General features: G+C 64.0%; 47 protein-coding genes (1 of these 47 cut by a window edge). 15 read left to right on the forward strand and 32 right to left on the reverse strand.

Annotation, left to right across the window (positions count from 1 at the left end; all coding sequences use genetic code 11):
• Positions 1-771 precede the first annotated feature (771 nt).
• Positions 772-1,548: an enoyl-CoA hydratase gene (locus tag HD883_RS26815; RefSeq protein ID WP_179591006.1), complete on the reverse strand. Its 777-nt coding sequence runs from the start codon at positions 1,546-1,548 to the stop codon at positions 772-774.
• 199 nt (positions 1,549-1,747) lie between these two features.
• On the opposite strand from HD883_RS26815, the gene HD883_RS26820 reads away from it, so the two are divergent.
• Positions 1,748-3,196, forward strand: a complete 1,449-nt coding sequence (locus tag HD883_RS26820) for a DegQ family serine endoprotease (RefSeq protein ID WP_179591004.1) — start codon at positions 1,748-1,750, stop codon at positions 3,194-3,196.
• 280 nt (positions 3,197-3,476) lie between these two features.
• On the opposite strand, the gene HD883_RS26825 is transcribed toward HD883_RS26820, so the two are convergent.
• The 7 genes from HD883_RS26825 to HD883_RS26855 all read right to left on the reverse strand — a co-directional run bounded on the left by HD883_RS26825 (position 3,477) and on the right by HD883_RS26855 (position 10,849).
• Positions 3,477-4,382 carry a ferritin-like domain-containing protein gene (locus HD883_RS26825; protein WP_179591002.1) on the reverse strand — a complete coding sequence of 302 codons (906 nt, stop codon included), beginning with the start codon at positions 4,380-4,382 and terminating at the stop codon, positions 3,477-3,479.
• Between the two features lie 105 nt (positions 4,383-4,487).
• The gene (locus HD883_RS26830; protein WP_179591000.1) at positions 4,488-5,927 is read right to left on the reverse strand and encodes a sodium:solute symporter family protein; all 1,440 of its coding nucleotides are present in this window, start codon (positions 5,925-5,927) and stop codon (positions 4,488-4,490) included.
• Between the two features lie 89 nt (positions 5,928-6,016).
• Positions 6,017-7,570 (reverse strand): ubiquinone biosynthesis regulatory protein kinase UbiB, encoded by a 1,554-nt coding sequence (gene ubiB, locus HD883_RS26835; protein WP_179590998.1) that lies wholly within the window; start codon positions 7,568-7,570, stop codon positions 6,017-6,019.
• Between the two features lie 6 nt (positions 7,571-7,576).
• A complete protein-coding gene (locus HD883_RS26840) occupies positions 7,577-8,215 on the reverse strand; it encodes a ubiquinone biosynthesis accessory factor UbiJ (RefSeq protein ID WP_179590996.1) in 639 nt (212 codons plus the stop codon).
• Positions 8,216-8,319: 104 nt separating this feature from the next.
• On the reverse strand, positions 8,320-9,327 hold the full coding sequence (locus tag HD883_RS26845; protein WP_179590994.1) for a Tim44 domain-containing protein: 1,008 nt from the start codon (positions 9,325-9,327) through the stop codon (positions 8,320-8,322).
• 218 nt (positions 9,328-9,545) lie between these two features.
• Complete coding sequence (gene ubiE, locus HD883_RS26850) at positions 9,546-10,343, reverse strand: bifunctional demethylmenaquinone methyltransferase/2-methoxy-6-polyprenyl-1,4-benzoquinol methylase UbiE (protein ID WP_179590992.1); 798 nt, start codon at positions 10,341-10,343, stop codon at positions 9,546-9,548.
• Positions 10,340-10,849 (reverse strand): gamma-butyrobetaine hydroxylase-like domain-containing protein, encoded by a 510-nt coding sequence (locus HD883_RS26855; protein ID WP_179590990.1) that lies wholly within the window; start codon positions 10,847-10,849, stop codon positions 10,340-10,342. Before HD883_RS26855 ends, ubiE begins: the two co-directional genes overlap by 4 nt.
• A gap of 293 nt (positions 10,850-11,142) precedes the next feature.
• Here HD883_RS26855 and ahpC point away from each other — a divergent pair, with 293 nt between their 5' ends.
• The 5 genes from ahpC (at position 11,143) to serA (ending at position 16,934) form a co-directional block, all read left to right on the forward strand.
• Complete coding sequence (ahpC, locus tag HD883_RS26860; protein ID WP_179590988.1) at positions 11,143-11,706, forward strand: alkyl hydroperoxide reductase subunit C; 564 nt, start codon at positions 11,143-11,145, stop codon at positions 11,704-11,706.
• 78 nt (positions 11,707-11,784) lie between these two features.
• The gene (gene ahpF / locus HD883_RS26865) at positions 11,785-13,356 is read left to right on the forward strand and encodes an alkyl hydroperoxide reductase subunit F (RefSeq protein ID WP_179590986.1); all 1,572 of its coding nucleotides are present in this window, start codon (positions 11,785-11,787) and stop codon (positions 13,354-13,356) included.
• 154 nt (positions 13,357-13,510) lie between these two features.
• Complete coding sequence (gene phoB / locus HD883_RS26870; protein ID WP_179590984.1) at positions 13,511-14,224, forward strand: phosphate regulon transcriptional regulator PhoB; 714 nt, start codon at positions 13,511-13,513, stop codon at positions 14,222-14,224.
• A 43-nt stretch (positions 14,225-14,267) separates the two neighbouring features.
• Positions 14,268-15,572: a phosphate regulon sensor histidine kinase PhoR gene (gene phoR / locus HD883_RS26875; RefSeq protein ID WP_179590982.1), complete on the forward strand. Its 1,305-nt coding sequence runs from the start codon at positions 14,268-14,270 to the stop codon at positions 15,570-15,572.
• 165 nt (positions 15,573-15,737) lie between these two features.
• Entirely contained in the window at positions 15,738-16,934 is a 1,197-nt protein-coding gene (gene serA, locus HD883_RS26880) for a phosphoglycerate dehydrogenase (RefSeq protein WP_179590980.1), read from the forward strand.
• 30 nt (positions 16,935-16,964) lie between these two features.
• Here the strand turns inward: serA and HD883_RS26885 are convergent, their stop codons facing one another.
• Positions 16,965-17,885, reverse strand: coding sequence for an AraC family transcriptional regulator (locus HD883_RS26885; RefSeq protein WP_179590978.1), 921 nt, complete (start codon positions 17,883-17,885; stop codon positions 16,965-16,967).
• Positions 17,886-18,028: 143 nt separating this feature from the next.
• Between HD883_RS26885 and HD883_RS26890 the strand changes: the two genes are divergently transcribed.
• Complete coding sequence (locus HD883_RS26890) at positions 18,029-18,784, forward strand: SDR family NAD(P)-dependent oxidoreductase (protein WP_179590976.1); 756 nt, start codon at positions 18,029-18,031, stop codon at positions 18,782-18,784.
• Between the two features lie 5 nt (positions 18,785-18,789).
• On the opposite strand, the gene HD883_RS26895 is transcribed toward HD883_RS26890, so the two are convergent.
• The 7 genes from HD883_RS26895 to HD883_RS26925 all read right to left on the reverse strand — a co-directional run bounded on the left by HD883_RS26895 (position 18,790) and on the right by HD883_RS26925 (position 27,887).
• Complete coding sequence (locus HD883_RS26895; protein WP_179590974.1) at positions 18,790-20,202, reverse strand: CitMHS family transporter; 1,413 nt, start codon at positions 20,200-20,202, stop codon at positions 18,790-18,792.
• Between the two features lie 108 nt (positions 20,203-20,310).
• Complete coding sequence (locus tag HD883_RS26900) at positions 20,311-20,781, reverse strand: HIT family protein (RefSeq protein ID WP_179590972.1); 471 nt, start codon at positions 20,779-20,781, stop codon at positions 20,311-20,313.
• 158 nt (positions 20,782-20,939) lie between these two features.
• Complete coding sequence (locus tag HD883_RS26905; protein ID WP_179590970.1) at positions 20,940-21,707, reverse strand: flagellar brake protein; 768 nt, start codon at positions 21,705-21,707, stop codon at positions 20,940-20,942.
• A gap of 104 nt (positions 21,708-21,811) precedes the next feature.
• Positions 21,812-25,741, reverse strand: a complete 3,930-nt coding sequence (locus tag HD883_RS26910) for a DUF3683 domain-containing protein (protein WP_179590968.1) — start codon at positions 25,739-25,741, stop codon at positions 21,812-21,814.
• A gap of 115 nt (positions 25,742-25,856) precedes the next feature.
• Positions 25,857-26,213 carry an arsenate reductase gene (locus HD883_RS26915; protein WP_179590966.1) on the reverse strand — a complete coding sequence of 119 codons (357 nt, stop codon included), beginning with the start codon at positions 26,211-26,213 and terminating at the stop codon, positions 25,857-25,859.
• 64 nt (positions 26,214-26,277) lie between these two features.
• Entirely contained in the window at positions 26,278-26,847 is a 570-nt protein-coding gene (locus tag HD883_RS26920; RefSeq protein WP_179590964.1) for a YqaA family protein, read from the reverse strand.
• Positions 26,848-26,870: 23 nt separating this feature from the next.
• Entirely contained in the window at positions 26,871-27,887 is a 1,017-nt protein-coding gene (locus HD883_RS26925) for a Bug family tripartite tricarboxylate transporter substrate binding protein (protein ID WP_179590962.1), read from the reverse strand.
• Between the two features lie 212 nt (positions 27,888-28,099).
• Between HD883_RS26925 and ilvA the strand changes: the two genes are divergently transcribed.
• From ilvA to HD883_RS26940, 3 genes are all read left to right on the forward strand, one after another.
• The gene (ilvA, locus tag HD883_RS26930) at positions 28,100-29,644 is read left to right on the forward strand and encodes a threonine ammonia-lyase, biosynthetic (protein ID WP_257022728.1); all 1,545 of its coding nucleotides are present in this window, start codon (positions 28,100-28,102) and stop codon (positions 29,642-29,644) included.
• Between the two features lie 196 nt (positions 29,645-29,840).
• Positions 29,841-31,283, forward strand: a complete 1,443-nt coding sequence (locus HD883_RS26935; RefSeq protein ID WP_179590958.1) for an MFS transporter — start codon at positions 29,841-29,843, stop codon at positions 31,281-31,283.
• A 16-nt stretch (positions 31,284-31,299) separates the two neighbouring features.
• Complete coding sequence (locus tag HD883_RS26940) at positions 31,300-32,133, forward strand: shikimate dehydrogenase family protein (RefSeq protein WP_179590956.1); 834 nt, start codon at positions 31,300-31,302, stop codon at positions 32,131-32,133.
• Between the two features lie 88 nt (positions 32,134-32,221).
• On the opposite strand, the gene prpF is transcribed toward HD883_RS26940, so the two are convergent.
• Positions 32,222-33,379, reverse strand: coding sequence for a 2-methylaconitate cis-trans isomerase PrpF (gene prpF, locus HD883_RS26945; RefSeq protein ID WP_179590954.1), 1,158 nt, complete (start codon positions 33,377-33,379; stop codon positions 32,222-32,224).
• 68 nt (positions 33,380-33,447) lie between these two features.
• A complete protein-coding gene (gene acnA, locus HD883_RS26950) occupies positions 33,448-36,078 on the reverse strand; it encodes an aconitate hydratase AcnA (protein WP_179590952.1) in 2,631 nt (876 codons plus the stop codon).
• Positions 36,079-36,322: 244 nt separating this feature from the next.
• Between acnA and HD883_RS26955 the strand changes: the two genes are divergently transcribed.
• The 3 genes from HD883_RS26955 to HD883_RS26965 all read left to right on the forward strand — a co-directional run bounded on the left by HD883_RS26955 (position 36,323) and on the right by HD883_RS26965 (position 39,588).
• A complete protein-coding gene (locus HD883_RS26955) occupies positions 36,323-37,291 on the forward strand; it encodes a tripartite tricarboxylate transporter substrate binding protein (protein ID WP_179590950.1) in 969 nt (322 codons plus the stop codon).
• Positions 37,292-37,484: 193 nt separating this feature from the next.
• Complete coding sequence (locus HD883_RS26960) at positions 37,485-38,309, forward strand: GntR family transcriptional regulator (protein ID WP_306455956.1); 825 nt, start codon at positions 37,485-37,487, stop codon at positions 38,307-38,309.
• Between the two features lie 286 nt (positions 38,310-38,595).
• The gene (locus HD883_RS26965) at positions 38,596-39,588 is read left to right on the forward strand and encodes a tripartite tricarboxylate transporter substrate binding protein (RefSeq protein ID WP_179590946.1); all 993 of its coding nucleotides are present in this window, start codon (positions 38,596-38,598) and stop codon (positions 39,586-39,588) included.
• 49 nt (positions 39,589-39,637) lie between these two features.
• On the opposite strand, the gene HD883_RS26970 is transcribed toward HD883_RS26965, so the two are convergent.
• The 10 genes from HD883_RS26970 to HD883_RS27015 form a co-directional block, all read right to left on the reverse strand.
• The gene (locus tag HD883_RS26970; RefSeq protein WP_257022729.1) at positions 39,638-41,290 is read right to left on the reverse strand and encodes an amidohydrolase family protein; all 1,653 of its coding nucleotides are present in this window, start codon (positions 41,288-41,290) and stop codon (positions 39,638-39,640) included.
• A gap of 141 nt (positions 41,291-41,431) precedes the next feature.
• Complete coding sequence (locus HD883_RS26975) at positions 41,432-42,478, reverse strand: ABC transporter substrate-binding protein (RefSeq protein ID WP_218863690.1); 1,047 nt, start codon at positions 42,476-42,478, stop codon at positions 41,432-41,434.
• A gap of 44 nt (positions 42,479-42,522) precedes the next feature.
• Positions 42,523-42,936 (reverse strand): DUF3830 family protein, encoded by a 414-nt coding sequence (locus HD883_RS26980; protein WP_179590944.1) that lies wholly within the window; start codon positions 42,934-42,936, stop codon positions 42,523-42,525.
• A complete protein-coding gene (locus HD883_RS26985) occupies positions 42,933-43,559 on the reverse strand; it encodes an LOG family protein (protein WP_179590942.1) in 627 nt (208 codons plus the stop codon). Before HD883_RS26985 ends, HD883_RS26980 begins: the two co-directional genes overlap by 4 nt.
• 25 nt (positions 43,560-43,584) lie before the next feature.
• On the reverse strand, positions 43,585-44,418 hold the full coding sequence (locus HD883_RS26990; protein ID WP_257022730.1) for an ABC transporter permease: 834 nt from the start codon (positions 44,416-44,418) through the stop codon (positions 43,585-43,587).
• Complete coding sequence (locus HD883_RS26995) at positions 44,415-45,335, reverse strand: ABC transporter ATP-binding protein (protein ID WP_179590941.1); 921 nt, start codon at positions 45,333-45,335, stop codon at positions 44,415-44,417. Before HD883_RS26995 ends, HD883_RS26990 begins: the two co-directional genes overlap by 4 nt.
• Positions 45,332-46,804, reverse strand: coding sequence for an allantoinase AllB (allB, locus tag HD883_RS27000; protein WP_179590939.1), 1,473 nt, complete (start codon positions 46,802-46,804; stop codon positions 45,332-45,334). The genes HD883_RS26995 and allB overlap by 4 nt, the downstream gene beginning before the upstream one ends.
• Before the next feature lie 59 nt (positions 46,805-46,863).
• Complete coding sequence (locus tag HD883_RS27005) at positions 46,864-47,655, reverse strand: SDR family NAD(P)-dependent oxidoreductase (protein ID WP_179590936.1); 792 nt, start codon at positions 47,653-47,655, stop codon at positions 46,864-46,866.
• A gap of 74 nt (positions 47,656-47,729) precedes the next feature.
• On the reverse strand, positions 47,730-48,773 hold the full coding sequence (locus HD883_RS27010) for an ABC transporter substrate-binding protein (protein WP_179590934.1): 1,044 nt from the start codon (positions 48,771-48,773) through the stop codon (positions 47,730-47,732).
• A gap of 94 nt (positions 48,774-48,867) precedes the next feature.
• Positions 48,868-49,653 carry a cysteine hydrolase family protein gene (locus HD883_RS27015; RefSeq protein ID WP_179590932.1) on the reverse strand — a complete coding sequence of 262 codons (786 nt, stop codon included), beginning with the start codon at positions 49,651-49,653 and terminating at the stop codon, positions 48,868-48,870.
• 476 nt (positions 49,654-50,129) lie between these two features.
• On the opposite strand from HD883_RS27015, the gene HD883_RS27020 reads away from it, so the two are divergent.
• Complete coding sequence (locus HD883_RS27020; RefSeq protein WP_179590930.1) at positions 50,130-51,113, forward strand: LysR family transcriptional regulator; 984 nt, start codon at positions 50,130-50,132, stop codon at positions 51,111-51,113.
• A 111-nt stretch (positions 51,114-51,224) separates the two neighbouring features.
• On the opposite strand, the gene HD883_RS27025 is transcribed toward HD883_RS27020, so the two are convergent.
• The 3 genes from HD883_RS27025 to HD883_RS27035 form a co-directional block, all read right to left on the reverse strand.
• Complete coding sequence (locus tag HD883_RS27025; RefSeq protein ID WP_179590928.1) at positions 51,225-52,394, reverse strand: deoxyguanosinetriphosphate triphosphohydrolase; 1,170 nt, start codon at positions 52,392-52,394, stop codon at positions 51,225-51,227.
• Between the two features lie 324 nt (positions 52,395-52,718).
• Entirely contained in the window at positions 52,719-53,828 is a 1,110-nt protein-coding gene (gene aroB / locus HD883_RS27030; protein WP_179590926.1) for a 3-dehydroquinate synthase, read from the reverse strand.
• Positions 53,825-54,358: a shikimate kinase gene (locus HD883_RS27035; protein WP_179591015.1), complete on the reverse strand. Its 534-nt coding sequence runs from the start codon at positions 54,356-54,358 to the stop codon at positions 53,825-53,827. Before HD883_RS27035 ends, aroB begins: the two co-directional genes overlap by 4 nt.
• Positions 54,359-54,760: 402 nt before the next feature.
• On the opposite strand from HD883_RS27035, the gene HD883_RS27040 reads away from it, so the two are divergent.
• The gene (locus tag HD883_RS27040) at positions 54,761-57,121 is read left to right on the forward strand and encodes a penicillin-binding protein 1A (protein ID WP_179590924.1); all 2,361 of its coding nucleotides are present in this window, start codon (positions 54,761-54,763) and stop codon (positions 57,119-57,121) included.
• A gap of 101 nt (positions 57,122-57,222) precedes the next feature.
• Here the strand turns inward: HD883_RS27040 and cyaY are convergent, their stop codons facing one another.
• On the reverse strand, positions 57,223-57,547 hold the 3' portion of the coding sequence (gene cyaY, locus HD883_RS27045; RefSeq protein ID WP_179590922.1) for an iron donor protein CyaY. The gene runs 11 nt beyond the window's last position; the window shows 325 of its 336 coding nt (coding positions 12-336); its start codon lies beyond the right edge, outside the window — the gene reads right to left on this strand; the stop codon is at positions 57,223-57,225.

Genomic DNA, 57,547 nt, shown 5'->3' on the forward strand with positions numbered 1-57,547 from the left:
CTCAAAGAACTTGAAGGTTGGATATGATCCTTCCTACAAATTTACTTCTATGAGCACTTGATTTCATTGGGCTAGTCGCTTGCGCAATCCGAGGACTGCGCCGCTCAACACGCGCACTGACTTCAAGTGCCCACACTTATCGGCTGTTTAATTTTTAAAGAACGGGTACTGCGGTATTCGGTGTTGCTAACTTCGGTACTGCAAATTTCGTACTGCTGAACCACTTGCTTCGCTGCGCCGCTGACCCAACTTTCGTTTCGTCGTTTGCTGCAGCAAGCCTGCTATTCTAAACCATCTTTTCGCGTCGTGCAAGTCGCCTTGCTTTGCTGCGGGCGCCGCGTGTTTCGCTGCGCTGGTTCTTTACTTCGTACTGCGTTGCCGTTGAATTTCTTCATCAGCACAGAAGCGAGATTATGAAGGAGTTTTTTACGCTTGTCAAACCAGTGAAACATTCAAAGTTCTGAAAATCAAACTGCGAACACTCAACTGCCAGACACCGTCACTACCGCACTGCTGCTCTTCAGAACCCGCTGCACCGCTGCTGCCTAGGCAAATCGCGTTGCGTTTTGCGTTTGTTCCGTCGAGCCAATGAATATAGCACGGGTAATTTTCCATTTGCAAGCCGGAGCCAGCTTTTTCCCTAACTATTTACGGGTGACGCCAAAAAAGGCCGGTCAGGTCAGGGCAACGCGTCAGATTCGCGCCGCCTTCACCTCTTCCACGGCCTTAAGCGCTTCCCTGCCGTAGTTCCCCCGCCTCCGTTTCCCTGCCTTACTTATTGCGAAACTCCGGCTTCCGCTTTTCCATGAACGCCGTCATGCCCTCTTTCTGGTCGTGCGTGCCGAACAGGGAGTGGAACATCCGGCGCTCGAACAGCAGGCCGTCATTCAGAGGCGCTTCGTACGCGCGGTTGACCGCTTCCTTGGCCATCATCACTGCGGGCAAGGACATCGACGCAATGACCGTTGCGGCGTCCATCGCCTCTTCCATCAGTTTGTCGGCGGGAACCACACGGGACACGAGGCCCGCGCGCTCCGCTTCGGCGGCGTCCATCATTCTTGCGGTCAGCACCAGGTCCATGGCCTTGGCCTTGCCCACCGCGCGTGGCAGCCGCTGGGTCCCGCCGGCGCCCGGCAGGATGCCGATCTTGATTTCGGGCTGGCCGAACTTGGCCGTGTCTGCCGCGATCAGAATGTCGCACATCATGGCCAGCTCGCAACCGCCCCCCAGTGCGTACCCTGCCACCGCGCCGATCACCGGCTTGCGGACCTTGCGGATGGTTTCCCAGTTGCGGGTGATGTAGTCGGCGCCAAAGACATCCATATAGGTCCAGTCTTTCATGGCGCCAATGTCTGCGCCGGCGGCGAACGCTTTTTCCGACCCGGTGATCACGATCGCACCAATGTCCTCGTTCGCGTCGAAGGCGAGCAACGCGGCGCCCAGCTCGTCCATCAACGCGTCGTTCAGGGCATTGAGCGCCTTGGGGCGGTTCAGGGTGATCAGGCCAACACGGCCTTGGGTGTCGGTCAGTACCAGCGATTCGCTCATGAAGACGTCCTTGCTGAAAAGTAGTGGCGGGTCGGCGCGTCGCAGGCCCGATCCCTGGGTTCGACTGCTACTAGACCACACCTTGTGCGCGGCTGCACCCGGAGCTTGCCCGGATCTTAAGTTTCCCCTAAGTCTGCGGCCGGATCATGCATCCCATACCAAACCGTTTCGTGTTTGACGATTCAGATCAGGAGTCACCATGACCACCCCGTTCAAGACCACCCCCCTTGTCGTTGCCGTGATTGCCGCCGGTGTGTTCGGTGCGGCCGGGGCGACTGCCTTTACCCGTACCGTGTCCGACAGCGCCGTGACCTCGACCAGCCAGGTCGCCACCCCGGCCGCTGCACCGGTGGGTGTCGTGACGCCGCCCGACTTTTCGCAGATCACCGATCGGTACGGCCCGGCCGTGGTCAACATCAGCGTAAGCGGCATGACCAAGGTCGCGGACCAGTCCGATGACGGGGACGATCCGCTCGCCCAGTTCTTCCGGCAGGACCCGCGCCAGCAGCGCCAGGTGCCGGTCAAGGGCCAGGGTTCGGGATTTATCGTCAATGCGGACGGCATCATCCTGACCAATGCCCACGTGGTGCGTGATGCGAAGGAAGTGGTCGTCAAGCTGACCGACCGCCGTGAATTCGTGGCCAAGGTGCTGGGCAGCGATACGACGACCGACGTGGCCGTGCTGAAGATCGACGCCAAGAATCTTCCCGTGGTGGCGCTGGGCAATGTTGCCGACTTGCGTGTGGGTGCCTGGGTGCTGGCCATCGGTTCGCCTTACGGCCTGGAAAACACCGTGACCGCTGGCGTGGTGAGCGCCAAGGGCCGGTCGCTGCCCAATGACGGATCGGTGCCGTTCATTCAGACCGATGTGGCCGTGAACCCGGGCAATTCGGGTGGTCCGCTGTTCAACGCCCGGGGCGAGGTGGTCGGCATCAATTCGCAGATCTACAGCCAGACCGGCGGCTACCAGGGCGTGTCGTTTGCGATCCCGATCGACGTGGCGACCAAGATCAAGGACCAGATCGTGGCCACCGGCAAGGCGCAGCATGCCCGGTTGGGGGTGACCATTCAGGACGTGAACCAGGCGCTGGCCGATTCGTTCAAGCTGGATTCGCCATCGGGCGCCCTGGTGTCGAGTGTCGAGAAAGGCAGTCCGGCAGACAAGGCGGGGCTGAAGGTGGGCGACGTGATTCGCAGCATCAATGGCAAGCCGGTGATCGTCTCCGGCGACCTGCCCGCGGTGGTGAGCCTGGCGATGCCAGGTGAAAAAGTGACGCTGGGCATTCATCGGGATGGCGGCACGCAGCAGCTGACGGCCCAACTGGGCGATGCCAGCAAGGTGCCGACCAAGACCGCATCGGCCAAGGATGACGCCACCAAAGGCGGCAAGCTGGGATTGGCCCTGCGCGAACTCGATCCGCGCGAGCAGCAGGAACTGGGCGCGCCCGGCGGTTTGCTGATCGCCCAGGTCGGCGGCGCCGCCGAACAGGCGGGCGTGGAACCGGGTGATGTTCTGCTGTCGTTGAACGGAACGCCGGTGTCGACGGTGGAACAGGTGCGCGCGCTGGTGACCAAGGCTGGCAAGAACGTGGCCCTGCTGGTGCAGCGCGGTCCGAACAAGATCTTCTTGCCGGTGAGGATCGGGTAAGCCGGTTTCGATCGGCGGTTTCGATCGGCGGTCTCGATCGCCGGCTTCGATCGGCGGCGTCGTTCCGCAGCGTCGATCGGCGGCTTCCGTAAGGTCGATCAGCGGCCTCCGTAAACACGACGCGCTGACTGGCTCACCATGTAAAAAGCGCAGCGTCATTGAAAAATGCTGCGCTTTTTTGCGCGCGACGGATCGACAGACCTTGAGCAGTGGCGCGTTGCCTGCCAGCCAGGCAGTCAGTCAGTCCGGCACTCAGTCAGGTAGCCAGTCAGTCACACCGTCAGGCCGTCCGCGGTGGTGTCGTCACCTGCTTGACCGCGGCGACCGCGCCCGCCACGTTGTCGGCGACTTCCTTGCTCACTTCCTTGCGGTAGCGATTCAGGTCCTGCACCGTGGCAAAGCTGCGATCCAGCAACAGCGACATGTTGTGGAGGATACGGTCGGCCACCTTGGTCTCCCATTCCTTGTCGAAGTTGATCTGCTGGTCCAGCCAGGTTTCAAGCCAGCCCGGTTCCGGCACGCGCGACTGGATCGTGTCGTTCGGGAACAGATCCTTGTTCACATGCAGATTGGTCGGGTGCAGCGCCTGGGGCGTGCGGCGCGCCGACGCCATCAGCACGCCGATCTTCGAAAACGCGGCCCGGGCCTGGTCGCCCAGTTCCTTGCTGCGGCTGGTCAACGCGCGCTTCATATAGCGCAGGTAGGCGCCGGCGTGGCGGGCTTCGTCTTGCGAGATCAGGCGGTAGATGGCTTTGATGACCGGTTCGGTATGCCATTCAGCGGCGCGCCGATACCAGTGATTCAGGCGGATTTCGCCGCAGAAGTGCAGCATCAGCGTTTCAAGTTCCGGCGCGGGGTCGAATTCGAAACGCACGTTGTGCAGTTCGGCTTCGGTCGGCACCAGATCGGGACGGAAACGGCGCAGGTATTCCTGCAGCACCAGCGAATGCTTCTGTTCTTCATAGAACCAGATCGACATGAACGCGCTGAAGTCGCTGTCATGGCGGTTGTCGCGCAGGAACATTTCGGTCGCCGGAAGCGCCGACCATTCCGTGATCGCATTCATCTTGATCGTATTGGCCTGTTCGTCGGTCAATTTGACGGCCTCGAACTGGTCCCAAGGCACGTCCTTGTCCATGTCCCAACGGACGGACTCCAGCGATTTGAACAATTCGGGGTACAGCATAGCGAGCCTTTCTTTCTTATGGATCAATAGGTTGCACGTGCCTGTACGCCGCAGCACAGGGGCACGATATCGTTCGCCCAGTGACCTCTTGATGACGGGATTCCGTCAGACCGTCAAATCCGGATGAAGTGCCGGCCGCACCTTGCTTCGAATGACTTGTGGCAGCAAGGACCCTGCAAAGATGCCGACGAAACCGCCGATCAGCCCCGCCAGCTGAGGGGGAAAGACCTCGGCATAGGCGTTTCTGCAGATGAGCCAGCATACGACACCCAGCAAGGAAGATGCCAACGCTCCTTGCGTGGTGGCGCGTTTCCAGTACAACCCCATGAATAAAGGCACAAAGGCGCCGACCAGGGTCACCGTGTAGGCGCCGGCAACCATTTCATAAATGCTGTCGGTGGTATTCAATGCAAAAGTCAGCACGCAGGCGGCAAATACCACCACCGACACGCGCATCGCCCGCAGGAATTTACGGTCGTCCATGGTGGGCATCAGGTGCCGCAGGATGTTTTCGGCAAAGGTGGTGGATGGCGCGAGCAAGGTGGCCGAGGCCGTCGACATGATGGCGGACAGCAAGGCGCCGAAGAAAAAGATCTGCGCCAGCGCCGGCATGCGTTGCAGGATAAAGGTCGGCAGGATCTTCTGGGGGTCGTCCTGCAGCAGGGACGTCACCATGTCGGGCATCACACCGAATGCCGACAGCGCGATATACATCGGAATGAAGGCAAACAGCAGATACAGCAGGCCGCCAATGATCGGACCGCGCTGCGCCGTCTTGACGTCGCGCGATGACATCACGCGCTGGTAGACATCCTGCTGCGGGATGGACCCCAGCATCATGGTGACCAAGGCGGCAAAAAAGAACAGGATGTCGTGCGCGTTGGCGGGCGGCGCAAAACTGAACAGGTCGCGGCTGACGGCCTGATCCATCACCGGACCGATGCCCCCGGCCAGGTCGGTCGCAAAGTAGGCGATGGTGAACAGGCCCAGCACGATCACGATCATCTGGAAGAAATCGGTCAGTGCGACCGACCACATGCCGCCGAACAGCGTGTAGGTGGTGACGATGGCGGCCCCAACCAGCATGCCCTGCGTCTGCGAAAACATGGAGGGATCGAGCATGTGGAACACCAGCCCCAGCGCCTTGATCTGGGCGGCCACCCAGCCGAGGTAGGACACGATGATGGCGACGCTCATCAGCACTTCGATCAGGGTGCCGTAGCGTTCGCGAAAGTAATCGCCCAGAGTCAGCAGGTTGTGCTGGTACAGGCGCTTGGCAAAGAAAAGCCCGACCAGCACCAGGCAGAAGGCGGCGCCGAACGGATCTTCGACCACGCCACCCAGGCCGTTCTTGATGAACACGGCCGACACGCCCAGCACGGTTTCGGAACCGAACCAGGTCGCGAAGGTGGTGGCTATGACGATATAGAGGGGAAGCGAACGCCCGGCGACCGCGTAGTCGGCGGACGTTGACACCTTGCGCGCGGCAAAGAGCCCGATCGCGATGGAGGTCAGCAGATAGAGAAGAACAAAGCCCAGAACCATGATCGCGCGCCGTCAGTTCGAAACAAACGGCGCGAGTATCGCACGCAGACCCACGGGGGTCCCAGGTTTATCGCAAGCCTGAAGTCGCTTTAACGGGACAGTGCCCACAAAGCCACAGCTACCGCGGTGGCGACCACGCCGGTCAGTGCCGCCAGCAGTCGATTGCCGTGCTGCTGGGTCTGGCGCAGACGCACCATTTCCAGGCGCAGGGCTTCGCTGTGCAGGGGTTCGGCCAGGCGGGCATGCAGCAGGCGGGGGAACTCGGGCAGCATCTGCGCCCACTGTTCCGCTTCGCGCTTCAAGCCGTTGCGCAGCGCCTTGAACCCGACCCGTTCCTGCATCCAGTTTTCCAGATACGGCTTGGCCGTTTTCCAGAGATCCAGCTTGGGGTCCAGTTCACGGCCAAGGCCTTCAATGTTCAACAGGGTCTTTTGCAGCAGCACCAGCTGCGGCTGGATTTCGACGTTGAAGCGGCGCGAGGTCTGGAACAGGCGCAGCAGCACCTGGCCCAGGGAAATCTCGGACAGCGGGCGGTCGAAATACGGTTCGCAGCAGGCGCGGATGGCGCCTTCGAGTTCTTCTTCGCGCGTTTCGGGCGGAGCCCAGCCCGATTCGATGTGCAGCTGCGCCACCCGCCGGTAGTCGCGGCGGAAAAAGGCCAGGAAGTTCTGCGCCAGGTAGTTCTTGTCGAATTCGGACAGCGAGCCAACGATGCCGAAGTCGAGCGCGATATAGCGGCCGAGCGATTCGGGCCGGTCGGACACGTAGATGTTGCCGGGGTGCATGTCGGCATGGAAGAAGCCGTCGGCAAACATTTGCGTAAAGAAGATTTCGACGCCGTCGCGCGCCAGCTTGGGCAGGTCCACGCCGGCTTCGCGCAGGCGGCCCACGTGGTTCACCGGAATGCCGTACATGCGTTCCATGGTGAAGATGGACGCCGAACAATAGTCCCACATCACTTCCGGCACGATCAGCAGGTCGCCGCGGGGGCCTTCAGGCGAAAAGTTGCGGCGCAGCTGGCTGCAATTGGCGGCTTCGCGCAGCAGGTCCAGTTCGTCGTGCAGGTAGGTGTCGAATTCGGCAACGACTTCGGTCAGCTTCAGGCGTTTGCCGTCGGGCGACACGCGCTCGATCATCCGTGCCAGCGCCCGCATCAGCCGCATGTCGTTGTCGATGATCGGGCGCATGTTCGGGCGCAGCACCTTGACGGCCACGTGGCGGCCGTCGTGCAGCACCGCGAAGTGGACCTGGGCGATCGACGCCGAGGCCACCGGTTCGCGCTCGAAGCTGGCAAACAGCTGGTCGGGATGGCGGCCGAGGCCCTTTTCGATGGACGCGATGGCGACGGCCGACGGGAACGGCGGCACGCGATCCTGCAGGCGGGCCAGTTCGTCGGCGATGTCGGCAGGGATCAGGTCGCGCCGGGTCGACATGACCTGGCCGAACTTGACGAAGATGGGACCCAGCGATTCGAGCGCCAGACGCAGGCGTTCGCCGCGCGGGGCGTCGAGCTTGCGGCCGAAACGCATGATGCGCAGGCCACGGGCCGTCCAGGGATGGCGGATGTTGGACAGGACCAGGTCATCAAGACCGTACCGGAACATGATGGCCATGATCCGGACCAAACGCAGCAAGGTGAACATCCGGCCTTACCCCTTGCTCTGGCTGCGGACGCGGCGCGCCTCGACGGCGTCGAGCCGGGCGGCCAGCGCATCGACACGCTTGGCGGCACGTTCGCTGTCGTCGCGGATCTTGCGCACGCCGGCGCTCCACGCTTCGAGTTCGTACGACGACGCCACGGCGCCGCTTTCTTCGGACAGGTATTCCGCGACGTTTTCGGCAAACCGGCGGGCACCGGTGCGGGCGCCCTGGGCCACACCATGGGCGAAACCGAACAGACGCGCGGCCGGGATGTCGCCGATGACCTTGGCCACGTCGTCTTCGGCGTCCCACCGCAGATCGCGCGCCAGGTCGCCAATCACGTGGGCGAGCGCGGCGTCGCCATCGATGCGCACGGCGCTCATGCGCTGCGCGGTGTCGGCCGACATGAGCGCCGACAGCTTGTCAGTCGCCACAGTCAGGGTGACATCGGGGACGGCATCGGCCGAAGCAAGCATGACGCCGCCCTGCTCCGTGACCTGCAGTGTCAGGGTGCCTACGCCAAAAATCAGGCGGGCGACTTTTCCGGCATGAGGCGCAAGGCGCGCCTGGGCCCAGGGCTCACGAGACAACAGCGCGTCGAGCGCGCGGGCAGCAGCGTTGTAGGGACTCAAGGCGGGCAAAGGCATAGGGGACACAGAATGACAAACGCCCGTCCGAGGACGGGCGTTCCACGGGGTTCAACCCGTGCAGTTTACCGGCTGTTGAGGACAGCCGGCCTTCGTGCGGACGTTTATTGCGTTACCGGAATCTGCTGGACGCCAGCCAGCAGCCAACCGCCTTGCTGGGGCTTGAACAGGTTCCAGATTTCCTCGAAGCGGAAGGCTTCCGCACCGGGGGCCTCGCGCAGCATGCCGGAGTAGCGCACGCTGGCCAGGTGGCCGTCGGACACGGTTTCGATGCCCAGCAGTTCTGCGTTGAGCAGCACCACTTCGGTCACGTTCTGGCCTTCGCGCTGTGCCAGTTGCTGGCCCAGTTCGGCGAGCAGGTCGTCGGTGACGAGTTCACGCATTTCGTTCGTATCGCCGCGATCCCACACCGCCTGCAGCTTCACGAAGTGCGCCTTGGCGTTCTGCAGGAAGTTGGAGGTGTCGAAGTCCGAAGGAATGGTCCACTCGCCCAGCGCCGTTTCAACCGGCGGTGCCGCGACGACGGCAGGTGCCACGCCCGCAGCGGATGCCGAAGCAGGCACTGCAGCGTCGGACTGACGCGCCATGGGAGCCGTGTCGTCAGTACGCGACTGGAACGGCGAGTTGCGATCGTTGCCACCGGCAGCCGCACCCTGGAAGGCGTGTTGCTGACGCTGGGCGCCTGCGCCGCGGAAACGGCGGACCAGGAAGATGACCGCGAAGATGACCAGCGCGATCAGCAGCATGCTGCCGATCATTTCGGCCATGGCCGCGCCCATGCCCAGGTGCGAGAACAGCGCTGCCAGGCCGAGGCCGGCGGCGATGCCCGCGATCGGGCCCAGGAAACGGCCCATGCCGCTGCGTGCGCCTGCCGTGGCGGCCGCGCCTGCTGCGGCACCCGCTGCCGGCGCTGCCGCCTGCGACGTGGTGTTGTTCTGTTGTGGCGTGCGTGCAGGCGGGGGCGCCTGGCGCGTCACGTTGCTGGATTGACGGCCGATGCTGCTGCCGCCGCCAGCCCGCTTGGCTTCGGCGTCGGCCACCACCAGCATCGAGCTGGCGCTAACCATGATCACCAGAGCCGGCAGGATCTTGGACAGGAAACGTCGAGACATTGTGTGTTCTCTCCTCTAATCAATGTCATGTCGGGCAGGAATCGATTTTTGCAAGACCGGGTCTTCCCCGCAGAAGGCCATGCCGCAGAAATCTTCCTGACAATAAGCTGAAATGTAGCGGACTATCGTAAAAGGTCCAAGTGAAACCGGGACCTTTTATGGCCGATCGGTTGCAAGGTGCTTCACGATCGGCCCGCCGCCGGTCAGGCGGACTCGGATTACAGCGACACGCCTTCGTGCAGCGCCACCAGCCCCGCGCTCAGGTTGAAATATTGGACCCGCGACAGGCCGGCTTGTTCCAGCATGCCGGCCAGGGTTTTCTGGTCGGGATGCATGCGGATCGATTCGGCCAGATAGCGGTAGCTGGCCTCGTCCTTGGCGACCGTCTTGCCCAGCCAGGGCAGGATATTGAAGGAGTACCAGTCGTAGGCGGGCTGCAAGGGCTTGGCCACGCGCGAAAATTCCAGCACCAGCAATTTGCCGCCCGGGCGCAGCACGCGCTTCATTTCCGCCAGCGCCCGGTCCTTGTGCGTCATGTTGCGCAGGCCGAACGCGACCGTGACGCGGTCGAAGTAGCCCGACGGGAACGGCAGCTTTTCGGCGTCGCAGACGGCGGTGGGCAGGAGCACGCCCTTGTCGAGCAGCCGGTCGCGGCCGACCCGCAGCATGGAATCGTTGATGTCGGTGAGCCAGACTTCGCCGGTGGGGCCGACGCGCTTGGCGAACGACAGGGCCAGGTCGCCCGTGCCGCCGGCAATGTCCAGCACCTTCATGCCGGGGCGCACATTGGCGCGGCCGATGGTGAAGGCCTTCCAGACGCGGTGCAAGCCGCCCGACATCAGGTCGTTCATGACGTCGTAGCGGGCCGCCACCGAATGGAACACCTCGGCCACCTTGCGCACCTTGTCGTCTTCAGCCACTTTCTGAAAGCCGAAATGGGTCGTGCCCGACGCATCAACGGACGCATCAACGGACTTGTCGGCTGACGGATCGGCGGGATAACGGGGATCACTCATTGGCGGGTTCCTCGGCGGACTTCGGTAATGGCGGGTTCGGACGGCGCGGCCGGGCTGTTTCCGTGGTCGTGGCCACATGCGTGGCCGTGCGCGTGGTCATGCCCGGCGGGCGCCGCGGCGCCGCCGGCATCGGCCGGATCGCGCGACGCACCGGCCGCTTCCAGCTGCGCCAGATAGGCCTGCCAGAGCGTGTCGTGGTTGTCGCCCAGGTCGTACAGGATGTCCCACGAGTAGATGCCCGTGGAATGGCCGTCGGAAAAGGTGGGCTGCACGCCGTAGTTGCCAACCGGCACGAGTTGGACGATCGTGACGTCTTTCTTGCCGACCTGCAGCACTTCCTGGCCAACACCGTGGCCACGCACTTCGGCGGACGGGCTGTGCACCCGCATGTGTTCGAACGGCAGGCGGAACACCTTGCCGTCGTCGAATTCGACTTCAAGTACGCGGGACGCGCCATGAAGTACGAATCGGGTGGGAATGGGGGTATCTTTATTGAGGCCGGCCATGGACATTCTCGGTGACAGACCGTCATGGTAGCCCAAGCCGCAGCGCGTCAAGCCGGCCAGGCCGGGGCGCCAGCCGCGCTGTAACGCATCGACTTGAAAATGAAGGCTTGCGATGCACGCGGATGCCCCAACACGAAAGAGTTGCGCAGCGATTCGCGACCTGTGATTTGCGTGCGCTGGCGGGCCGGACTGCCTATCGGCCCGATACATAATTTCAATCATACGGCTAGATAATATAGCTATAATTTATCAAAGTCGCAGATGTGCTGCGGCGCCCACTGGAGAAACCAAGCATGATCCACATCAACAGTCAGATCCCCGCATTCAAGGCCCAGGCTTTCCACAACGGCAAATTCGTTGAAGTCACCGACCAGACCCTGAAGGGCAAATGGTCTGTGTTCATCTTCATGCCGGCCGCCTTCACGTTCAACTGCCCGACCGAAGTCGAAGACGCTGCCGACAACTACGAAGCCTTCCAGAAGCTGGGTGCCGAGGTCTATATCGTGACCACCGACACGCACTTCTCGCACAAGGTGTGGCACGAAACCTCGCCCGCCGTCGGCAAGGCCAAGTTCCCGCTGGTTGGCGACCCCACCCACTTCCTGACCAACGCTTTCGGCGTGCACATCCCCGAAGAAGGTCTGGCCCTGCGTGGCACGTTCGTCATCAATCCTGAAGGCGTCGTGAAGACCATCGAAATCCATGACAACGCCATTGCCCGTGACGTTCAGGAAACCCTGCGCAAGCTGAAGGCTGCCCAGTACGTTGCGAACAACCCTGGCGAAGTGTGCCCGGCCAAGTGGAAGGAAGGCGAGAAGACCATTGCCCCTTCGCTCGACCTGGTTGGCAAGATCTAAGTACTACCCGTCACGCAATCCTTAGTTGCTGGCGCGAGGAGCTCCACGCGCAGCTCCTCCTTTTTATCTGGGAACACCATGCTCGACTCAACCATCAAGGCTCAGCTCAAGGCGTATCTTGAACGCCTCCCCGGTCCTATCGAACTCGTTGCAGCGCTGGACGACAGCGCTTCGAGTACCGAGATGCGTGGCCTGCTCGAAGACATCCTCGACTGCTCACCACAAGTGTCGCTGCGCGAAGATGTCTCGGGTGCCCGCGTGCCGTCCTTCGCCATCACGCGTCCAGGACAAGCGCCCCGTGTGCGCTTTGCCGGGCTGCCGCTCGGCCACGAGTTCACGTCGCTCGTGCTGGCGCTGCTGCAGGTCGGGGGCTATCCGCCCAAGGTGGAAGAGTCGGTGCTGGCCAACGTCCGTGATCTGGCAGGTCCGTTGAACTTCGAGGTCTATATGTCCTTGTCGTGCCACAACTGCCCGGACGTGGTGCAGGCGCTGAACGTGATGGCTGCGGTCAACCCCGATGTGAACGTGACGACCATTGATGGCGCCCTGTTCCAGTCGGAAGTGGCCGAACGCGAAATCATGGCGGTTCCCTCCGTCTATCTGAATGGTCAGGTGTTTGCCTCGGGCCGCATGACGGTCGAGGAAATCGTGGCCAAGCTCGATACCAATCGGGAAGCCAAGGACGCCGCGCGTCTGGCGGCACAAAAGCCGTTCGACGTGCTGGTGGTGGGCGGTGGCCCGGCCGGCGCCGGCGCAGCGGTGTATGCCGCCCGCAAGGGGATCCGTACGGGCATCGTGGCTGATCGTTTCGGCGGCCAGACCAACGATACCCTGGGCATCGAGAACTACATTTCGGTCAAGGAAACGACCGGTCCGAAGTTTGCGGCCGACATGCTCGAACACGTCAAGCAGTATGGCGTCGACGTCATGAACCTGCAGCGCGTGGCAAAGATCATCCCGGCCAGCGAGCCGGGCGAGATGATCGGCGTGCAGCTGGAAAACGGCGCGCTGCTGCAGTCGCGGTCGGTAGTGCTTGCTACGGGTGCGCGCTGGCGCAATCTGAACGTGCCCGGCGAAGAGGAATACAAGAACAAGGGCGTGGCGTACTGCCCGCACTGTGATGGTCCTCTGTTCAAGGGCAAGCGCGTGGCCGTGGTCGGCGGGGGCAACTCCGGCGTCGAAGCGGCAATCGACCTGGCCGGCATCGTGGCCCACGTCACGCTGATCGAGTTCGGTGAACAGCTCCGCGCCGACGCGGTGCTGGTGTCCAAGGCCAAGAGCCTGCCGAACGTGACGATCCTGACGCGTGCCAAGACGACCGAAGTCGAGGGCAAGGACGGCGTGGTCAACGCCCTGCACTATGAAGACATGGCGACGGGCACGACGCACCGCATCGAGCTCGAAGGCGTGTTTGTGCAGATCGGCCTGGTGCCGAACACGGATTTCCTGAAGGATTCCGTGACGCTGAATCGCTTTGGCGAGATCGAAGTCGACGCCAAGGGCCACACCAACCTGCCAGGCGTTTTCGCGGCAGGCGATGCAACCACGACGCCGTACAAGCAGATCGTCGTGGCGGCGGGAGAAGGATCGAAAGCGGCACTGAGCGCGTTCGATTACCTGATCCGGTCGAGCGTGGCCGAAGCGGCGTAATGCAGGACTGACCTGACCGGTCGACAAGGAAGCCTCCGTTCGCGGAGGCTTTTTTGTATGCGTGCCCTGACTGACCTGCCAACATGACGGTCACATACCTGCAACATTGCCGCCATACTATCGACATGGTCCAGCAACCTGAATCACACAACCCATGTCCAGCACCATCCTAGTCGTCGAAGACGAACCCGCCATCCAGGAACTGATCGCCGTGAACCTGTCGTTCGCCGGGCACAAGGTGCTGCGCGCGACGGACGCCGAGCAGGCCCAGACCCTGATCCGCGCCGAATTGCCCGACCTGATCCTGCTCGACTGGATGCTGCCCGGCGCTTCGGGCATCACCCTGGCCCGCAAGCTGCGCGCCGAAGAGCGCACCAAGGCCGTCCCGGTCATCATGCTGACCGCCAAGGGCGCCGAGCAGGACAAGGTCGACGGCCTGGAAGCCGGCGCCGACGATTACATTACCAAGCCGTTTTCGCCCAAGGAATTGATGGCGCGGATCAAGGCGGTGCTGCGCCGCCGCGCGCCGCAGCTGACCGACGACATGATCACGGTGGCCGGGCTCAAACTCGACCCCGTCACCCATCGGCTGGCCGGCAACGACACGCCCCTGGCAATCGGCCCGACCGAATTCCGCCTGCTGCACTTTTTCATGACCCACCCGGAACGCGTGTTTTCGCGCTCGCAACTGCTCGACCAGGTGTGGGGCGACCACGTTTTTGTGGAAGAACGTACGGTGGACGTGCACATTCGCCGCCTGCGCAAGGCGCTGGAACCCAGCCGCCATGACGGTCACGTGGAGACGGTGCGGGGCAGCGGCTACCGCTTTACCGCGCAACCGGTTCCCGGCGTCCAGCTGAACGACTGAGCGGAAAGGGTCCACGCCCTGCCGGGTGCTGCGACAATCCCTTATGGTCTGGATCCGAAATCTTCTTCTTGTCCTTGCGTGGGGCGGTATCGCCGCGCTGGGTCACCCCGTTGCGGGGCATCACGGCAGTTGGGCGCTGTTCAGCTTCGGGCTGGGTACCCTTCTGTGCTGGCACATCTGGCAGCTGTCGCGGGTCACGCGGTGGACGCGTGACCTGAAACGGCCGCCGCCGCCGTCGGCCGGGTCGTGGGACGACGCGTTGGCGCGTATTTACCGGCATCTGCGCAGCCAGGAACGGCAGCTGGCGCTTTTGGAAGGCAATGTGCAGGGTTTCCTGTCGGCCGCCCAGGCGCTGCCCGACGGGCTGGTTACCCTGGATGAAGACTTCCATATCGATTGGTGCAACCGCATTGCCCGGCACCACCTGGGCCTGCGGCTGCCCGAAGACCGCGGCCACAGCCTCCTGAACCTGGTGCGGTCGCCGGAATTCGTGCGGTACGCCCGGCAACTGGAGTGGCCGTCGCCGGTGCTGGTCCGCAGCCCCGGATCGGGTGACCGGGTGCTGATGGTGCAGCTGATCAGCTACAACAAGCGCCAGCGCATGCTGCTGACCCGCGACGTGACGCAGATCGAAAAGCTGGAAACCACGCGCCGCGACTTCGTGGCCAACGTGTCGCACGAACTGCGCACCCCGCTGACCGTGCTGGCGGGCTTTCTGGAAACCCTGATCGAGATGCCGGCCGACGCCCTGCCCCAGGCGCAGCGCGACCAGTATCTGCGGACCATGCACGAACAGGCGCAGCGCATGCAGGCGATCGTGGCGGACCTGCTGACCCTGTCGACCCTGGAATCGTCGCCCACCACCGACCCGCAACCGGTTGGCATGCCGGGGCTGATACGCACCGCGCTGTCGCAGGCGGAGGCCTTGTCCAACGGCCGCCATACCCTGAGCAGCGAGATCGACCCGCATCTGGATGTGCTGGGATCGGGCAGCGAACTGTCGTCGGCGATTTCCAACCTGCTCATCAATGCGGTGCGCTATACCCCTGACGGCGGCAAGGTGACTGTGCGCTGGCACACGGAAGCCGATGGAAGTGCACGCTATTCGGTCACGGATACCGGGATCGGCATCGCGGCGCACCACCTGCCGCGGTTGACCGAACGGTTCTATCGCGTGGACCGCGGCCGATCGCGCGAATCAGGCGGCACCGGCCTGGGACTGGCGATTGCCAAACACATTGCCATGCGCCACGGCGCCGAGCTGGAGATCACCAGCGAGGTCGGGCGCGGCAGTTGCTTCTCTCTGCACTTTCCGCGGACACGCCTGACCGACGGCGACCGCCCGTAAGCGGGTCACACCTTTCACGCCTCTGGCGGGCCGGCGGGAATTCCCCGCCTGGCCGAGGTGGCTTTCTTAACAAAGCCCGCCGAATGTGTGACAGTCGAAGGTTGGACGGCCACCCGCTTCGAATCGAGGCGCCTGCCCGCCCCTATCAGCCCGGAGTTGCCCTGTATGGCGAAAATCGTACTTTTGGAAAATATCCACCCCAGCGCACGCGAGGTTTTTACCGCCGCCGGGTTTACCGACATCGTGACCTACAACAGCGCCTTGCCGCCCGACGCGCTGCAGGAAGCCATCCGTGACGCCGACGTGGTCGGCATCCGGTCGCGCACGCAAATGGACAAGGCCGCGTTCGAAGCCGCGCGCAAGGTGCGTGTGGTCGGCTGCTTCTGCATCGGCACCAATCAGGTCGACCTGACGACCGCCATGGAATCGGGCATTCCGGTGTTCAACGCGCCGTTTTCGAATACCCGATCGGTGGCCGAACTGGTGCTGGCCGAAGCGATCCTGCTGCTGCGCCGCATTCCCGAAAAGAACCTGCGCGTGCACCAGGGCCATTGGGACAAGACCGCCAACGGGTCGTTCGAAGCGCGCGGCAAGACGCTGGGCATCATCGGCTACGGCAATATCGGCTCGCAGATCGGCACGCTGGGCGAACAGCTGGGCATGCGCGTGATTTTCCATGACGTGGAAGCCAAGCTTCCGCTGGGCAATGCCCGCGCTTACGACCTGCCGACGCTGCTGGCCGAATCGGACGTGGTGACCCTGCACGTGCCGGGTGGCCGGTCGACCGAAAACATCATGGATGAAGGCACGCTGTCGATGATGAAGCGGGGTGCGATCCTGATCAACGCGTCGCGCGGCACCGTGGTGGACATCGACGCGCTGCGCGCGGCGCTGGATACCGGCCACATTTCGGGCGCGGCGCTGGATGTGTTCCCGGTCGAGCCCAAGGGTGTGGACGAACCGCTGGTCAGCCCGCTGATCGGCCTGCCCAATGTGATCCTGACGCCGCACATTGGCGGCAGCACGATGGAATCGCAAGAAAACATCGGCCGCGAAGTGGCGGAAAAACTGGTGCGTTTCGTGTTGAGCGGCACGACCAAGGGCGCCGTCAATTTCCCGGAACTGCCTTATCAGGAGCCGGCCGGTACGGCGCGTATCCTGCACGTGCACCGGAACGTTCCGGGCGCGCTGGCGCAGTTGAACAGCCTGTTCGCCGACGCAAAGCTGAATATTGTCAGCCAGCAATTGCAGACCAAGGGACCGGTCGGTTTCGTGCTGACGGACATTGGCGATGCCCCCAGCCCGGACATGATCGAGAAGCTGAAAAGCCATCCGATCACCGTGCGCTGCGACGTGCTGTAAGGGGCGCGGTCTGCAGAGTGGCTGTGCGGCTCAGGCCGCCGGCTGCCGGGCTGACCGCACGTCGCGCACCGGCGGCTGGCCAAAGGTACGGCTGTATTCACGGGTAAATTGCGACACGCTTTCGTAGCCGACCTTGAAGGCCGCGCTGCTGGCGCTGGCGCCGTCAGCCAGCATCAGGCGCCGCGCTTCGATCAGGCGCAGATGCTTCTGGAATTGCAGGGGCGACAGCGACGTGACGGCGCGAAAGTGCTGGTGGAAGGACGACGGGCTCATCCCCGCCACGGACGCCAGCCGTTCGATGGCAATCGGCTGTGCGTAGTCGGCGCGCAGCACGGCCACGGCCCGGGCGATCCGCTGCACATGGCCTTCGGGCCAGCCCAGGCGGCGAATGGCGGGACCATGCCGGCCAGCCAGCAACCAATAGTGCATTTCCCGGACGAGCTGCGCCTGCAGCACGGCGATGGCGGCTGGGCGGTCGAGCAGGCGCATCATGCGCAGCGCGACGTCGGCCACTTCGGGTTCGGTGGGTTCGACGTGCAATGAAGGTTGCCCGAAGGCAGGCCGGCCGGGCATGCCTGCGGTTGCGCCGGGTTCTGGCATCTGTGCCGTCAGATCCGCGATGACCGCCGGATCAAGCACCAGCGCCAATGACAAATATGGCGCGGGGATGCTGGCCTGCGTGATCTGGCTGACCGTGGGCACATCCACCGCGATCAGCAGCGAATCGCCGGCGGTGAATGACACGGTGTGCGTGCCGGCGGTGACCTGCTTGCTTCCCTGCAGCACCAGGCAAACCAGAGGGCGCGAGATGTCGTACATCAGCCCGCTTGGCGTGGGGGCGCGAATCAGCACCAGGCCGTCGATCGGCGTCTGGGCCAACCCGTCGGCATCGGTATGCGACTGGGTATAGCGGGTAATGTTATCGAGCAAGGTATCGCGCAGGGTGTCCATGGCTGCCAGTCTAGTGCGGCATGCGCCGGGGCGACAGGGGTCTGGAGGATCAGGCAAAAGTGCGCGAGGTTCCGGCAACCCGGCAGGGCCTGGCGGCGGGACACTGGATTCCTCGCAACTTCCCCCTTCCTGGAATCTCAGACATGACCCCCATCACCCTCATTACCGGCGGCAGCCGCGGCCTGGGCCGCAACATGGCGCTGCACATTGCCCGCCAGGGCGGCGACGTCATCCTTACCTACCAGAGCCGCGACGCCGACGCACTTGCCGTGGTGGCCGAGATCGAATCCCTCGGCCGCAAGGCCGTGGCGCTGCAACTGGACAGCGGCGAGGTGGCGTCCTTCGCAGGCTTTGTCGACCGTGTGCGCTCGGCATTGGCCGATACCTGGCAGCGGGATACCTTCAACCACCTGGTGAACAACGCCGGCCACGGCGACATGGGACTGATCGCGGAGACGACCGAAGCCCAGTTCGACCGGCTGTTCGACGTGCATGTGAAGGGGGTGTTCTTCCTGACGCAGGCCCTGCTGCCGCTGCTGGCGGACGGTGGCCGCATCGTGAACCTGTCCACCGGACTGACCCGGTTCGCGTTTCCCGGCTTTGGCGCCTATGCGGCCGCGAAAGGCGCGGTCGAGGTGCTGAGCCTGTATATGGCCAAGGAACTGGGCAGTCGCGGCATCGGCGTCAACACCGTGGCGCCGGGTGCGATCGAGACCGATTTTGGCGGCGGCGCGGTGCGCGATAACGCCGACCTGAACGCCCAGTTTGCCGGGATGACAGCACTAGGCCGGGTCGGCGTGCCGGACGATATCGGGGCGATGGTCGCCAGCCTGTTGACGGAAAACAATCGCTGGATCAACGCGCAACGGATCGAGGTGTCTGGCGGGCAGAACCTCTGATACCGTCAGCCGCCGATCAGCGGGAAGATCCCGAACACCAGGCCTGCCACCAGCATCAGCGCGCAGATCAGGATGCCCCACTTGATGGTGAACTTCTGGTGGTCGCCGAATTCGACGCCGGCCAGGGCCACCAGCAGGTAGGTCGACGGCACCAGCGGGCTCAGCAGGTGGACCGGCTGGCCCACCAGTGACGCGCGGGCGATCTCGACCGGCGAAATGCCATAGTTGCCGGCCACCTGCGCAATGATCGGCACCACGCCATAGTAGAAAGCGTCGTTCGACAAAAAGAACGTGAATGGCAGGCTGAGCACGGCGGTGATCGGCGCCAGGTAAGGGCCAAGCGCCGGCGGCAGCAGCGCCAGCGCGCTCTTGGCCATGGCTTCGATCATGCCGGTGCCGGCCAGGATGCCGGTAAAGATGCCGGCGGCGAAGATCACGGCCACCACGGCCAGCACGCTGTCGGCATGCGAGGCGATACGGTCGCGCTGGGCCTTCATGCCCGGATAGTTGATCAGCAGGGCGATGGCGAAACCGATCATGAACAGCACGGGCAGCGGCAGCACGCCGTAGATCAGCGCGATCATCAGGCCCACCGTCAGCACGGCGTTGACCCAGATCAGCTTGGGGCGCTTGGCGGCTTCGGTTTCCGATTGCAGGGCGTCTTCTTCGGTGTTGCGGCTGGCGTCGTCATCCACAGGCGGACGGGCCACCGTGGCGCCCGACCCGCCGGGGAAAGCACCCGCTGCACCGGCGCCGGCCATGGCCATCGCGCCCGTGCCGGCCTTGTCGCCAACGTAGTCGATACGGCCGATCCGCGCACGTTCGCGCAGGCCCATCCAGACAGAAATCAGGATCACGCCAATGGCGCCGACGATCATGGCCGGGATCATCGGCACGAATACGTCGCCCACATCCAGATGCAGCACGGCCGCGGCACGCGACGTCGGGCCACCCCAGGGCAGAATGTTCATCACGCCGCTGGACAGCATGATCACGCAGGCCATCACCAGCGGCCGCAGCCCCAGCTTGCGATACAGCGGCAGCATGGCCGACACCGTGATCATGTACGTGGTGGACCCGTCGCCGTCGAGCGAGACGCCCAGCGCCAGAATGGCGGTACCGATCACGACCTTGAGCGGATCGCCGCGTACAAGCTTCAACATGCCGTTGATGAGCGGATCGAACAGGCCGGCATCCAGCATCAGGCCGAAGTACAGAATGGCGAACATCAGCAGCACGCCGGTGGGCGCGATCTTGCGGATGCCATCAAGCATGTAGCCGCCCACTTCGGCGTAGAAACCGCCGAGCAGCGCGAATGCGATGGGGACGATGATGAGCGCGACCAAAGGCGACAGGCGCTTGGTCATGATGAGCGTCATGAACGTCACCACCATCGCAAAACCGAGGAATGTCAACATAAGGGAACCGTTGGACCTGCTGTCAAAAGTGCCGCGATTGTAGGGTGTTGCAGAGCAACACCCCTCCCCTAGAGGCACTACTTAGGGGAATACCCTAGGGACATTTTCCTAGTTGTGGGGCAACGCATCCAGCCTTTGCACCAATTCGGTGATATATCGCGGAAGAAGGCTCACGGTAAGCTCACGATGGGCGACGTAGGCCGTCGTTTCGGTACCGGGGGCGATACGCGGCGGCGCCCAGAAGGGATCGGGAAAGTGCCGGTCGTCGCGCCAGCGCGGGATCACATGCCAATGCACGTGCGGCACCATATTGCCGAATGCCGCCAGGTTGATCTTGTCGGGTGCAAGGATGTCCCGCTGCGTCTGCTCGACGGTCCAGACCCGCTCCATGACATGGGCGCGATCCGCTGGCGAAAGATCCGTCATCTCGGCGACGTGGTCGCGCCAGATGACGCGCGTGAACCCGGGGTAGTCAGGTTCGTCGACCCGGATGACATAACACCGGTCATCGGACCAGATGACGGGGTGGGTAGCGGGATGGCACAGCGGACAACCGGGCGTCGAAGGGGAAGCGGACATGAAGGTGGGGCCGTCCAGAAAGATCGAACAAGCAGGCTATCACGCAGGCGGGCCTACGGTTCAGCGCGCCTGGCCGGCGATACTCCCTGGAAACCCCATGACCGAAAAGACATCGACGAGCAGACGGCTCGCGGATGGATCCGCCCGGCAACGCCTGGTCAGATGTCGGTCCAGGCCATCGAGCGGCGGCGCTTTTGCGTCTGGTCGATGAAGCGCTGCAGCGACCGCATGGCCGTGCCGTCCAGGCCATCCATTTCACAGCCCAGCCGCCCGCCCGGCTGCTCGTTCTTGAGCGGGCTGACGTGCATGACGCGCAGGTTGGTCGTGAAATAGGTGTCGGCGTCCAGTTCGATGTCGACAGACACCACTTCGGAACCGGCGCCCAGCTTGGCGGCGCCTTCGGGCATCAGCAACGCGACCCCTGTCACGCTGACATCGATCACCCGCAGTTCGATCGGGTCGGCAGCCGGGCCGACACGAAAGCGCGCCACGGGTGGCGGCGTGTGCAGCGGGCGGACACGGAAGTTGGAACGGCGCTGGAAACGATACAGCTGCTGCGGGAAGGTGCAGGTCAGCACCTGCGTGCTGCCTTCGCCCTTGACGCGCATCAACCCATGCACTTCAAACTGGATCTTGACCTGTTCCAGGAAGCCGACGGCGAACACTTCGTTGGACGACAGGATGCGTTCGAGCTGGGGGTCGACCAGGTCGGCCCCCAGGCGCACCACGCGTTTGGCGCGATCCACGTCCCAGACCGTGGTGGTGTAGCTGGCGCCCCCCGGCGTGGTCAGCGCCACCAGCACGTTCTGGTCGGCCATCTGGTTCAGCAGGGTCTGGATTTCCAGCGGCTGCGAGATCCGGTAGTCCTCGAGGCCCTCGCTCGTCAATCGTTCGGGCACCAGCGGCAACGCAGTCGTGTCTGTCATGGAAGTGTGGGAGCAAGGGTGCAAGGGCGGGTTATGCCTCGTTAACGAACGCATCCCCGCTTACTTGAGCTTTAATTGCTCGAGGCCCGATGCCTCCCATGCACTTACACCAGCACGCGCTCGATGCCCCCGTCGTTGGCGACCTTCACGTAGTTTTCCATCCAGTCCTTGCCCAGCAGGTGGCGGGCAATTTCGACCACGATGTAGTCGGCATCCAGGTTGGCGTCTTCGTTGTAACGCTTGAGCCCCTGCATGCAGGACGGGCAGGACGTCAGCACCTTCACGTCGCCATCAAAGCCATCGGCACGCAGCTTGTCGGCGCCCTTGCGCAGTTCTTCTTCCTTGCGAAAGCGCACCTGCGTGGAAATGTCCGGCCGGGTCACGGCCAGCGTGCCCGACTCGCCACAGCAGCGATCGCTTTTTTCGACGTCCGGGCCCACCAGCGCCTTGACCGTCTTCATAGGCTCCTGCAGCTTCATGGGCGTGTGGCAGGGGTCGTGATACATGTAGCGCGTGCCTGTCACCCCTTCCAGCTTGACGTTCTTTTCCAGCAGATATTCATGGATGTCGATCAGGCGGCATCCCGGAAAGATCTTCTCGAATTCATAGCCGGCCAGCTGGTCATAGCAGGTGCCGCAGCTGACCACCACCGTCTTGATATCCAGGTAGTTCAGCGTGTTGGCCATGCGATGGAAGAGCACGCGGTTGTCGGTAATGATCTTTTCGGCCTTGTCTTCCATGCCGTTGCCGCGCTGCGGATACCCGCAGCACAGGTAGCCCGGGGGCAGCACGGTCTGCACGCCCACGTGCCACAACATGGCCTGGGTGGCCAGTCCCACCTGCGAGAACAGGCGTTCGGACCCGCAACCCGGGAAATAGAACACGGCTTCGGTGTCGGCGCTGGTCGCCTGCGGATTGCGGATGATCGGGACGTACTTGGCGTCTTCGATATCCAGCAGCTTGCGGGCGCTTTGTTTGGGCAGGCCGCCCGGCATCTTCTTGTTGATGAAGTGCACGACCTGCTCGCGCATCGGCGCCTTGCCGACCGTGGCCGGCGGCAGCCTGGTCTGCTTGCGCGCGAACTTGCCGAGCAGGTCATTGGCCAGGCGCTGGGCCTTGTAGCCGATGCCGACCATGGCCGTGCGCGTCGCGTTGATGGTGCGCGGATCCTTGGCGTTCAGGAAGAACATGGCCGCCGTCGTGCCCGGATTGAACGACTTCTTGCCCATGCGGCGCAGCAGGCTGCGCATCTTCATGGATACGTCGCCAAAGTCGATATCGACCGGACAGGGCTTTTCGCATTTGTGGCAGACCGTGCAGTGGTCGGCCACGTCTTCGAATTCTTCCCAGTGCTTGATGCTGATGCCGCGGCGCGTTTGCTCTTCGTACAGGAAGGCTTCGACCAGCAAGGACGTGGCCAGGATCTTGTTCCGGGGCGAATACAGCAGGTTGGCGCGCGGCACGTGGGTCGCGCACACCGGCTTGCACTTGCCGCAGCGCAGGCAGTCCTTGATGGCGTGGGAAATCTCGCCAATGTGGCTCTGCTGCATGATGAGCGATTCGTGGCCCATCAGGTTGAAGCTGGGCGTGTAGGCGTGACGCAGGTCGCCGCCCGGCATCAGCTTGCCGGCATTGAAGTGGTTGTCGGGGTCGACGCGGCGCTTGTAGTCCTGGAACGGCGCCAGTTCGGCGTCCGACAGGAATTCGTACTTGGTGATGCCGATGCCGTGCTCACCCGAAATCACGCCGTCCAGCGACCGCGCCACATCCATGATGCGCACGACGGCCTCGTTGGCTTCCTGCAGCATCTCGTAGTTGTCGGAGTTGACCGGCAGGTTGGTGTGCACGTTGCCGTCGCCAGCGTGCATGTGCAGCGCGACGAACACGCGGCCCTTGAGCACCTTGTCGTGGATTTCCTGCGCCTTGGCCAGGATCGGCAGATAGGCCGCGCCCAGGAAGATGCGCTGCAGCGGGGCGCGCAATTCGGCGCGCCAGGAAATGCGCACCGTGCGGTCCTGCACCACGTCGAACACCCGCGCGTCGGGCTGGCGCTGCAGGCGTTCCTGCAGGGCCGGCAGCATGCTGCCCAGGCCGATGCGGGCGAATTCGCCCAGCGTATCGGCCAGCGGCAGGTCCATGTTGCGCAAGACCCAGTTCCAGCGTTCGCGCACGGCGCTCAGCAGTTCCAGCGCCTGCACCGGCCGGTCGCCCAGCAGGTCTTCTGGCGACAGCTTGTCGCCTTCGCCATCTTCGCTCTTGCCCAGGGGCAGATCGCCGTCAAAGAACGGCATCAGCTGATCGATCAGCTTGAGCTTGTTGCGGGTCGACAGTTCGATGTTGATGCGTTCGATTTCGTCGGTGTACTCGCCCATGCGCGGCAGCGGGATCACCACGTCTTCGTTCAGCTTGAAGGCGTTGGTGTGGCGCGCGATGGCGGCGGTGCGCGAGCGGTCGGCCCAGAACTTCTTGCGGGCTTCGGGGCTGATGGCAACAAACCCTTCGCCATGGCGCGTGTTGGCCAGGCGCACGACTTCGGACGCGGCCACGGCTACGGCGTTGTCGTCGTCACCGACGATGTCGCCGATCAGCACCATCTTGGGCAGCGTGCCGCGCTTGCTTTTGGTCGCGTACCCCACGGCGCGCAGATAGCGCTCGTCCAGGTGTTCCAGGCCGGCCAGGATCGCGCCGCGCGCCATGCCTTCGCCGTCCAGGTAGTTCTTGATTTCGACGATCGACGGAATGGCGTCGCGCGCCTGTCCGAAGAATTCCATGCAGACCGTCCGCACGTGCTTGGGCATGCGGTGCAGCACCCAGCGCGCCGACGTGATCAGGCCGTCGGTGCCTTCCTTCTGGATGCCCGGCAGGCCCGACAGGAACTTGTCGGTCACGTCCTTGCCCAGGCCTTCCTTGCGGAACACGCGGCCGTGGATTTCAAGCGTTTCGCTGCGCAGCGGGCGCTCGCCCGGAGCGTGGGCGCCATCGGACCATTTGCATTCGAAGCGGGCCACCGCCACGTCGTGGATCTTGCCCAGGTTGTGGTCCAGGCGCGTGACTTCGAGCCAGTTGCCTTGCGGGTCCACCATGCGCCACCAGGCCAGGTTGTCGAGCGCGGTGCCCCACAACACGGCCTTTTTTCCGCCGGCGTTCATGGCGACGTTGCCGCCCACACAGGACGCTTCGGCCGACGTGGGGTCGACCGCGAACACGAAGCCTGCCTTGTCGGCCGCGTCGGACACGCGTTTGGTGACCACGCCCGCGCCCGAGAAGATCGTGGCGACTTCTTTGTCGACGCCCGGCAGCGGGCCGAGTTCGACGTCACCCAGGGTTTCGAGCTTTTCGGTGTTGATGACGGCCGACTTCCACGTCAGCGGCACCGCGCCGCCCGTGTAGCCCGTGCCACCCCCACGCGGGATGATGGTCAGACCCAGCTCGATACAGGCGCGCACCATGGCGGCGATTTCGAGTTCGGTATCGGGCGTCAGGACAACGAACGGGAATTCCACGCGCCAGTCGGTGGCGTCGGTCACGTGGGACACGCGCGACAGGCCGTCGAACTTGATGTTGTCGCGCTGCGTGATGCGGCCCAGCGTTTTGAGCGCCCGGCGGCGCAGGTCGGCCGTGTCGGAAAACTCCAGTTCGAACGCCTGCACCGCGGCACGCGCCATGTCGAGCAGGCGGCCCACCTTGCCGTCCCGTTCGCTGTCGGCGGGTTCGCGGCGGCGCTGCACTTCGCGCAGGCGGTGTTCCAGCGCTTCGACCAGCGCGCGGCGGCGCTTGGGATTGTCGAGCAGGTCGTCCTGCAGATACGGATTGCGCCGCACGACCCAGATGTCGCCCAGCACTTCGTACAGCATGCGCGCCGATCGGCCCGTGCGCCGTTCTCCCCGCAGGTCGTTCAGCATGTCCCAGGCTTGCGGCCCGAGCAGGCGCTGAACGATCTCGCGATCGGAAAACGACGTGTAGTTGTAGGGGATTTCGCGCAGCCGGGCAGTGGCGGGCGGGGCGACGAGGTCGAGAGGCAGCGGGGCGTTCATGATGGGTAAAACTTCTTCCCTTGGGCCGTCATTCTAGCCGACGGCCCGATGTGCAAGGTGGGGCAAGCCCACAGGACGGGCAAAAGCGAGTCATCCGCAAGGCGGCGGAAAAACGTCAGCCGAACCGTGCGTTATAGCTTTTTTCGGAGAATCCCACACTGACGACGCCGTCGGGCGTCTGCAACACCGGCCGCTTGACAAGGGTCGGCTGCGCCGCGATCAGCGCCAGCCAGTCGTCATCGGTCTGGGGATTTTTGACGGGATCCGGCAGGTTGCGCCAGGTGGTGGACGATCGGTTGACCAGCGTTTTCCATCCGCCGACCTGGGCCGACCAGTCTTGCAGGGTGGCGGCCGGCAGCGGCGCCTGGCGGTAATCGACAAAGTCGTGCGCAATGCCCTGGGCGGTCAGCCACTTGCGCGCGTTCCGGCAGGAATCGCAGTTGGGCAGGCCATAGAGCGTGGTCGAGGTCATGAACGGATCGCATACAGAAAGGGGTGGCCGAAGCAGACGGTTTCCGGCGGGGCCCCCCGCGCGGTCAGTTCGGCGAAAACATCCACAGCAACGCTGCGGTCATGGTGATGTAGCGGGCCAGCTTGCCAATCGCCATGTACAGCACGCTTGGCCAGAAATCGAGCTTGAGCCAGCCGGCCACGGCGCACAGCGGATCGCCCACCAGTGGCACCCAGGACAGCAGCAGCGTCTTGGGACCCCAGCGATCCAGCCAGCGCCTGGCGTGCGCGTGCCAGCGGCCGTGCTGCCCAGGATCCCCGTGGGGGTGATCGATCGGCCGCGGCGGCCCGTGGTGCCCTTCGGCCAGGCGGTGCGCTTCGTGGCGGTGCCGCAGGCGGTCCACGCCGTTCTTGGCGGCGCGGCCCATCCAGTAGCTGATCATGCCGCCCACCGTATTGCCCAGGGTGGCCGTGCCGACCGCGTACCAGAACATCTCAGGCGATATTTTCACATATCCGAACACGGCGGGCTCGGAACCCAGCGGCAACAGCGTCGCCGAGATCAGGCTGACGACAAAAATTGCCGACAGCCCGACCTCGGGCAAGGCCAGGGTGGTGAGCAGCCAGTTGACGGAGGATTGGATCCAGGCTTCCATATGCAGTGTCGGAAAGTGCCCGCTCACTCCATCCGGATGTCGGCGTCTTTCACCAGCGTCGACCACTTGGTCGATTCGCTGGCGATGAAGGCGCCGAAGGTCTCGGGCGTGCCGCCCCCGACCTGGCTGCCCGAATCGACAATGGCCGTTTTGAGCGGACCGGCGTCAAGCAGCTTGTTGATCTCGGTGTTCAGGCGCTTCAGGATCGCTGGCGGCGTGCCGGCCGGGGCCACGATGCCCTGCCAGTTATACGACTCGAACCCGGTCAGGCCGGACTCGGCCAGGGTCGGCACGTCGGGCAGCACGGCCAGGCGTTTGGTGGACGTGACCGCCAGCGGCCGGATCTTGTTGGCCTTGATCGACGGCAGCGCCGCGTAGCCCATCTCGAACATCATGGGGATGTGGCCGGCCAAGAGGTCGGTCGCGGCCAGGTTGCCGCCCTTGTAAGGCACGTGAACGATGTCGATCTTGGCCTGCATCTTGAACATTTCGCCCGACAGATGGTGCGCGCCACCCACGCCCGACGACCCGAAGGCCAGCTTGCCCGGCTGCTTCCTGGCCATGGCGATCAGTTCCTGCACCGACTTGGCGGGAACCGAATTGGCCACGCTCAGGATCAGCGGACCGGTTTCGATCAGCACCACGGGGGCCAGGTCTTTCAGCGGCTGGTAGGGCAGATTCTTCATCAGGGTGGGATTGACCGACAGCGGGGCCAGGTTGCCCATGCCGATCACGTAGCCGTCGGGCGCGGCCTTGGCGATCGCATCGGTACCGATCACGCCACCGGCGCCGGCCTTGTTTTCCACCACGACCGTCTGGCCCAGGGCCTTGCCCAGCTGCTCGCCGATCAGGCGCGCGCGGGTGTCGGCAAAGCCGCCGGCCGCGTACGGGACGATCAGGCGGATAGGCTTGCTGGGGTAGTCGCTTTGCGCGTAGGACGGAACGGCCGCCGCGAAGGCGGCAACGCCGGCCAGTGCGGCAACCAGAAAGGTGATTCGAGGCAGACGGCCGGCTGGGCGCGTCGGGAGGGCGTAAGACATGTGTGCTCCGTGTCGTGCTGTCGTTTTTGTGTGATGCGGTGTGCGGTGTGCGGTGTTCGGTAGTGCGGTGCGCAGTGCTCGGGGCCGGGCCGCTCGCGAAGCGGACCGTCGCGCAGAGCATATCCCAGGTTGCGGGCAGCCCTGCGCGGCGCGTGGGCTAGCCCCAAGCTTGCTCACGATTTTTTCCTGCGTGTACAGATGTGTCACACTATTTGGCTTCGCCAACCGCCTACGCACCCACCGCCATGTCCACCGACTACCTCAAGCGCATCCTGACCGCCAAGGTCTACGACGTTGCCGTCGAAACCGCCCTCGACCCTGCGCCGCAGCTGTCGGCGCGTATTGGCAACACGGTGCTGCTCAAGCGGGAGGACACACAATCGGTGTTCAGCTTCAAGCTGCGCGGCGCCTACAACAAGATGGCGAACCTGCCGCCCAAGGCGCTGGCGCGGGGCGTGATCGCCGCGTCGGCCGGCAACCACGCCCAGGGCGTGGCCCTGTCGGCACAGCGCCTGGGCTGTCGTGCCGTGATCGTCATGCCGGTCACCACGCCCCAGGTCAAGATTGACGCCGTACGCGCCCGTGACGGCGAAGTGGTGCTGTTCGGCGAAAGCTTTACCGACGCCTACCACCACGCCAAGGAACTGGAAGCCAAGCAGAAGCTGACCTTCGTGCATCCGTTCGACGACCCCGACGTCATCGCCGGCCAGGGCACCATCGGCATGGAAATCCTGCGCCAGCATCCGGGCCCGCTCGACGCGATCTTTGTGGCGATCGGCGGCGGCGGCCTGATTTCCGGCGTGGCGGCGTACGTGAAAGCGCTCAGGCCCGAGATCAAGATCATTGGCGTGCAGACCGAAGAATCCGACGCCATGATGCAAAGCGTGCGCAAGGGCCGCCGCGTCACCCTGCCCGACGTCGGCCTGTTTGCCGACGGCACCGCCGTCAAGCTGGTGGGCGAAGAAACCTTTCGCCTGGCGCGCAAGTACGTGGACGATTTTGTCGTGGTCGACAGCGACGCCATCTGCGCCGCCATCAAGGACGTCTTTCAGGAAACGCGCAGCGTGCTGGAACCGTCGGGCGCCATGGCAGTGGCCGGCGCCAAGCAGTATCTGGCTGCCAACAAATGGAAGAACAAGACGGTGGCCGCGATCGCCTGCGGCGCCAACATGAACTTCGACCGCCTGCGCTTCGTGGCCGAACGCGCGGAAGTGGGCGAGGCGCGTGAAGCGGTGTTTGCCGTGACCATGCCCGAAGAACGCGGCAGCTTCCGCCGCTTCTGCGAACTGGTCGGCGGCCGCAACGTGACCGAATTCAACTACCGCATGGGCACGTCGGCCAAGGCGCACGTGTTTGTCGGCCTGCAGATTTCGGCCCATGGCGAATCGGCCAAGATCGCGGCCAACTTCCGCCGCAACGGCTTTACCGCGCTGGACCTGTCGCACGACGAACTGGCCAAGACTCACCTGCGCCACATGGTCGGCGGCGCGGCGCCGATGGCCGAAAACGAACTGCTGTACCGCTTCGAATTTCCGGAACGGCCCGGCGCGTTGATGCGCTTTTTGAGCTCGATGTCGCCGACCTGGAACATCAGCCTGTTCAATTACCGGAACCAGGGCGCGGACTATGGCCGCATCCTGGTCGGCCTGCAGGTGCCACCGTCCGATCAGAAAGTGTTTGCCGGTTTCCTGAAAGACCTGGGCTACCGCTACTGGGACGAGTCCAAGAATCCGGCCTACGCGCTGTTCCTGCGCTGACCGTTTTGCCCGTCTGACAACAAGCCTCCTGCATGGAGGCTTTTTTTTCGTTCTGTCCTTGGGTTCACGGATCGTGAATTGCCGAACCACGCCCCGCGCGTTGTTCGGGTGGGGGCCTCTCTGTAGATTGCGTCCACCCCGCCAGACGGCGCTGCACGGCCGTAAATGACCCGATACGGGCTCCCAGGAGACACCCATGAACACCCACGCATCCGATCCCCCCAAGGCGTCGCGCCAGACCCGCAAGGCGACTGCCAGCGGCTGGATCGGCTCGGCCCTCGAGTACTACGATTTCTTCATCTACGCGACCGCTGCGGCGCTGATCTTTCCGCAGATCTTCTTTCCCAAATCCGATCCCAAGGTCGCCATCATTGCGTCGCTCGCCACCTATGGCGTCGGCTACATCGCGCGCCCCATCGGGGCGGTCGTGCTGGGCCATTGGGGTGACACGCACGGCCGCAAACGCGTCCTGATCCTGTGCATGTTCCTGATGGGCTTTTCGACCGTGGCCGTGGGCCTCCTGCCCACCTACGACCAGATCGGCCTGTGGGCGCCCGCCATGCTCGTGGCGCTGCGCCTGGTGCAAGGCTTCGCAGTGGCCGGCGAGATTTCCAGCGCCAGCTCGATGATCCTGGAGCACTCGCCGTTTGGCCGGCGCGGCTTCTATTCCAGCTTCACGCTGCAGGGCGTGCAGGCCGGCCAGGTGCTGGCCGCCGCGGTCTTCCTGCCGTTGGCGCACTACATGTCGCCCGACGCCTTCCTGTCGTGGGGCTGGCGCGTGCCCTTCATCATGAGCTTCCTGGTGATCGTGGCGGGCTACATCATCCGCCGCCAGGTGCACGAAACCCCCGTATTCCAGGAAGTCGACGCCAAGGGCCAGGTGCCCAAGGCCCCCGTGATCCAGGCCGTGACCGACAGCTGGCGCGACATGATCCGCGTGATGCTGTGCTCGCTGATGAACGTGATCCCGGTCGTGGCCACGGTGTTCGGCGCCGCCTACGCGGTGCAGCCTGGCTACGGCATCGGTTTTGCCAAGGACGTGTACCTGTGGATCCCGGTCATGGGCAACATCCTGGCCGTGCTGGTGATCCCGTTCGTGGGCAATCTGTCGGACCGCATCGGCCGCCGCCCGCCCATCATCGTGGGCGCCCTGGCCTCGGGCCTGCTGTCCTTCGGCTACCTGTACGCCATCAGCATCCACAACGTGCCGCTCGCCATCGTGCTGTCGCTGCTGATGTGGGGCGTGGTCTACCAGGGCTACAACGCCGTGTTCCCGAGCTTCTATCCCGAAATGTTCCCGGCGCGCACCCGCGTGTCCGGCATGGCGATTTCGCAGAACGTCGGCACGGCGTTTACCGCCCTGCTGCCCGCGCTGTTCGTGACCGTCGCGCCCCCCGGGTCCACCGACATTCCGTTCACCATCGGCATGATCACGCTCAGCATCTGCGGCATTGCGGCCCTGTCGGCATGGACGGCTCGCGAAACCTACCGGGTGCGGATGGATGACTTGGGCAATGCGCAGGCGCAGCCCGTGGACAAGGCGGAATACCTGCGGCTGCGAGCACAGACGATGGCCAAGGGCGAGGTGGGCGCTGACCCGGCCGCGACCGCGCCAGCCACCTCGTCATCGCGCCATTGATCGACAGGACGCCGCCATGATCACAGGCACCACCCGGCTCATCGCGCACATCGGCTTTCCCACCGACAGCTTTCGTGCGCCGATGATCTACAACCCCTGGTTCGACAGCCGCGGCATCGACGCCGTCGTCGTGCCCATGGGCGTCCGCGCGCAGGACTACCCGGCCACCCTGTGCCAGCTGTTCACGCTGACCAACCTGGCCGGCGCGCTGATCACCATGCCGCACAAGATCACCACGATGGACCTGGTTGACGAGGTCACGACCACGGCCCGCGTGGCCGGCGCCTGCAACGCGGTGCTGCGCCGGCCCGACGGTTCCCTGCTTGGCGACATGTTCGACGGCGCGGGCTTTGTGCGCGGCGTGCAGCGCAAAGGCGTCGCACTGACCGGCGCCCGCGTGCTGGTGTCGGGCAACGGCGGCGTCGGCTGCGCCATCGCCGCATCGCTGGCCGCGGCCGGCGTGGCGGAACTGGCGCTGTACGACGTGTCGGCTGCGTCGTCCCACGCCCTGGCCGTGCGGCTGGCCGAGCACTATCCCGATCTGGCGATCGAGACCGGATCGAACGATCCCGCCGGCTTCGACCTGATCGTCAACGCCAGCCCGCTGGGCATGCAGGCCAGCGATCCCCTGCCCTTCGACGTGTCGCGGATCGATCCGGAAACGTTCGTGGGCGAGGTGGTGATGAAGGAGACGATGACCCCGCTGCTGAAGGCCGCGCAAGCCAAAGGTTGCGGCATCCAGGTCGGCACGGACATGCTGTTCGAGCAGATCCCGGCGTATCTGGAGTTCTTCGGGTTCGGGACGGCGACGGCGGACGAGTTGCGGAAGGTGGCGCGGTTGCCGGAATGAAGGAACGGTGCACCTGCTGAGCCCGCACGTCCGGTACCGCGGTTTTCGGATGGCTGGCTCAGTTGGATGGCTGGCTCAGTGGCCTTGATTAACCGACGGCGGGCACCCTGACCACGCCTTCCATCAGCCGCCGGGCGGTACGACTCATGATGGCCTTGGTGACCACCCATTCCCCCTCGACCTCTTTCGCTTCCGCGCCGACAGCCAGCGTTCCGGAAGGATGACCGAAGCGGATCGAGGTCTGGCTGCCGCCCAGCACACGACTGACGAGGGTGCCCGGGATGGCAGCCCCGACGGCAATGGCCACTGCGCCCGTGCCTGTCATGGCGTGATGGAGCGCACCCATCGAAAAGATGCGCGCGACAATGTCGATCTGGTCCTGACCTACCGCCTTGCCGTTCGACGCCGTGTAGGACGCAGGCTTGGCAAAGAAAGCCAGTTTGGGCGTATGCAGCCGGGTCCGGCTGACTTCTTCCGCCGATGCGCCGAGGCCCATGGCGACGGCGGCGTGTGCCCGGATCGCCTCGGCTTTTTTGAGCAGGTCGGCATTGCCCGACACGTCTTTTTGCAGCTCCGTCCCGGTCAGGCCCAGCGTGGCGGCGTCGATGAAGATGGCCGGATTTCCTGCATTGATCATCGTCATCTCGACGGGCCCGACGCCTGGGACATCGATCACATCCAGCTTGTTTCCCGTTGGAAACATTGCCCCGCCTTCATCATCCGCATCGCCGCCCGGTTCCATGAACTCGATCTTGATTTCGGCCGCCGGGAACGTCACACCATCGAGTTCGAAGTCGCCTTCCTCCATGACCTCGCCGTCCTTCATGGGCACGCGCGCAACGATCATCTTGGAAATGTTCGCCTGCCAGATCCTGACGACCGCGATACCGTCCGGTGGGACGGAGACCAGGCCCTCGCTGATGGCAAACGGACCGACCGCAGCAGTCAGGTTGCCGCAATTGCCCGACCAATCCACGACTGGCTTTTCGATGTCGACCGCGCCAAAGTAGTAATCCACGTCGGCATCGTCGCGCGCCGATGTTGCAATGATGACGACCTTGCTGGTGCTTGAGCTTGCGCCGCCCATTCCGTCAATCTGCTTGCCGTAGGGATCCGGGCTGCCGATCACCCGAAGCAATAGCCGGTCGCGTTGCCCCGGGTCGGCAGGCAGATCGCCTGCGTGAAAGAAAACGCCTTTGCTGGTGCCACCGCGCATATACACGGCGGGAACGCGAAGCTGGGTCATGGAAGATTCCGTGGCTGGGGGTTGAAAAAGGCAACGGCAGAGCCGATGGGAGTCATGATCGCGTGCTATCACGCGGGTTCAAGGAATTCACGGCTGATGCGCTGAAGCAGACCGCCCGCCTCGAACACCTGTACTTCTTCATCGGTATCGATCCGGCACGTCACTGGCACCGTCAGCCCGGTGCTGTCGGCGCGTTCGATACGCAGGCGCAACGTAGCGCCCGGTGCGGGGACGCCGTCGACATCGAGCAGGCTGTAACGTTCGCTGCCATCCAGACCAAGAGTGAGGCGCGTCGTGCCGGCTTCGAACTCGAGTGGCAACACCCCCATCCCCACCAGATTGCTGCGATGGATACGTTCGAAGTTTTCGCACACCACCGCCCGTACGCCAATGAGTCGAACGCCTTTTGCCGCCCAGTCGCGCGACGATCCAGCGCCGTAATTCTTGCCGGCAACCACGATCAGCTCCTGGCCTCGGTCCATGTAGATTTCGGCCGCCTCGAACAGGCGCATCACGGTGCCCTCGGGTTCCAGCCGGGTGACGGATCCGAGCACATCCGGCGTCATCTCATTACGAAGTTGATTGTTCGCGAACGTGGCGCGAATGGCGGCCACATGATTGCCACGCCGCGTGCCGTAGGAATTGAAGTCCACCGGCGCAACGCCGTGCTGCATCAGGTATTCGCCAGCCGCACTGTCCTTGAGGATCGCGCCCGATGGCGACAGATCGTCGGTGGTGATGTTGTCGCCCAGTACCGCCAGCGCGCGCATTCCTGCAAAGCCCGCAGGCGATGTGAGCCCCGCGGTCCAATAAGGCGGCCGCTGAATGTAGGTGCTATCGGCGCGCCAGGGAAATTGCAGCGGCACGTTGGCCTGGGCCGGGTCACGCAGGTGATCCTGGTTGCCGAACATGGCCGCGTACACCTCGATGAAATGGTCCTTGTGGACGTGCGCTTCCAGGACCTCGTCGATGGCCTGGTCGCTTGGCCAGACATCGGCCAGAAACACGGGCGCGCCGGAGTGATCCGTACCGATCGCATCATTCTCGATGTCATTGCGTATCGTGCCCGCGATGGCGTAGGCCACCACCAAAGCAGGCGACGCCAGGAAGGCTTCCTTCACCCGAGGGTGGATCCGGCCATTGAAGTTGCGATTGCCCGACAGGACGGCAGTGGCCTTGATGTCATTCGCCATGATTTCCGACTCGATGTCGGCATCGAGCGGGCCGGACATGCCGTTGCAGGACGTGCAACCAAACCCGATGATGCCGAAGCCCATTTTTTCCAGCGGGTCGATCAGACCGGCGGAGGCGAGGTAACGCTCCACGGCTTTCGATCCGGGCGCCAGAGAAGTCTTCACCCAGGGCTTGCGCGTCAGCCCCCGTTCGAGCGCATTGCGCGCCAGCAAGCCTGCGGCAATGACGTTGCGCGGGTTCGACGTGTTGGTGCAACTGGTGATGGCGGCGATGACGATGGATCCGTCGTTCAGCGCCTCACGCGCCGTACCCGACGCGGAATCAGATACCGAACCCGGCGCCGCCGCGCGACGGATCGTCGGCCCGGCCACCCCCCTCTGCTTCAACGCCGACAGCGGAACCCGCTGGTGCGGATTGGCGGGCCCGGCAAGCGAACGGGTGACCGTGTCCAGGTCGAACGTCAGCGTGCGGTCGTAGTCGGCTTCGGTCAACGCGTCCGCCCACAGGCCCTGGGCCTTGGCATAGGCCCCGACCAGCCGTACCGTTTTTTCAGTACGGCCGGTCTGGCGCAAAAAACTCAACGTGTTGTCATCGATCGCGAACATCGCGGCGGTGGCACCGAACTCGGGCGCCATGTTCGAGATGGTCGCGCGGTCATTCAATGACAGCGCCGCCGCACCGGGCCCACCGAATTCAAGAATGGCGCCCACCACCTTTTGCGTGCGCAGGAATTCAGTAATGGCCAGCACCACATCGGTGGCCATCACGCCCGCGGGCCGGCGGCCTGACAGCCTGACGGCAATGATCTGCGGCAGCCGCATCCAGATCGGTCGGCCCAGCATGACGGACTCGGCTTCGATGCCACCCACGCCCCAACCCAGCACACCCAGCGCATTGATCATCGTCGTGTGACTGTCGGTGCCGACCAGAGTATCGGGATAGGCCACGCCGTCCGACTGCTGAACGCCGGGCGAAAAATATTCCAGATTCACCTGATGCAGGATGCCGTTCCCGGGCATCAGGACATCCAGGTTCGTGAACGCCTTTTTGCACCAGGCCAGGAACTCGAATCGCTCCGCATTTTTCTTCTGCTCGATGGCCATGTTCTGCGCCATGGCGTCGTGCGTTGCACCCGAGACTTCCACATTCAAGGAATGGTCGACCACCAGGTGGGTGGGTACTTTGGGATTGACGACCGATGGATCGCCACCGGCTTCCGCGACGGCGTCTCGCATGCCGGCCAAGTCCACCAGCGCCGGTGTCCCAAGCAAGTCTTGCAGGATGACTCTTGCAGGAAAGAAGGGGAAGTCTGCGTCGCGATTGCGCTGGGTGACCAGGGCGAGCGCCGCCTCGCGATGTTCTGCAGGACAGTTGCGAAGAATGTTCTCGGCAAGCACACGACAGGTGAAGGACATCTTTGCGTGGCGGACCGTACCCACCGCGTTCTCAACGGACCAATAGGTCAGACCGTCATGGCCTGGCAGCGGAAGGGATTCTTTACGCATCTTGATGGCTCCACGAATGTTTTCAGCAGCATTGCTTTTCGATTTGATGAATTATATGATTAGAAAAATCATTAAGCAATCAAGAAAATAGAGACCCCGATGACTCGCTGCGAACGGCAGATACGCACGCCGCCGGTAGATTTAAAAAAAACGCCATAGGGTCGAAGCTGATCAAGCAGCTCGGCATGCGTGCTAACTGATACGAATAAAACTAAATGACTAGATAAAACATATAGGAGATCTCATGACCAAGCTCTGTACGACGCTGTCTGCCGTCGTTCTCGTGACGTTGTCGCTGATGGCACCCACCGGCTTCGCGCAGTACCCCGACAAGCCGGTCAAGATCGTCGCGCCCTTCCCGGCGGGCGGGTTTACCGATGTCGTGACGCGACAGGTGGGCGCCCGTCTGGCACAGACGCTCGGGCAGGCAGTCGTCGTGGAAAACAAGCCCGGCGCCGGGACCAACATCGGCACGGAAGCTGTCACGCGCGCCGCCCCGGATGGCTACACCCTGTTGATGGGCACCTCCACCCTGGCCATCAACCCGACGCTGTATTCCAAGCTGGGCTACGACGCCGGCAAGGACCTCGCTCCGATCGGCGTTTTCGCAACCACCGGCTATACGCTGATCGCCAACAAGGATCTGGCGCCGGCCACGACGGCAGACCTCATCAGCTTCATCAAAGCGCACCCCGATACGGTCAGCTTTGGCTCCTCGGGCAACGGCGCGGTGAATCACCTGGCGGGAGAAATGTTCGCCTCCATGGCAGGCATCAAGATGTTGCATGTGCCGTACAAGGGCAGCCAGGCTGCCATCACCGATCTGATTGGAGGACGGATCCAGTTGTTCTGGGCATCCACGCTCGAAGCCATGCCGCTCATCAAGTCCGGCCGCGTGAAAGCCTACGGGGTGACCGACGCGGTCGCAGTGTCCGCCCTGCCTGAACTGAAGCCGCTGGGCGAGACCGTAAAGGGGTATGAAGTCCTTTACTGGATGGCGCTGTTTGCCCCGGCCGGCACACCGCCCGCCGTGATCCAGCGGCTGTCGACCGCACTGCGTGACATTGCCGGCGACAGCGACATCAAGGCGTCCTTGCAATCCAGCGGGGCATCCGCCGCCTATCGGTCGCCAACGGACACCGAAGCGTTGCTGCGCCGTGAAACCGACTTATGGGGCAAGGCCGTCAGACAGGCTGGCGCGAAGGTGGAATGACAATGCGGGGAGACACATCACCCGTTCTGGTCATGTTGCCCGGCCATCTGCTTGCCGGCATGGTGCGCGAGGGGAAGCACGATAAACTCGCGGCATGCCCGAACCTACCTTGCCACTCACTCCGCTGCAAACCCGCGTTGCGCGCGAGATCATTTCTGTTGCACGCCGCGAAAATCGCCGGGTTGGGGATCCCATGCCCGAGCTGCTGCTGGCCGAAAAAATTGGCACGTCCAGAACGCCTGTGCAGGTTGCCATGCGGTATCTGGCCACCATCGGCGTCGTGCGGCAGGACGCGAATCGGCGGTTCTTCATGGCCAAGAACTCGGACGAGCTTGGGGGGATGGCCGAGGCATTGGGGGCAACGCCCGATGACCCGCTGTATCTGGATATCGCGCAGGCCCGGTTGTCAGGAACCTTGCCGGACGAAGTCAACGAGTCCGAACTCATGCGACGCTTTGACGTGGCGCGATCCACGCTTCGAAAGGTGCTGTCGCGCATCGCGAACGAAGGCTGGGCCGAACAGCGGGTCGGGAGCGGCTGGCTTTTCCTGCCGATGATCAACTCCCCTGAGGCCTACGAGGAAAGCTACCTGTTCCGGCAATCGATCGAGCCTGCCGGCTTGCTCAGCTCGAGCTTCCAGTCCGACCCAGCCAAGCTGCTGGATATCCGGCGCGAGCAAGAGCACATCGTCGCGGGCGGCTTCGAGACCATGACTGCCATCGAACTGTTCGAGGCGAACAGCCGCTTTCATGAAACGCTTGCGACGTGGTCGGGCAATCGTTTCATTGCCCAGTCCGTGCGCCGCATGGATCAACTGCGCCGCCTGGTCGAATACAGCCAGGCTGCGAACCGCCCGGCCCGTTCCACCCAGGCGCGCGAGCATCTGGCCATTCTTGATGCGGTTGCAAAGCAGGACCTGGTGGGTGCGGCCGGCCTGATGCGCAGCCATCTGGAAGATGCCCGGCGCGCCAAGGTCTTTGGTGCAGGCAACATTGTGGTGAAGAAGACGTCTGGCTGACGAGAAGCGTCAGGCTCGATGCCCGCATCCGGCAACAGAACCTCTCCACTACGGCGAGGTTTTTTTTCGGCTGGCGGTTGGCGTCCCGGTGTTTTCCCGAAGCGCAAGCGCAATCGGTTGTCATCTTCCTTATTGCTCTATATGATCATTTAAAACAATATCTTGATTCAGGAAGACTGATCTTACTTGCTACTTACGTTGCCTAACTCGCCGAATTCAAAGCCTGGAACTGACTTATCAAGTCAATTTATACATTGCGACCTGACATAGGATCGCAGGAGACACCATGACACTCGTTAACACCCGCTTGCGCCGAAGCATCCTCCTTGGCCTGTGCTGTGGCACGGTAAGCTTCGGCCTGCCGGCGGCCGCCCTGGCCCAGACCGCTTACCCCACCAAGCCCATTCGTCTGATCGTCGGCTTCGCACCCGGGGGCGGGTCCGATTTCATTGCCCGCCTGGTGGCCACCAAAATGAGCGAGAAGCTCGGGCAACCGGTGATCGTGGAAAACAAGCCGGGCGCAGGCGGCAACATGGGCGCCACCCTGGCCCTGAAGTCGGCTGCAGATGGGTACACACTCTTCCTTGCCGCCGCGAGCTATACGGTCAACCCGGCGCTGTACAAGCTGCCGTTCGACTCGATCAATGACATCACGCCGATTGCCCAGTTGGCGCGTGGACCGTTTATCGTCGCCGTGAACCCGAAGCTGCCCGTCAACACTGTCCCAGAGATGATCGCGGTCGCAAAGAAGTCGCCTGGTGCATTGAGCTATGGGTCGGCCGGCACGGGCAGCATCACCCATCTTGTCTCGGAATATTTTCTTGATACGACGGGCACCAACATGCTGCACATCCCCTATCGTGGCACCTCGCCTGCGCTGGTGGATGCCGTGGCAGGACAGGTCCAACTCGTCTTTGGAACCGTTGCATCGACGCTGCCCTTCATCAAGTCAGGCCAGTTGAGGGCGCTCGCCGTCACCACCGAAAGCCGGCTTGTTGCGCTTCCCCAGGTGCCCACGATGATCGAATCTGGTCTGCCAAATTTCGCCGTCACGAACTGGCACGGCATCATCGCGCCCAAAGGCGTTCCCGCGGATATCGTGAAGAAACTCAACGCAGTCATCAACGATTCGCTTCAGGCACCTGGCATGAAGGAGGGGCTGGAGTCTGACGGCTTGACGGCCGCGAGTGGCAGCCCTCAAGCGTTTGGTGTCCTGCTGGCGGATGAAGCCAAACGCTGGGGCGCTCTGGTGAAAAAACGCGGCATCAAGGTCGAATAGGTCTGCCCGGGTGTGATGGCAGATACCGAAGGCCTGCTGGAGATACCCGTCAGCAACAGCCGCCAAACGGGCTGTTTCGATAGAACGGGCCGAGGTCGTCGGCCAGATGCCCCACCACGTCTTTCCACCGCGCCGCAGCGGCATTGCCTTTCAGGCTGGCGCGGACCTGCGCGATCAGTTCCTTGCGCATGCCAACTTCGTCGACAGTGATGACACGGCCGGCTTCGACCACTTTGCGGCCGCCGATGTACACGTCCTGCAGATGGCCGGCGTGGGCGCGGGCGAGCAGGATGTCGAGCGGGTCGACGTCGTCGAACAGGGCGTCGTCGTCGACGGCGTCCCAGTCGAGGACGAGCAGGTCGGCGGGGGCACCTGCGACGAGTCGGCCGCCTGACACCGTGGCGGTATCGGCAAGGGTGCTGCTGGCAATGTGGCCAACGCCGTTGCTATCAAAGCGGGCGGCACGGCCAGACGAGGCGCCGACTGCCATGTCACCGAGAGTGCCGGCTTCTCTAGCTTCGCCCGCCATTCCCACCACGCTGCGCCGCCCATTGCGCGCGGCGAAGCGCCATAGATCTGCCGGCGTCATGGCGACGTCGTAGCCCCAGCCGCGGTGCAGGGCGTAGGCCAGGCGCATTTCGCGCAGGGCGTCGTCGTCTTCGTCCAGGGCCAGGCCGTCAAGGCCCATGGCGACGCGGCAGCCCTGGCGCAGCATCTCGCCAACGGGGGCGATGCCGGACCGGATGCCGAGGTTGGAGCTGGTGTTAATGGCGATGGTGACGCCGCGTTCGGCGAGCAGTGCAAGTTCGTCGGGCCGGGCCCAGACGCAGTGCGCCAGCGTCAGGCGCGGGCTGAGCAGGCCGATGTCGTCCAGGTAGCGGACCAGGCCGTCCGGAAAGGTGCGGTCGGCCCAGTCGCGCTGGTAGCGGGTTTCAAGCAGGTGCATGTGCACGGGCCGGCCGGTGTCGGCGCTGGCCTGGGCGATGGCCGACAACAGCGGCGTGCTGCACCACTGCACGCCGCCGGGCCCGTATTGCAGGGTGACGTGGTCGGTGTAGCCGCCGGCTTGGAGCATGGCGCCGACGTCGTCGACGCGGGCCAGGTAGTCGGCGGGCGTCAGGGGCGACGGTTTGAGGCGGGCGGCGACTTCGTCGCGGATGGCGGGGCGGACAGCTTGCAGGACGGTGGCGTCGTCGGCGTAGCCGATGGCGTGCCGGTCGCTGATTGCCACCGCGAAGCCGATGTTGACGCCGACGTCGCGGGCCGCGCGGGCGACGGCTTCGACTTCGTCGACGTACGGCAGGCTGCCCTGCACCCGGGTGTAGTGGACCATGAGGTGGGACACGCCGTGCCGCACCGATCGGGCGAACGACGTGGCCGCGCCCAGGTAGGGGTCGGCCGGGGGCGTGACGCCGAGGAAGGGCAGCCACCCTTCCAGCGGCCGCGCAAAGGCGCCGAGGGTGGCGCTGCGGAAGGTGCGGGCGTGATCGTGGGCGTTGGATAGTGCGGGCAGGACAAGGCGGCGGGAAGACGGCGCGCTGGAAGACGCAGAACTATTGATCGCCGCAATCCTGCCGCCTTCGATGACGACCTGCACCTCTTTGCGCGCAGCTTCACCACCAGGGTCGGCCAGCAACCTATCGGCATCGATGATGTGGGCGCCGGTGGCGCCCCGGTATTGCATGTTGCGTGGGTCCGCCATCGCGCCCTCCTCTATGCTGGCCGCACGTGGCGCGACCCGCTTCGATCAGGTTGCGCGCTCGCTCACGTGGGCCAGTTCTTCAAGATTATTGAGCCGTGATCGTCGGACGACGATCATCGAAACTCGACCACTGTTTTCCGTTCACTTCACCGAGAACTGACGTTCCGCCACGGGCGGCAGGAAGCTGCGGTCGAACACGTCTTTGGCTGCCGGCTTGGCGGTCAGTTCGAAGGCTTTGGCAAGCTGGTCGATGGAACGCGCAAACCGTTCGTCGTTCACGTCACCGACGCCGTTCTTCATGGCTTCGGGTGTCAGGACCACATTCTTCAGCGCGTACATCAGGCGGCGCTTTTCCAGGTCTTTGTTGATGAGCGGTTCGCGTTTGGCCAGTGCGTCGATCGCGGCGTCGGGATTGGCGATGGCATCACGCACGCCCTTGTTGATGGCGCGCACCAGGCCCGCCACGACTTGCGGTTTTTCCTTGATCAGCTGACGGGACACGAGCACGCCGTTGCCGTACAGGTCGATGCCGTTTTCCGAATAGTTGATCCAGCGGATGTCCTTGTCCGGGTCGACGTTTTGCGCGACCAGGTTCATGTAGCTGGTGACGGTGAACACGGCGGACGCTTCGACCTGGTCGCGCAGCAGCATCTGTTCTTGCAGGTTGGGCGCCATGTTGGTCCACGTGACCTTGGAAGGATCGATGCCGTTCTTTTCGGCCAGTACCGAGAACATCTTGTAGGCCGCGCCGCCGGCGGGCGAGCCGATGGTCTTGCCCTGCAGATCCTTGACCGTGCGGATGTTGCTGCTGGCCTTGGTCATGATCGCGTAGGGCGCGGTGTTGTACAGCATGTAGACCATCACGGGCGCCTGGTCGGGGCGGGTGGCGGCGGCTTGCACGATGGCGTTCACGTCGCCAAAGGACGCCTGGTAGGTGCCGGCCATGACCTTGGTCACGGCATTGGCGGAGCCGTCACCTTGGTCGACGGTAAGGTCGATTTTTTCTTGCGCAAAATAGCCCTTGTCCATCGCCAGGTAATACCACGCGTGGATCCCCTGGAGCTTCCAGTCGAGCACGAACTTGATCGGCGTGACAGCAGCGGGCGCTTGCGCGTGGGCCATCATCGGGGCGAACACGGCGGCGGCGAGTGCGCCCAGAAGTACGCGGCGGAGCGGGACAAAACGCATGGTGGTGATCCTGGTGAATGAAAGAAAAAGGGACAGCTTTTTACTTAGATCGCTTCGAACAGCACGTCTTGCGCGCCTTCCCACAGCACCTTTTTGCCCAGGGCTTGAAGGTGTTCCTGGCCCTCGACCAGGGTCAGGAAGTGGTTGCCGGCGAGCTGGCCCATGCGGCTGGAAAACGAGCACGGGCCATAGGCCAGGATGATCTCGGTTTCGCTGTAGCCGCCCGGGTAGAACAGGATGTCGCCCTTGGACGGATGGCTGGTGTGGTTTTCGAAATCGACGCCCAGGCGGAAGTCGCCCAAGGGAATCCAGCAGCCTTCGCCGCTCCAGCGCACGTGGATCAGCTTTTGTCGGTAGGGCAGCAGTTTTTCGAAGGCGGCCACGGTCAGTGGCGCGTCGGGATGGGTCTCGGCAATGAAGGTGTAGCCGCCGGCCGTCATGCGAATGCGTTTGCTCATGTCTTTTCTATCCACTTGGTGACCGTCGGGGCTTTCCAGTCGGCCAGCCCGTCGAGCAGGGACGCCGGGTCGGCATCGATCACGATCATGTCGCGGTGCTCGGTCTTCAGGAAGCCTTCGTCCACGGCGCGCGTCAGCATGGCGCGCATGGGGTCATAGAAGCCGCGCACGTTCAGCGCGCCGCAGGCTTTGGTGTGGTCGCCCAGTTGCGTGAGCGTGGCCGCCTCGAACAGTTCTTCGAGCGTGCCGAGGCCGCCCGGCATGGCGATGAAGGCGTCGACCAGATCGGCCATGCGCGCCTTGCGGGCCCGCATGTCGGTCACGATTTCGTGTTGCGTCAACTTGGGATGCAGATGGCCGCGGTCATGCAGGCGTTGGTTGATGATGCCAACGACCCGGCCGCCGGCGGCCAGCGCAGCGTCGGCCATCAGGCCCATCAGGCCTTTGTGCGTGCCGCCATAGACCAGGGTCAGTCCGCGGCGGGCGATTTCGGTGCCCAGGGCGCGGGCGGCATCGGCGTATTCCGGCGATGCGCCAAAGTTGGATCCGCAAAAAACCGCCACGCTTTTCAGCAGGGTGGGCGACGCGGTGATCGCGTCGATGGGAGAGGTCGGTGTCGTCATGAAAATTGTCGAAACGTTGATGGGCTCAGGCCATGGCCATGTCGGTCTTGCGTTGGGTCCAGCCGGTCAGCCGGCCTTCGATATACGCAGAGATGGCATATAAGAGCACACCCAGCACGGCAAGGATGAACAGGCCGGCAAACACCAGCGGCACATCAAAGTTGCCACTGGCAATCATCATGACGTTCCCGATCCCCTTGTTGGCGGCCACGGTTTCGGACAGCACGGTGCCGACGAACGACAGGGTGATGGCGATCTTGAGCGACGCGAACAGGTAGGGCAAGGCGCGCGGCAGGCCCACGTTCCACAGGATGTCGCGCTTGCTGGCGCCAAGCACCTTCAGCACGTCTTCCAGTTCGGGCTCGGTCGTTGCCAGGCCGGTAGCGACGTTCACCACGACCGGGAAGATGCTGATGACCAGCGAGGTCAGGATCGCGGGCACGGTGCCCGAGCCGAACCAGACCACGAAGATCGGCACGACGGCCACTTTGGGGATACTGGAAAAGCCGACCAGCAGCGGATAGGCCACGTCATAGGCGAGGCGCGACGAACCGATGATGACGCCGATCACGACACCCACCAGCACGCCCAGCGCGAAGCCAACTACGGTGGTGTACAGGGTCTGCACGGTGTGCGGCCACAGCAGCGGAAATTTCTGCCACAGCACGACGGCGATCTGCGACGGCCGCGGCAGCACCAGGTCGGACACGCCGCTGGCCAGGCAGATCACTTCCCACAACAGGAAGAAGCCGACCAGCGTCAACGCCGACAGCAGGTAGCGTTTGGTTTTGGGATTCATCCGCGAGGCGGGCTTGGCTGCGGCCTTCACGGCAGGGATCGAGGGGGATGCCGCGCTCATGCGACTCTCCTTGGGGTGGTGACGGCGGGGGTGGCCGCCGGGGTGGCGGCCGCATCGGCAACGGCATGGGCAACCGCATCCGCGGCAGCTTCCTGCGCATCGCTGTCGGTGCGTGCATGGGCAATCCGCATGCGCAATTCCTGCACCAGCGTCGCGAACTCGGGCGCGTAGCTCGATTCCAGGGTGCGCGGGCGGGCGAACTCCACCGGCCGGTCTTCAAGAATGCGGCCAGGGCGCGAGCTCATGACACAGATGCGATTGGCCAGGTACGCCGATTCGCGCAGGTCATGCGTCACCAGCAGCACCGTCGGGCGCTTGGTGATCCAGAGGTCCTGCATGATGGCCCACAGCTCTTCGCGCGTGAACTGGTCCAGTGCACCGAAGGGTTCGTCCAGCAACAGCAGTTGCGGTTCGTGCACCAGCGCGCGGCACAGCGATGCGCGCTGCAGCATGCCGCCCGACAGTTGCCACGGACGCTTGTCGCCAAAGCCTTTCAGGCCGACCTGCGCCAGCAGCGCTTCGGCGCGTTCGGCGAATTCGCCCTTTTTCTTGCGGGCGTAGTCGGAACGGAAGGGCTCGACGATCTTGAGCGGGATCATGACGTTTTCGCGGATCGTGAGCCACGGCAGCATCGTCGGGTTCTGGAAAGCGAGCCCGATCCGCACGCACGGGGCATGCGGGTTATGGATGCGCGACCCGGGCGATCCGGCTTCGCGGCCGCCCACGATCACGGCGCCCGAGGTGGGCGTAAGCAGCCCGCCAACCAGCTTCAGGATCGTGGACTTGCCGCAGCCGCTGGGCCCGACCAGGGCCACGAAATCGCCCTTGTCGATGCGCAGGTCGGTGTGATCCAGCGCGATCGTGCCGCCGCCATATTGCAGCGAGACGTTGGCCAGATCGATGAACGATTGGGTCATGGCAGTTTTCCTTCGATCACGTCGGCGGACGGCCGCGCGCTGACAGGGGCGCCTTCCGGCCGCGTCAGGATCGCGGTGGTGTAGGTCTCGGTATTGCGCGGCTTGGGCGTGGGCATCTTCTGGACGGCCTTGACCGATACGCCCCAGCCGGCGGCGTCCTGCACCAGGGCCCCGTCACGCATCACGAAGCGGCCGCGCACCAGCGTGTGGATCGGGTAGCCCTTGACGACGCGGCCGTTCCACGGCGAGATCTTGCTCACGCTTTGCAGCTTGCCCTGGTTGACCACGCCCTGCTTGTCCATGTCGACGATGGCGATGTCGGCGTGCGAGCCCGCGGCGATCACACCCTTGACGCCATACAGGCCCCAGGCCTTGGCAGGGTTGACCGAGCTCCAGCGCACGTAGTCCATCAGCGTGGCGCGATCCTTGTTGATCTCGGTCAGCATCAGGGGCATTTGCGTTTCGACACCTGGGAAGCCGCAATCGCAATCCCAGATGCTTTCGCGGGTTTTTTCTTCGGGCGTGTGCGGCGCGTGGTCGGTCGCGATCATGTCGATGGTGCCATCCATCAGCGCATCCCATAGCGGTTGGTTATGGCGTGCTTCGCGGATTGGCGGGTTCAGGCGCAGGATGCCGCCCAGGCGAGACATCTCGTTCACGTTCATCAGCATGTATTGCGGGCAGGTCTCTGCCGTGACGTCCACACCGCGGCGCTTCGCCTCGCGCAGCAGGTACAGCGAGTCGGCCGAGCTGTGATGCGCGATGTGCACGCGGGCGCCGGTCCATTCGGCCAGCGTGACCACGCGGCCGATGGCTTCGATCTCGGCCACGGCCGGGCGCGCGGCCAGATGCGCGAAGGGGTCGTTGCGGCCGGCGGCCTGCAGCTTGGCCTGGCGGCGGGCCATGATGGACGAATTTTCGGCGTGCACGACGGTACGAATACCGAGCGGCGCCAGTTTTTCAAAGCCTTCGAGCAGGCAGCCGTCGGTGGGCGCGGGCAGGTTGCCGAAGGTGTTGCCCACAAAGGCCTTGAAGCTGGTGACACCCGCGTCCAGCAGTTCTTCCAGGCGGTCCACGGTGTCGTCACCGAACAGGCCGTGAATGCCGAAGTCCACATACGACGATTCCGCCGCCTTCTGCTTGATGCGCAGGGCTTCGACCGTGCCGGTGGCGGGGTTGGTATTGGGCATTTCGAACACGGTGGTCACGCCGCCGCAAGCCGCCGCGGCCGAACCGGTCTTCCAGGTTTCCTTGTTGGGATAGCCGGGATCGCGGAAGTGCACGTGGCTGTCGATGGCGCCGGGCAACAGGTACAGGCCGTCAGCGCGGATGTCTTCGCGGGCCGAGGGCATCAGGTCGTCATGACCCACCGCGACGATGATGCCGTTATCAATGGCGACAGACGCCTCGATGATGTGATCGGGCGACACCACCTTGCCGCCGCGGATAACCAGGTCTACCTGACTCATGACTTCGTTCCTTGCTCAAATGCCCTGCGGATTGCCGTACCGGGTACTGAAGAAAATGCTTAGAGAGATGCCCATCCGCCGTCGACCGGCAGATCCGCGCCCGTGATCTGGCGCGACGCATCGCTGGCCAGGAACAGGCAGGCATTGGCGACGTCGTCGTCGACCGTCACGCGGCGCAGCGCGTAGTCCATCGCGTGTTTGGTCATGGCTTCTTCCAGCGTGATGTTCAGGCGCTTGGCCATATCGGCGCACACCTTTTCGCGGAACCGGGGGCCATCGACCATGCCCGGGGCGACATTGTTGACGTTGATGTTGTGCGGACCGGCTTCCAGCGCGAAGCTTTTGGTGATGCCGCGCAGGCCCCACTTGGATGCCGAATACGCCATGCGGCCGGCGCGGCCACGCATGCCGAAGGTGCCGCCCACGTTCACGATCTTGCCGTAGCGGCGCGCGATCATGCCGGGCAGCACGGCGTGCATGGTGTTGAAGCAGCCGGACATGTTCAGGCGGACGATTTCGTCGAATTCCGCGGCGGTGGTTTCCCAGCCCGTCTTGCCGATCGGGCCCGATCCGCCGGCCACATTCACCAGCACGTCGACGCGGCCGAACGCTTCTTCGGCGGCGCGGCCCAGCGCTTCGGTCTGCGTGTCGTCGGTCAGGTCGCACGGAACGACCAGCACCTTGACGCCCAGGTCGCGCGCTTCGGCGGCCACGGGTTCGATCGCGGCCACGTCACGGCCGGTCAGCACCAGCGCGCAGCCTTCCTTGGCGAACGCCAGGGTGATCGCGCGGCCCATGCCCTTGGCCGGACCGGTAATGACCACCACCTTGTCTTTCAACTGCAAATCCATAATCTTTCTCGCGTGTTGCGTGATGAGTCGGCGCCCGCGCCTTGCGCAATCAGGCGCCGATCGGGGTCAGGGCGTCAGAGCTTGGACGGACGGTCCGCGCGGGCCGGCAGGAAGCTGCTGTCGAACACGTCGCCAGTCGATGGCGTCGTCGTCAATTGGTTGGCTTTGACCACCAGATCGATCGACTTCTTCAGGCGCGCTTCATCGACGGCGCCCAGGCCGATTTTGGCGACTTCCGGATGGCTCATGTCGCGCTTGATCGTGGCCAGCAGCTTTTCCTTTTCCAGTTCGGGCTTGAGCAGCGGTTCGCGCTTGAGCACGGCGGCCAGGCCCTCGTCGGGGTTCGCCACCACTTCCTTGATCGCCTTGTTCAAGGCGCGCAGGAAGCCCTTCACGGCTTCGGGGTTCTCTTTGGTGAACTTGCGCGAGAACATGATGGTGTTGGAGTACAGGTCCAGGCCGTAGTCGGCATAGCGGATGAAGCGCAGGTCTTTTTCCGGATCCATGCCGCTGGCCTTGGCCGCGAAATACACCGTGTTGATGTAGCCGAACACGCCGTCCACCTGGTCGCGGATCAACATCTGTTCGCGCAGGTTGGGCGCCATGTTGCTGATCTTGACCTTGCTCAGGTCAAAGCCTGCGGAACCCGCCAGGGTCGGGAAGAGCTTGAGCGCGCCGTCATTGGCCGGGCCGCCCAGCGTCTTGCCTTCGAAATCCTTGGGCGTCTTGATCGGGCTGTTGGCCTTGACGACCACCGTGAACGGGGCCGAGTTGTACAGCGTGTAGACGCCCACGGGCGCATCGGCCGGGCGCTTGGCCGCAAAGTCGATCAGCGCATTCATGTCGCCAAAGGCCGCGGTGTAGGTACCGGCCGCCACCTTGGGCACGCCAGCGGCCGAGCCTTCGCCCTGGTCGATTTCAACGTCCAGGCCTTCCGCCTTGAAGTAACCCTTGTCCTGCGCCAGAAAGAACCAGGCTTGCGGGCCCTCGTATTTCCAGTTCAAGGTCAGCTTGATCTTGGTCTGCGCGCTGGCTGCGGTTGGCAGCACGGCGAAGGTCAGGCCCAGGGCCGTGGTAACGGCGGCCGACACGGCAAACTTCTTGAAACTCGCAATCATGAAATGCTCCTGAGGGGTGGCGGAGGACACGCGGGGTAATGCGGAAAAAGCGGGGATCGGTGTTGCGTGATGCGATGCGTTGACGGCTGCCGGCTCAGGCCTGCTCGCGCAGTGCGCCGGTCAGTGCGGTCGACGTCGCCACGAAGCCATGCAGCTGGCGCACGATGAAATGAATGGCCTGGGTCACGTACTCGGGCGACGCGGTGCTGCACGCGTCGCTCAGCAAAATGTTGTCGTAGCCAATGAAGGCGGCGTCCTGCAGGGTCGAGAACACGCAGCGGTCGGTGTTCACGCCGGCGTACAGCAAGGTGGTGATGCCCTGCTGGCGCAGCAGGCTGTCCAGCTCGTTGTCCCAGAAGCCGCTCAGGCGATGCTTGTGGACAGTGATGTCGCCGGCGGCCACCGGCAGTTCTTCCACCACCTGCGCGCCCCAGCTGCCCTGCACCACGCTTGGGCCATGGTCCAGCGGCGACGTCTCGGCATAACCCACGCCGTCAGCCGTGCGCTTGCCCTTGAACAGCACCGTGGGCGGCAGGTTCAGGCGGTCGGCGCGAATGCCCCAGTTCACCCACACCACCCGGCCCGCCGCGGCGCGCCAGGCGTCCAGCAAGGCGGCGATGGCGGGAATCGGACGGCGCATGGGCGACACGTCGATGCCCTTCTGGCCGAACCAGCCGTCGGGGTGGCAGAAGTCGTTCTGCATGTCGATGATGATCAGCGCCGTGGCCGCCACGTCGATTTCGATCGGGTGGTCATCCGCGGCGAATTGCACCGGACGCGGCACATGCGGCGGCCGCACCAGGCTGAGGGCGTCGCCACGGCGCGTCCAGACGTTGCCGGCGGCGGGGCCAAAAGTGGTGTCGGAAGTCGGAAATGTCATGGACAGGGCGGGATCGGGAAATCGTGGGTGGAAGCGGAGGCGCGGGCAAGCAAGCCATGCTTGATTCGGTCCAGGAGGTGGACTGCTGGCGCGGCAGGCACCGATACCGGGCATGCAGCGTCCCTGGCTCTACCTAATGCAATGCCCGTACCCGTTTTGCCGTTTGACCGCTTCAATTGATTGCCGTTTTAGCGTTACTCTGTTGCCGATACGGCATCGGTTGACGGATAGCACGGTAAACAGGGCGTCTTGCGGTGGGCGGTGCTGGCATACAGATTGGCTGGGCGGGCACCGGCGGATGCTAGCCCGCAGGATCACGCGGCGCGTTATGTCAGGTCTGCGAGATGGCGGGACGGCTGTCGGGTGCTAACGCACCAGATCGGTGCACCATTGTGGGGCGGCGACGTCTCCAACACCCTGTTCTTGCCCGGTCAGTTCACCGGCCAGGACGGCCCTGATACAAGGACACCCTTCCAATGAACCATCTGCGCTTTCTGCGTTATGTCGACGAAGTGGCCCGCGTGGGGTCGATCCGGCAAGCGGCCGAGCGGCTGCATGTGGCGCCGTCGGCCGTCATCCGGCGGATCCAGGACCTGGAGGACGAACTGGGCACGGCGATTTTTGAACGCCTGCCCCGCGGCATGCGGCTGACCACCGCGGGCGAGCTGTTCGTCGACTACATCCGCAGCCGCAACGCCGAGCTGGACGGCGTGCGGTCGCAGATCGAAGAACTGAAGGGGCTGCGGCGCGGCAATGTGCGGCTGGTCATCAGCCAGGCACTGGCGCCCGCCTACCTGCCGCAGGCCGTGGCCACGTTTCGCAAGACGCATCCGCTGGTCGCCTTCGAGGTCGATGTGGGCGACCACGTCCACGCGCTGACGTCGCTGCGCAATTTCGATACGGACCTGGGACTGGTGTTCAACCTGCCGCCCGACGCGGACGTGGAAACCATTGCGCAGTTCGATCAGAAGCTGGTGGCCGTGATGCACCGCGACCACCCGCTGGCGGGACAGGAAACGGTAAGGCTGCGCGATTGCACGGACTATCCGGTGGTGTTGCCCGACCGGGACATTGCCGGCCGGCAGATGCTGGAACGCTTCATGATGCGGTCATCAATTTCGCTGCGGCCGCTGATCGAAAGCAATTCGTTCGAGTTCCTGCGCGGCTGCCTGTATTACGACAACGCCATCTCGTTCCAGATCGACATTGGCGCCGTGACGGATGGCGGTGCGGTGGTGGTCAAGGACATTGCGGACCGGAATTTTCCGCGTGGAAAACTGGTGCTGGCCAGCCTGCGCAACCGCCAGCTGCCGACCATTGCGCACGCGTTTGCGGAACACATCCGGCAGACGCTACATGGACGTCAGGATGGCAACGGAAGCGAGATGGAAAGCCCTGTCGGACTAGAATCCGACCGCGATGACGGCGACGGGTCGCAGGATCGCAGCGAGGCGGCTTGAGCAGGCCGGTGATCAGCGACTGGCCGCACTGCCTGGCGCAGTCACCCTCCGGCCGTAGTCCGATGATCTGACCGCCCGTCCAGGCTGTCAGCATTTGCGCCCAGCCCCGGCTCAGTCGTCGCCCACCTCGAACAGCTTGCGGTGTTCCCGGATCGCATACCGATCCGTCATGCCCGCGATGTAGTCGGCGATCGCGCGCGCCTTGCCCTTCTCGACCCGTTCCTGGTATTGCGTCGGCAGCATGCGCGGTTCGTCAAAGAAGGCGGTGAACAGGTCCCGCACGATGCGTTTGGCCTTGCTGGTCGTGCGCCGCACCTTGTAGTGCATGTACAGCTGTTCGCGCAGGAATACCTTGAGCTCGTCCGCCTCGGTCCGCACGTCGGGGCTGAAGCCGACCAGCGACGGCGACTGGCGCACGTCGTCGATCGTTTGCGGCGCCACGTCGGCAATTCGCGCGGCGCTGGTCTGCGTCAGGTCGATGATCAGCGTGTTGATCATGCGGCGCACGGTCTCGGTGATCATGCGGCGTTCGGCCAGGCCGGTGTAGCGGGCCTCGACCATGGCGCGGTGGCGCGCAAAGATCCGCACCGACTGCAGCTGATCGAGCGTGATCAATCCGGAGCGCAAGCCATCGTCGATGTCGTGGTTGTTGTAGGCGACTTCATCGGCCAGGTTGGTCAGCTGCGCTTCCAGCGACGGCTGGGTGCGCGCCAGGAAACGTTCGCCTACATCGCCCAGGCGCCTGGCGCGCTCCAATGAACAATGCTTCAGGATGCCTTCGCGCGTTTCGAACACCAGGTTCAGGCCGTCGAAGTCGCCGTAGCGTTCTTCCAGTTCGTCCACCACGCGCAGGCTTTGCAGGTTGTGTTCGAAGCCGCCAGCTTCGGGCGCAAATTCGCGCATGCAGGCGTTCAGCACGTCCTGCCCTGCATGGCCGAAGGGGGTGTGGCCCAGGTCGTGCGCCAGCGAAATGGCTTCGACCAGGTCTTCGTTCAGGCGCAGGTTGCGGGCGATGGACCGGGCGATCTGCGCGACTTCCAGGCTGTGCGTGAGCCGGGTGCGGAACAGGTCGCCCTCATGATTCACGAAAACCTGGGTCTTGTATTCAAGCCGGCGAAACGCGTTGGAATGGATGATGCGGTCGCGGTCGCGCTGGAATTCGGTGCGCCCTTCGGCTGGCGTTTCGGCATACCGGCGGCCGCGGGACTGCTCGGGATGCGCGGCGTAGGGCGCAAGCATCGTGGGGGTGGACAGCGCGGGATTCGGCGGAGTGGCAGACATGGTGTCCTCGGGGGCCTGCGATGCCCCCCAGGCGTGATGCAAGGCCGTCAGGGGGCGGGAATGCTGCTAAGGATGTACGGCGCAGTTGCTGCAATACAGTTGCTGCAATACGGATGCTGCAAAACAGGTGCTTCCGTACAGATGATGCCGAATGCGCAAGATACAAGCCGGGGTGCTGGAGGCGTGACGTAGAGGTGGTAGCGCAGAGGTGGTGATGCAGAAGTGGTGGCGCAGAAGCGGTGACGCAGAGGCGTGGCGCAAACCTGGTGGCGCAGAAGCCATGCCCAGGCTGGCGGCCAACAAGCGCCGGCCCCGCAGCCCCGCCTATGCGACCACGGTCGCTTGTGCCCCCGCCGTTTTCGCCACCGTCAATTCCAGCGCCTGGCGGACCTGGTCTTCGGGCGCAGGGGTGCGCACCGCTTCGCCCATGCGCGGCAGCAGCACGAAGCGGATCTGGCCGGCTTCGGTCTTTTTGTCGCCCTGCATGTAGTCCAGCCACCGCGCGGTGCCCAGGTCGGGCCCGTAGATCGGGCAGCCGATGGCCTGCACCAGGGCGCGGATACGGTCGGCCTCGCGTTGCGGCAGGCCCGTGGCGGTGACCGACAATTCGGCGGCCTGCACCATGCCGCAGCCGACGGCTTCGCCGTGCAGCCAGGTGCCGAAGCCCAGGCCGGCCTCGATCGCGTGCGCAAAGGTGTGGCCGAAATTCAGGATGGCGCGCAGGCCGGTTTCGCGTTCGTCCTGCGACACCACAAAGGCTTTCAGTTCGCAGGACCGTGCAATGGCGTGCGCCACGGCAGCCGGTTCCAGCGCACGCAGGGCCACCACGTTGTCTTCGCACCAGGCAAAGAAGTCGGCATCGAGGATCGCGCCGTATTTGATGACTTCGGCCAGGCCAGCCGACACTTCACGCGGCGCCAGCGTATTGAGCACGTCGGTGTCGATCTCGACCGCCAGCGGCTGGTAGAAGGCGCCGATCATGTTCTTGCCGATCGGGTGGTTCACCGCCGTCTTGCCGCCGACCGACGAGTCGACCTGCGACAGCAGCGTGGTAGGTACCTGGATGAAGCGGATGCCGCGCATGTACACGGCCGCCGCGAAGCCAGCAATGTCGCCGATCACACCGCCGCCCAGGGCCACGATCACCGCACGGCGGTCGCAATGCTGCGCCAGCATGCCGTCGAAGATCAGGTTCAGGGTCTGCCAATCCTTGTAGGCTTCACCGTCGGGCAATTCGATGCGCAACACCTTCTTGCCGGACTTGGCGAGCGCGGCTTCGGCCCGGTCGGCATACAGCGCGGCCACGGTCGGGTTGGTGACCAGGACCAGGGTGGTGGCGTCGGCCGGCACGGCGTCGGCAAGGTGGTCAAGACGGCCGGGAGCGATGCGGATCGGATAGCGTCCGCCCGGCGTATCGACACGGACTTCTTTCATAAACACTCCAGGGGCGGCAAGTCGGAAACCGGCGTAATCGGCTTGTCGCAGCTTAGCAGCAAGGGCAGGATGCGGTGGACCAGGCGGGTCACGGACATCCTACCGGTATCTACGACCAGGTCGGCGATCTCTTCATACAGCGGTTCGCGCGCGACCAGCAGTTCGGTGATCTTTGCCAGGGGGTCGGCGGTGCGCAGCAGCGGACGGTTGCGGTCGTAGCGGGTGCGCTGGTACAGCTCTTCGGCGCGGGCCCGCAGGTACAGCACGCGGCCGCGTTCGGCCAGGATGCGGCGGTTGGGTTCGGCCATGACCACGCCGCCCCCGGTCGCCAGCACCACGCCCGACTTGCGGCTGTATTCGTCCAGCACATGCGCTTCGCGGGCGCGAAAGCCGGCTTCGCCTTCCAGTTCGAATATGGTGGGGATACGTACGCCGCAGCGGGTTTCGATCACCTGATCGATGTCGACGAATTCCCGGCCCATGGCGCGGGCCAGGCCGCGGCCGATCGTGGTCTTGCCGGCGCCCATCATCCCGACCAGGAACAGCGGCGGGATGAAGACGTCGGCGTCGACACGGACGATCTCGACGGAACAGGAAGCAAACGTAGCGGCAATCACGGCAAGGGCGGCTCGGACGCCGTCGGGTTGGATACGGCCCCATTATCCCGCAAGGACGACCGTCGCGGCAAAATCCGGGGGCAATCCCCTAGGTAATGGGCCCGATCGCAGCCTGATCGCGGCTGATCGCGCGCCCCTCTCCGCCTTGTCGCGAGTCCAATCCACGCCCGCCGCGGGTTCGGCATGCGCCCGGCATTGACCATCCGTCATGTGCACCTTGTTACAGGAACACGGCTTGCGCCGGATGGTCTATCCGCCTTCGCCGCGCTATGTTCCTATAATGGGTTGGTCTTTGCCCCTCAAGTTGTCCCCCTCATGACCCGAATTTTGCTCAAGGTTGCCGGCGTCCTTGCCGGATTGGCCGTCTGCGTCGCCCTATTGGTCGGGCTGGCGCTGGCGCTCGCCTATCCGAATCTGCCGGACCTGGACGCACTTACCGACTACCACCCGAAAGTGCCGTTGCGCGTCTATACCGCCGACAATGTGCTGATCGGCGAATTTGGCGAAGAACGCCGCAATGTGGTCCGGATCCGCGATGTGCCGGACGTGCTCAAGTCGGCCATTCTGTCGGCCGAAGACGACGGCTTCTACCAGCATGGCGGTATCGACTGGACCGGCGTACTGCGCGCCGCCTTCACCAACGCCATCAACCTGCAGAAAAGCCAGGGCGCCAGCACGATCACGATGCAGGTGGCCCGCAACTTCTATCTGTCGTCCGAAAAGACCTACACCCGCAAGCTGTACGAAATCCTGCTGACCTTCAAGATTGAAGCCAACCTGACCAAGGACCAGATCCTGGAGCTGTACATCAACCAGATCTACCTGGGCCAGCGCGCCTACGGTTTTGCGTCGGCGGCCCGGATCTATTTTGGCAAGCCGGTCGCGGAACTGACGGCATCGGAAGCGGCCATGCTGGCCGGCATTCCCAAGGCGCCGTCGCGCTACAACCCGGTCGTCAACCCCACGCGCGCCACGCTGCGCCAGCAATATGTGCTGCGCCGCATGCACGAGCTGGGCTACCTGACCGACCCGGAATACCGCGCCGCGCTGGACGACAAGATGAAGATCAAGCCGCTGGGCGGCGAATTCGCGGTGCGTGCCGAATATGTGGCCGAACTGGCGCGCCAGCTGGTCTATGACATCTACAAGGAAGACACGTACACCCGCGGTCTGAACGTGTACACGACGGTGAACAAGGCGCAGCAGGACGCGGCCTATGAAGCGCTGCGTGACGGCGTGATGGACTACGAACGCCGCCACGGCTATCGCGGCCCGGAAGCGTTCGTGGAACTGCCTGATGGCGTGGACCGTGACGCCGAAAAGCTGAACGAAGCGGTGGACGACGCGCTGACCGACCATCCGGACAACGACGACCTGCTGGCCGCGGTGGTGCTGTCGGCCGATGCCAACAAGGTGCGCGTGGCGCGCAGCGCGGGCGAAATCATCGAAATCACCGGCAAGGGCCTGCGCTTTGCCGCATCGGGCCTGAACGCCAAGGCCCAGCCCACACAGCGCGTGCGCCGCGGCGCGATCGTGCGGATCATGAAGACCGGCGGCGAATGGGAAATCCTGCAGTCACCGGCCGTGCAAGGCGCGTTTGTGTCGACCGACCCGCGCGACGGCGCGATCCGCGCCATGGTGGGCGGCTTCGACTTCCAGCGCGGCAAGTTCAACCGGGTCACGCAGGCCTGGCGCCAGCCGGGATCGAGCTTCAAGCCCTTCATCTACGCAGCGTCGCTGGAACGCGGGCTGACGCCATCGACCATCATTTCCGACGCGCCGTTCGTGCTGGAAGCGGCGGCCACGGGTTCGCAGCGCTGGGAACCCAAGAACTACGATGGCAAGAACGAAGCCCCGATGACCATGCGCCAAGGCCTGGCCAAGTCCAAGAACCTGGTGTCGATCCGGATCCTGCAGACCATCGGCCCGCAGTACGCGCAGGACTACATCACGCGCTTCGGTTTTGAGGCGGCGCGCCACCCGGCCTACCTGACGATGGCGCTAGGTGCAGGTGCGGTCACGCCCTTGCAGATGGCAGGCGCTTACTCGGTGTTTGCCAACGGGGGTTACCGTGTCACGCCGTTCCTGATCGACAAAGTGACCGACGGCAGCGGACGCGTGCTGATGCAGGCCCGTCCGGCCAAGGCGGGTGACGAATCGGTACGCGCGATCGACGCCCGCACCGCCTATATCACCGACACCATGCTGCGCGACGTGGTGCGCACCGGCACGGCCCGTGCGGCGTTGGCGCTCAAGCGTACTGACGTGGGCGGCAAGACCGGCACGACCAACAATTCGGTGGACGGCTGGTTCGCGGGCTACACGCCGCAACTGGTGGGCATTGCCTGGCTGGGCTATGACCAGCCCAAGTCGCTGGGTGTGCGCGAAACCGGCGGCGGCGCGGCCATGCCGATCTGGCTGGCGTACATGCAGAAGGCGTTGAAGGGCGTGCCGCAGCAGGAACAGGTCATGCCGCCGGGCATCATCACCGCCAACGGCGACTACTATCTGTCGGAATTTCCGCCCGGACAGGCGGTGGCGACGGTGGGTGTCGCGGCGCCGAAGGAAGAAGATCCGATGTCGCGCCTGATCGACGGACTGGGCAATCTGATTGGCGGCAATGGCAGCCCGTCGAACGCGCCCAGGAGTGCAACGCAGCCCGACTACCTGCCCTGACGGCGGGTACGGCGAAAGCTGCCGTACTATGTCTTCTGAACGCCTGAACGCCTGAATGAATAACACTTGGCCCCCTGCATTGCGCAGGGGGCCAATGTGCATCAGGGAATGGCCACCACCAGGATCCGGCCGGATTGCTCCGAACAGATGCGGCTGAGGGCGGCGCCCAGTTCTTCGCCCGACCGCGTATCGATCCACTGGCCGTTTTCCTGATGGCGGTAGTGGAAGCCGCCGCTGCGGCCCGCCACCCACATTTCCTTCATGGGCGCCTGGCTGTTCACTACGACCTGGGACCGGTCCTGGAACGTGAGCGTAAGCACATTGCCGCTGCGCTCGCATTCCAGATCGACGTCCAATTCATCGAACCACACATCGGCCTGGGCTTCGATCGATCCGATGATCGCCTCGGCTGCGGCAACAAACTCG

This window comes from Pigmentiphaga litoralis (genome assembly GCF_013408655.1).
Classification (GTDB): Bacteria; Pseudomonadota; Gammaproteobacteria; order Burkholderiales; family Burkholderiaceae_B; genus Pigmentiphaga; species Pigmentiphaga litoralis_A.

What these genes read in the sequence shown, in the direction of transcription:
- allB (WP_179590939.1), bottom strand. Translation starts at nt 46,804, where the DNA reads ATGAGTCAGGTAGACCTGGTTATCCGCGGCGGCAAGGTGGTGTCGCCC.
- HD883_RS26925 (WP_179590962.1), bottom strand. Translation starts at nt 27,887, where the DNA reads ATGTCTTACGCCCTCCCGACGCGCCCAGCCGGCCGTCTGCCTCGAATC.
- serA (WP_179590980.1), top strand. Translation starts at nt 15,738, where the DNA reads ATGGCGAAAATCGTACTTTTGGAAAATATCCACCCCAGCGCACGCGAG.
- HD883_RS26895 (WP_179590974.1), bottom strand. Translation starts at nt 20,202, where the DNA reads ATGTTGACATTCCTCGGTTTTGCGATGGTGGTGACGTTCATGACGCTC.
- HD883_RS26830 (WP_179591000.1), bottom strand. Translation starts at nt 5,927, where the DNA reads ATGGTTCTGGGCTTTGTTCTTCTCTATCTGCTGACCTCCATCGCGATC.
- HD883_RS26855 (WP_179590990.1), bottom strand. Translation starts at nt 10,849, where the DNA reads ATGGCCGGCCTCAATAAAGATACCCCCATTCCCACCCGATTCGTACTT.
- acnA (WP_179590952.1), bottom strand. Translation starts at nt 36,078, where the DNA reads ATGCGTAAAGAATCCCTTCCGCTGCCAGGCCATGACGGTCTGACCTAT.
- HD883_RS26885 (WP_179590978.1), bottom strand. Translation starts at nt 17,885, where the DNA reads ATGGACACCCTGCGCGATACCTTGCTCGATAACATTACCCGCTATACC.
- HD883_RS27010 (WP_179590934.1), bottom strand. Translation starts at nt 48,773, where the DNA reads ATGATTGCGAGTTTCAAGAAGTTTGCCGTGTCGGCCGCCGTTACCACG.
- HD883_RS26920 (WP_179590964.1), bottom strand. Translation starts at nt 26,847, where the DNA reads ATGGAAGCCTGGATCCAATCCTCCGTCAACTGGCTGCTCACCACCCTG.
- ahpC (WP_179590988.1), top strand. Translation starts at nt 11,143, where the DNA reads ATGATCCACATCAACAGTCAGATCCCCGCATTCAAGGCCCAGGCTTTC.
- HD883_RS26905 (WP_179590970.1), bottom strand. Translation starts at nt 21,707, where the DNA reads ATGACAGACACGACTGCGTTGCCGCTGGTGCCCGAACGATTGACGAGC.
- prpF (WP_179590954.1), bottom strand. Translation starts at nt 33,379, where the DNA reads ATGACCCAGCTTCGCGTTCCCGCCGTGTATATGCGCGGTGGCACCAGC.
- HD883_RS27020 (WP_179590930.1), top strand. Translation starts at nt 50,130, where the DNA reads ATGAACCATCTGCGCTTTCTGCGTTATGTCGACGAAGTGGCCCGCGTG.
- HD883_RS26910 (WP_179590968.1), bottom strand. Translation starts at nt 25,741, where the DNA reads ATGAACGCCCCGCTGCCTCTCGACCTCGTCGCCCCGCCCGCCACTGCC.
- ahpF (WP_179590986.1), top strand. Translation starts at nt 11,785, where the DNA reads ATGCTCGACTCAACCATCAAGGCTCAGCTCAAGGCGTATCTTGAACGC.
- HD883_RS26915 (WP_179590966.1), bottom strand. Translation starts at nt 26,213, where the DNA reads ATGACCTCGACCACGCTCTATGGCCTGCCCAACTGCGATTCCTGCCGG.
- HD883_RS26935 (WP_179590958.1), top strand. Translation starts at nt 29,841, where the DNA reads ATGAACACCCACGCATCCGATCCCCCCAAGGCGTCGCGCCAGACCCGC.
- HD883_RS27015 (WP_179590932.1), bottom strand. Translation starts at nt 49,653, where the DNA reads ATGACATTTCCGACTTCCGACACCACTTTTGGCCCCGCCGCCGGCAAC.
- phoR (WP_179590982.1), top strand. Translation starts at nt 14,268, where the DNA reads ATGGTCTGGATCCGAAATCTTCTTCTTGTCCTTGCGTGGGGCGGTATC.
- aroB (WP_179590926.1), bottom strand. Translation starts at nt 53,828, where the DNA reads ATGAAAGAAGTCCGTGTCGATACGCCGGGCGGACGCTATCCGATCCGC.
- HD883_RS27040 (WP_179590924.1), top strand. Translation starts at nt 54,761, where the DNA reads ATGACCCGAATTTTGCTCAAGGTTGCCGGCGTCCTTGCCGGATTGGCC.
- HD883_RS26975 (WP_218863690.1), bottom strand. Translation starts at nt 42,478, where the DNA reads ATGCGTTTTGTCCCGCTCCGCCGCGTACTTCTGGGCGCACTCGCCGCC.
- HD883_RS26840 (WP_179590996.1), bottom strand. Translation starts at nt 8,215, where the DNA reads ATGCCTTTGCCCGCCTTGAGTCCCTACAACGCTGCTGCCCGCGCGCTC.
- ubiB (WP_179590998.1), bottom strand. Translation starts at nt 7,570, where the DNA reads ATGTTCACCTTGCTGCGTTTGGTCCGGATCATGGCCATCATGTTCCGG.
- HD883_RS26940 (WP_179590956.1), top strand. Translation starts at nt 31,300, where the DNA reads ATGATCACAGGCACCACCCGGCTCATCGCGCACATCGGCTTTCCCACC.
- HD883_RS26815 (WP_179591006.1), bottom strand. Translation starts at nt 1,548, where the DNA reads ATGAGCGAATCGCTGGTACTGACCGACACCCAAGGCCGTGTTGGCCTG.
- HD883_RS26980 (WP_179590944.1), bottom strand. Translation starts at nt 42,936, where the DNA reads ATGAGCAAACGCATTCGCATGACGGCCGGCGGCTACACCTTCATTGCC.
- HD883_RS26970 (WP_257022729.1), bottom strand. Translation starts at nt 41,290, where the DNA reads ATGGCGGACCCACGCAACATGCAATACCGGGGCGCCACCGGCGCCCAC.
- HD883_RS27005 (WP_179590936.1), bottom strand. Translation starts at nt 47,655, where the DNA reads ATGGATTTGCAGTTGAAAGACAAGGTGGTGGTCATTACCGGTCCGGCC.
- HD883_RS26820 (WP_179591004.1), top strand. Translation starts at nt 1,748, where the DNA reads ATGACCACCCCGTTCAAGACCACCCCCCTTGTCGTTGCCGTGATTGCC.
- ubiE (WP_179590992.1), bottom strand. Translation starts at nt 10,343, where the DNA reads ATGAGTGATCCCCGTTATCCCGCCGATCCGTCAGCCGACAAGTCCGTT.
- HD883_RS26845 (WP_179590994.1), bottom strand. Translation starts at nt 9,327, where the DNA reads ATGTCTCGACGTTTCCTGTCCAAGATCCTGCCGGCTCTGGTGATCATG.
- HD883_RS26890 (WP_179590976.1), top strand. Translation starts at nt 18,029, where the DNA reads ATGACCCCCATCACCCTCATTACCGGCGGCAGCCGCGGCCTGGGCCGC.
- HD883_RS26990 (WP_257022730.1), bottom strand. Translation starts at nt 44,418, where the DNA reads ATGAGCGCGGCATCCCCCTCGATCCCTGCCGTGAAGGCCGCAGCCAAG.
- HD883_RS26985 (WP_179590942.1), bottom strand. Translation starts at nt 43,559, where the DNA reads ATGACGACACCGACCTCTCCCATCGACGCGATCACCGCGTCGCCCACC.
- HD883_RS26995 (WP_179590941.1), bottom strand. Translation starts at nt 45,335, where the DNA reads ATGACCCAATCGTTCATCGATCTGGCCAACGTCTCGCTGCAATATGGC.
- HD883_RS27035 (WP_179591015.1), bottom strand. Translation starts at nt 54,358, where the DNA reads ATGATGGGCGCCGGCAAGACCACGATCGGCCGCGGCCTGGCCCGCGCC.
- HD883_RS26955 (WP_179590950.1), top strand. Translation starts at nt 36,323, where the DNA reads ATGACCAAGCTCTGTACGACGCTGTCTGCCGTCGTTCTCGTGACGTTG.
- HD883_RS26825 (WP_179591002.1), bottom strand. Translation starts at nt 4,382, where the DNA reads ATGCTGTACCCCGAATTGTTCAAATCGCTGGAGTCCGTCCGTTGGGAC.
- HD883_RS26900 (WP_179590972.1), bottom strand. Translation starts at nt 20,781, where the DNA reads ATGTCCGCTTCCCCTTCGACGCCCGGTTGTCCGCTGTGCCATCCCGCT.
- HD883_RS26965 (WP_179590946.1), top strand. Translation starts at nt 38,596, where the DNA reads ATGACACTCGTTAACACCCGCTTGCGCCGAAGCATCCTCCTTGGCCTG.
- phoB (WP_179590984.1), top strand. Translation starts at nt 13,511, where the DNA reads ATGTCCAGCACCATCCTAGTCGTCGAAGACGAACCCGCCATCCAGGAA.
- HD883_RS27025 (WP_179590928.1), bottom strand. Translation starts at nt 52,394, where the DNA reads ATGTCTGCCACTCCGCCGAATCCCGCGCTGTCCACCCCCACGATGCTT.
- HD883_RS26960 (WP_306455956.1), top strand. Translation starts at nt 37,485, where the DNA reads ATGCCCGAGCTGCTGCTGGCCGAAAAAATTGGCACGTCCAGAACGCCT.